A 55695-nucleotide genomic window follows, 5' to 3' on the forward strand; every position below is an offset into this window, starting at 1 on the left:
TGTTGCTGCCAGTGGAGCTTCTGCCGCAATCATTGCGGTAGCAGTTGGAGCAGCAATTGTAGGAGGCACATTCTTGTTGTTTTCCAGAAAGAAGTAGTTTCTTTCCCGTTTCTAGAAGACGACTTCTAGAAACGGGAAATTTTTTATTCCATTTCTTCCTCTAAAACAGCACTTCCAACTATTTTACTTGGATTGAGCCAACTATCATCGGGCTTGCATATTACTCGAGCATTATTATACGCCCAAGCCAACTCTAAAATAGTCTCCATCCTATAAAATTGCTTCTTCCCTTCCCTATCTTTTACCAAGCTTAGAACAAGGGCAAAATCTGGACTTTTTTCATAATTTGAATTCATATAAATCGGCATTAAAAACTGAATATAATTACCCACTAGAGTAGTTCGATATTGTGGAACAACATATTTATAGTTTCTTCTAGCGATTTTTTGTGAATTCCTTATTGCATCAATAAATCGGTCTGTAACCTCTCTGACTCTTCCGTCACGAAATTTTTGCTCCCATTCTTCAGGAAATCGTCCCCGCTTAACACCATCTTCAATACAATGATTTAGCTTTTCAATGTCATCAGTATCTACTTTTAACGTAGCATCATAGACAATCTCTGAAATATCAGAAAAGAAACTTACCATATCAACGTCTAAATCCGAATGTGAAAAGCCTCTGTTTATAAGTCCTGTACAACCGTCTCTTAGAAGAATTGGATTTAATAGACAAAACCTTTTCTTTTCATCCATCCAATCAACCTCGCCCAGAACTAAAACATCCCTCGCATTTTTAGAAAGAAGTCCCGTATTAAAAAGCGCATATTTCTTATCTTCAGAAAACTTTATTTTTTCATAGTTTAACGAGGCAGGAAGATTCCAGCCGTCATAGAGTGCTTCAAAAACAGTGCGTATGTACGACTCGAGAATTTCATATTCTGTCTTTCTATACCCGAGAAAATTTGTTTTTTCATATTTCCACACCTCCCCTGGAAGCAATTCTTTTTCCAAATCCTTTATAAATCTATTAGCCTTTTCATAATCATCAAACACAATCCTCCCCATTCGATACAGCCTTAAGTTTTTCTCTATTTCGATCCCTGTAAAAAAGCCAACTTCTTTCAAAACACCATCACGTTTAATATATTGAATATAAAGAGGTTGCGCGAATCCATTTGCAAATCCTGTATCTATTCCCAAACAAACCGTATTGGAAGACTTCTGCGTGCACTCTATAGGGTCACCAATTTTATTATACTCGTAAAACAAAACACGTTTTTTATCAACAGAATCCAAAAGATTGGATACCAAAGTCTCGCTACTAATAGTAAAACTTTCATTTCCAACCTTCTTTTTCAAACAAGATAAAGATGTCGAATTAAAAGAAAGAGTCATGAGTAGAGACTTCAAAGAAGCATATACATCAAGAATCAAGTCTTCATTCTTTATTTTTAAAAATCTCATATTTTAAAGACTTTCTCTAGACACATTTTAAAAAGTAAACACCTCATAAACTTTCGTAAATTTCGGCGATCAACTCCGGTGGATACTTACGTTCCAACCGACGCAGAATAAAGTGCGCCCGCGCCATATCTTGGTAGTAATCCATAAATAAGGTATTGATTGTCGCTCCAGCAACTCCTCCAACAACGGGAATCGCCTGCGAGGCAACTTTCTGAGATACGGTGACTCCAAATTTCGCTGCGATTTGCTCTATTAACTTTACAAAAACGGGTGCAGTAGCCTTTGTTCCAGCTTTCTTCATATAGTATTCAGCAGCCTCTCCAAGCAGACGCGTAAGAGCCATACGCGTCGCAAGAAAGCCCGTATCGGCATCATCATCATTCTTTTTCCCTCCTTCAAGCGCAAAAACATTGAGACATTCAAGACGCACTCGCGGCTGATTCAAATCTTCACCTTCGGAACGAGCAATGTCTGCGATGGAACGAAGCATGATGCCCGTTGTAATAGGCAATTCTACCGCTAACGCTGCGAATCCAAACGCACCTCCTACGCCACCAGTCAATAAAACAGCAAACTTATGCCACCAGTCGTTTGACTCCTCTCCTTTGCTCGAGGTGTCCATGGTAAAAAGCGCTACGTTAAGAGCAGTCTCCAAGGATTTTTTTGTAGCAGAGGCGACATGCGAGCTTACTTTATCCGGGAGAACTTCGAGCGCCTTAGTCGGCAGCTTTCCTATTACATCGGAAACGCGAATGATAAAAGGTGTTTGAGAGGCGAGCTCATGAGCTCGTTTCAAATCTCTTAAATCGCGAGAAGTAAGCTCCGAACGTGGATTTTTTGATGATATATTCATGAATTTACCTTCTTTTGAGTTTTAGGTTGAAATGAAAATTTTATGCTGATCTCTTCACGCATTTTCCCCGCCGATCGGGCGCCAAGAGATTTTTTTGAGGTCGTGGAGGGCGCGAACGTAGTCGACGAGCTTGCCGATGGAAAACGTTTCCAGGGCACGCCAGACGTTTTCTTCGTTCCCGCCGTTGTGGCACGCTGCCGAGAAGCGGTGACAGTTGTTCGCGTCCAGCGTGTAGTTCGTCTTTTTTCCGAGAAAGGCGCGCGCGCACGCCGCTACCTTTTCGGAACCGAACGCGTTCCCGTTTGAATCGCACGCGGCGTAGGCGAACGAGCCCGTGCGCCAGTGCTCGCCTTCGTCGCCGTGGATGAAATGCTCGAGCGATATCGCACGATAATTTCCGTTCCCGTCGAGTTCCGCAATCGTGCCGTCGCCGAGCCAAATGCCGGAATGATGAGTGACGCTCTTCGCGAGCGCGCAGATGACAAGCGTTCCCGGAGCGACCTGCTCCGCCGCAATGAAACGCCCCGCCTCGAGTTCCCGCCGGCACGCCCGCGAAATCCTCCAATCTTCAATGAGCGGTTTCGCGACTTTGCTGGTGAAGACTACGCCGGCGGCGACAGCGGGAGGAGCGCTAAGCGTCGCGAGTATCGCAAGCGGCAATCCGGTTTTCTTTCCCGCCGTGTTTTCGGCTTTCGCGAGCGCGCGCTTCTTCGCTTTCGCGGGAACGGCGGAGGAAGCCGTCTTCGGTTTCAGGTTCTTTTGAGCGCGCCTCACAGCAACGGGCGAGCCGCTTTCGGGTTTTCGTTTTTGCATGTTGTTTGAGATTTTGAATTTCAAAAAGACTTTTTCATTTATTTGTTTGCGCACGTCACAGAAGCAGGCATTGGGCGGCGCCGACGAGGGCGCCGAGGACGAAGCCGAGGACCTGGATCGCACCGAGCTGTTCGGCGGCGACGGCGTCGATCTGTTCCTCGAAGCGCTCGGGCGGCTGTTCGCGGACGACGGTCGCGACCTGTTCGGCGACGTCGAATTTCGCGATGAGCGCGCGGAGCTGCGGCGAATCGGACGCGAGGAATTTTTCCGCGAGTTCGCGGAGGCGCGGCAGAATCACGTCGCGGCACAGGCGCGGGAACGCGTCCGAGCGCAGAAATTTCTCCAGCGCCTCGGGCACGCGCCGAGCGAGCGCGTCGTGGACGACGTCGTTGTTTTCGAAATCGAAGCGGCGGATCGCGGCGGAGATTTTTTCGGCGCCCGCGCCGTCGCGCAGCCACGTTCCCGCGGCGTCGAGCGCGCGGCCGAGAAAGCGCTCGGCGTTGTCGCGGGAAAGCAGGTCGGCGCATTCGCCGGCGAGGTAGTCCGCGAGCGCGTCGGCGATCGGCTTCGTCAATTTCCCGACGACCATCTCGATGAGCGACGTGTCGGAAAATTTCTTCAGCAGGTAGTCGCCGATGCCCAGCCCGAGACCGATCCCGCCTCCGAGCGGACCGCCGCGGGAAAGCACGACCGGCAGCGCGGCGCGCAGCCCGGCGGCCGTTTTTTCACTGATGATCTTCCCCGCGCGCTCGCGGATCGCGGCGGCGATTTCCGGCCTGTTCGCGCGGGCGGCGTTCGCGACGAGCTCGGCGAGCGCGCCGGAGTTTTCGCGCAGGAGCGGATCGAGCGCGGACGAGAACGCGGCGGAGACGTTTTCCGGCGAGGCGACGCGGAAGAGCGCGTCCGCGAGGATTTTCTTGAGCTCGGGCACGAGGCGCAGCTCGTAGTCGTCGCGGCGTTCGGCGAGGGCGTCGAGCAGCGCGTCGCGCGTTCCCGCGATGAGGGCGTCGGCGTTTTCGTCGAGATAGGCGCGGACGGCGGGGAGCGCCTTCGCGGCGATCATCTCGGGCGTAATGAGGTCGTTCGCGACGAGTTCGCCGATTTTTTCGCCGAGCTCCGTCTGCTTCTGCGGAATGAGCCCCTGCAGGAAGCCGAAGCGTTTTCGGACCGGGTGAAAGAGCAGCCGGATCGCGAGCCAGTTCGTCGCGTAGCCGACGGCGCCGGCGAGCAGAATCGTCAGCCCCGCGCCGGCTGCGTCGCCGAGCGGGAGCGAGTCGGGCGGCAGAAATTTCTGCGCGAGGCTCAGCGCGTAGAGCGCCGCGGCGACGGCGCAGAGGGCGCGACAGACGATTTCCGCCGCCGAGAACAGCCGGGCGGAGCGGGAACGCGTCGGATCGAGAGCGAGTTTGAGCAGACTCATGGAACGGAAGAAGTCGTGAAGGCGACGAGGCTGTGAAGCGTCACGGTCTCGTCGCCTTGCGGTCGGCGTCACTTCACGGCCACGTCCGCGCTTTTCGTCGCGGACACGTGCAGATTGACTTCCGCCTTCGCGTCCTCGACGTCCATGGGAACGACGGTTTTCACGTTGGCGGGAATGCCGTAAATCGAGCAGTACGATTTCGACCAGATGAAGCTCAGCAACGGGAACGAACGCGTGCGGATCTTGAAATGCGGCATCACGAGGTATTCAGCCCTGTTCTTTTCGCACGCGTCGAAAACGGCTTCGCGAAGCGCTTCCGCCTGCGTCGGCGTCAGCCCTTCGTAGATGGACGGCTCGACGTAAGCGGCGGAGTTCGAGGCACCGAAATTCGGCAGCGAGAACTTCGGCGCCTTGATTTCGAAGTCGAAGTTGAAGAATCCTCCGGCTTCGCCTTCGCCGGAAATTTTCTTCGACCCGATTTCGAAAACGGGCTTGAAGAGCACGGGCTTCACACCGGTGATCGGCGTGTGCGTGCGGTCGTTGGAGACGTCCGTGGCGCAGCCGCTCATGCCGATGAGGAGAGCGAGCGCCGCCGGAACCAGTGTAGTAGCGGATTTTTTGTTCATGTCGTTTTTTGGGGTTAAGAAAATTTCACTTCGTTTCCGCGGGCGGGAGGGAGGCGGAGGCGCGCCACGTCTTGTAGGCGGCGATCTGGTCGGCGAAGGTCTTGAGCAGAATGCCGAAGACCGCCACGTCGTCCACGTAGCCGAGGAAGGGAATCACGTCGGGAATGACGTCGATCGGCGAGAAGAAATAGACGACCGCAAAGACGATCGCGGCGATGAGCGACCACGGCACGTCCGTGTATTTTCCCGCCTTGTAGTCTTTGAGCATCTGGAAGAGAAGCTTCGCGTTGTCCCACATGTCGCCGAGCTTGGAGCCTTTTTCGTTGAACTCCTCCTCGCGATCCAGGACTTCGTCGAAGTCTTTTTCGGAGACGTTTTTGCGTCCCGCGTCGAACGCCGCGTTCACGCGGCTCGTATCCGTTTCGTTGAGCTGTTTCATGATGTTTTTTCTGTTGATTGGGTTCGTGATTTTGTGACGAGGGGAAATAAATTGAGACAATTTTACCCCCCCTAAAAGGCGTCAAGCAGGAAAAATGCCGATGAAAAAAAAGTTTTCGGGAGCGTTCAGCGCGTTTTTTCGAGGCGCGCGCGAAGTGCGGAGGCGCGTTCCCGCAGCAGCTCGGCGGCGCGGAGGGCGCGGTCGGCGTGTTCCATCGTGCCGCCGTCGAAATCCGACGGGGCGTTCAGCGCGGCGTCGAAGCGCGCCCGCCACGCGTCGCGTTCCCGCGCGTATTCCGCCTCGTCGAAGGCGGGAGCGTTCTCGACGTCGCATTCGAGCCAGTCGATTTCGGCTTCGGCGAGGCGGAAGATTTCCGCCGCCGCCATCGTCATTTTGAGCTGCGAAAGCGGCTCCGTCTCGAGGATTTTTTCGAGACGTTCCCGCGCATGCGCGAAGACGTCGGGGGCGTCGTCGCGGCAAGCTGCGGGCGCATGTTCTCGCGCCTCGGCGGGCGTTCCCGCGAAGAAGGCGCCGAGCGCGCTTCCGGTGAAGATCGCCGCCGCGCACGCGAGCGCGGGCAGAGAAAGTCTGAAGAGAGTTTTTTTCATGAGTCTGAAGAGGAAAGTTTTAAGAGTTCAGGAGTTGAGGAGTTTAGTAGTTGAAGAGTAATTACCTTTTCAACTCCTCAACCTTTTAAACCCCTCGACTTTTTTCAATCTTCCGGTTCCGGCGGGTTCTTGAGGAGTTCGTCGCACTGCGGGTCGCCGAGCTTCGAGCCGTTGCGCCAGCAGCGGCGCGCCTTTTCGGGGGAACGCGGCAGTCCGGCGCCGTGCCAGGCGCAGAGCCCGAGAATGCCCCACGCGCCCGCGTCGCCGTTCTTCGTCCCGAGCTTCGCCCAACGCACCACGGCTTCGGGGTCGCCGTCGGGGTCGTTCCATTCGCAGCGCGCGAGCTGGAACGCCGCGTCGGCGTCGCCCTCGTCGAAGGCGGCGAGCAGCAGTTCCCGCGCGCGGGAAAATTCCTCGCGGGTCACGAGCTCGGCGCCCGCGCAGAACCGCGCCGTGGGCTCGCCGAGCTCCGCCGCCTTGAGGAGCCATTCCAGCTCCGCGTCCTCGTCGCGTTTCGTGCCGAGGCCGACGCGGAAGCAGCGCGCGAGCTCGACCATCGCGTCGGCGTCGCCCTGCTCCGCGCCTTTTTTCGCCCACTTAAAGGCGCGCCTGTCCGCGGGCTTGCGCATGCGGTAGATTTGCGCGATCCGGCCGGCGGCGTCCGCGTCGCCGAGCGCGTCCGCGCGTTCGAAATACGCGATCGCGCGCGCCTCGTCCTCGGGAACGCCGAAGCCTTCGCGGCAGGCGCCGCCGAGCATGTAGGCGCCGACCGCCTCGTCCGCCGCGTCGAGTTCGCGCGCGATTCTGACGAAGTCCTTCGGGCTTTTTTTCGTGCCGACGCCGTCGCGGTGACAGGCGGCGAGCACGCGCGCGCCGAGCACAGCTCCCCCTTCGTAGGCGGCTTTCGCGAAGGTGAACGCCTCCGGATCGTCGCGCGCGAAGAGCGCCCGCGCAAGCTCCGAAGCGCCGTTCGCGTCGCCGAGCGCGGCGGAGGCGCGGAAATGGCGTTCCGCCGCCTTGAAGTCGCCTTGCCCCTGCTCGAAAAGGCCGAAGCTCGCGTGCGCGTCGCCGAGCCGCGGGGCGTCTTCGGGGGCGGCGAGCTCGATCGCGCGGTCGAACCAGTAGCGCGCCTCCTCGGGCTTTTCCTCGACGCCTTCGCCGAACGCGTACGAGAGCGCGAGCACGAGCGCCGCGTCGCAGCTCGGCACGGCGCCGAAGGCCTCGAGCGCGAGCGCGAACGCGCCGGGCTTGCCGCCGGAGTAAAGCGTCCAGGCGAGGGTCGCCTTCGCCGTCGCGGGACCGTCCTGCGCCGCTTCGCGCAGGAGCGTTTCCGCGAGTTCATCGTCGTCCGTCCGCATCTTCACGAAGGCGTACACGAAGAAAAGCGAGTCGTTCGGAAGCGCCGCCTTCTTCAGCGCCCTGCGGAGCGCGCGGCAGACGGCGCGCGTTTCCGTCGCGAACGTCTCGGCGTCGAGCTTTCCGGCGATGCGGGCGACGAAGAGCTCGAGGAGCGGCGAGAGCTTCCCGTAGGCGCGCACGAAGTCCGCGTCCGCTTCCGCGCGGCGCTGCAGCTCGAGCGCGGCGCGGGCTTTCTTGAGCGCGTCGGGAGCGTCTTCTTCGATTTCAAGGAAGATTTTCGCCGCCTCCAGCTGCACCGCGAGCGCGTCCCCGCGGGCGAGCGCGGCGGCGAGCAGCTTTTCCGCCTCGGCTTCGTCGCGCGGCACGCCTTGGCCGTTCGAGAAGAGCGCGGAAAGATTCGTTCCCGCGCGGGCGAATCCCTGCGCGAAAGATTTTTCGTAGAGCTCGCGCGCCTTGGCGAAATCGACGGGAAAACCGCGGCCGAAATCGTCGTAGAATTCGCCGAGAAAGCACTGCGCCTCGGCGTCGCCGAGCGCGGCGGCCTCGCCGAAGCGCTCGAAGGCGGTCTTGAAGTCGCGCGCGAAAAAGGCGGTCTTGCCGGCGTCGCGGAGCGTGATGGAATCGGAATTTTTCATGGTTCGTCGCGGATTGAGAAATTGAAGTGCGTTCATTTTAGGCGAAAAAAGCGTTCCCGCAAGGGCGCCGATTTGTGGACAAACCGCGCGCGTTTTTCCGCGCGCGCCGCGGAGTTCCTGTTTGCGAAAGCGGGAACAGCGGGTCAAGCTCGACGCATGAAGATTTTTTCGTGCACGTTTTTTCTCCTCTGCGCGGCGCTCGTTCCCGCGCACGTCCTCGCCGCCGAGCCGCCCGCGCGCGGGAACGGGAGCGCCGCGTTTTCCGCCGGCGCGATCCCGCTGCTCGGCGAGACGCTCCTCCTCGTCGAGACGACGGTGGACGGCGTTCCCGCGAAGCTGCTGCTGGACACCGGCGCCTCGCACACCTCGCTCGACGCCGCGTGGGCGAAGGCGACTTTCCCCGCCCTGAAGACGCGCGTCGTGCCGTTGAAGAGCGACGGCGTGTACACCTTCGCGAGTCCGGAAATCGCTCTCGCGCGAATCGGCGAATTCCGCCTCGGCGGCAGACGTTTCGCGGACGTCGAAATGCCGCTCGCGGACCTTTCAGGTCTGCGCCGCGCCCTGCCGGAGCTGAACGACGTCGTCGGCATTCTCGGCATGAACGCGACGACGCTCGCGCCTTGCCGCATTTCCTTCGGCGGACGCCGCATGGAATGGGTCGAGCCGGGCTCGGCAGCGTTCGCCGGCAAGGAGAAATTCCCGATTCGGCGCACGGCGGGAACGGCCTGCGTGCAGGTGACGCTCCCGCCGCAGAAGCCGGGCGGCGCGGCGGTCTCGGCGCTGATCGACAGCGGCGCCGTGGGCTCGAGCGTTCCCGCGGATTTCTGGATCGGCGCCGCCGAAGAAAAGCGGACCGCGCTCGTGACCACCGCGACGGGAACGCGGAAAGTCGCCGTCGAATTCGGCGTTCCCGCGCCGCTGAAATTTTCCGAGACGCTCGCCGTGCCCGACGTTTCCCCGCGCCTGATCCGCCCCGGCGAGGCGATGAAGATTCTGCTCGGGCTGGACGTGCTGAACCGCCTCGAAATCATCTTCGACCTGCGGAACGGCGTCGTCTGGATCGGGCGCGACGAATGATTTTTTCGCCGAGGCGAAAATGCCCTTGCCTCCGGCGGGGACATTTGCGAAGCTGTCTTTTCAAGTAAAATTCTCAACAAAGCAAAAAAATGTCTGACGAAAACAATTCATTCGGCTCATTCGTGAAGATTCTCATCGGGATCGGTCTCGCCGTTCTGGTTTTCATGAGCTACATGCTCGCGGAACAGCAGGGATGGGTGAACACCAATCTCGCCTCGCGCATTCTCCAGGGCGTCGCGGACGGCAAGGCCGCGCGCGCCGAAAAGGCGGAAGCCGCTCCCGCCGCGCCGCGCAAGACCGGGATCGACGACTCCAAGGTCTTCGTCGACGAGACGCCCGCTCCCGCCGCGCAGCCCGCGCCCGAGCCGGCGAAGCCCGCCGAGCCCGCGACCGCCGCTCCCGCGGAAACGCAGGACGAGACGCCCGCCGGATCCGACGAAGAGCCGGCGGCTTCCGACGATTCGGGAGATTCCGGCTCCTCCTCCGACGACGGCGACGACGATTCCGCGTCCTCCGACGATTCCGGCGACGACTCCGCCTCGGACGAAGGCGGCGAATCCGAGCCCGCTCCCGCCGCGGAAAGCGCTCCCGCGAAGCCGAAAAAGCTCGACTACGCGGAAATCGCCCGCAAGAAATCGACCTGGCCGAAGGCCGTCCAGATCCGCGTGAAGGGCACGAAGATTCCGCTGCTCAACAACCGCGGCACGGAAATCGGCAAGGTCGAAATTCCCGTGGGCACGCGCGTGTTCATCCGCAAGGTCGGCCCGACGGGCGTTCTCGAAGTCAAGAGCTCGGTGACGGGCCAGGTCTTCGTCGTCCACGCCTCGCGCACGACGTTCAAGAAACTCTACACGGGCAAGCCGATTTCCGACGGGCTGGTCGCCGCGGGCTCCGCGTCGTCGTCCTCCTCCGCAGCCTCCGACGATTCCGGCGACGACTCGTCCGGCGATTCCGACGATTCGGGAGATTCCGATTCCTCCTCCGACGATTCCGGCGACGATTTCTTCGACGACGATTTCTGAGAAACGCCGCACGGCACCGACGAAAAAAAAGCGTTCCCGCGGGAGCGCTTTTTTTGTAGCCTTTTGCGTCATGAGCGAAAACGTCTTACTGCATTCCTGGAACGTGAATGGGCTACGCGCCGCCATCCGCAAAGGGCTGGAGGCCTACGTCGCGGAATTTTCTCCGGACGTGCTCTGTCTGCAGGAAATCAAATGTCCCGCGGATCTGGAGCTTCCGGACTCGCTGCGCGCGGCGTTCCCGCACCGCTTTCTGCATCCGGCGGACAAGCCGGGCTATTCGGGAACGGCGATTTTTTCCAGATTCCCCGCCCTGTCGGTCTCGACGAATTTCGACGCCGCGGAAGACCACCCGCAGGAAGGCCGCGTGCTGAGCGCGGAATTTCCCGGCGTGACCGTCGTCTGCGCCTACGTGCCGAACGCGCAGAACGAGCTCGCGCGGCTCGACTACCGCCTGCGCTGGGACCGCGATTTCCGCGAACACCTGAAGGCGCTCGCGGCGCGCAAGCCCGTCGCCGTCTGCGGCGACTTCAACTGCGCGCACAAGCCGATCGACCTCGCGAATCCGAAAAGCAACGAACGCAATCCCGGCTTCACGATCGAGGAGCGCGACTCGTTCTCGGAGACGCTCGACGCGGGCTTCGTCGACACGTTCCGCGCGAAGAATCCGACCGCGGAAAAGGCGTATTCGTGGTGGAGCTACCGCATGAAGGCGCGGGAACGCAACGTCGGGTGGCGCATCGACTACTGGCTCGTCTCCCGCGCGCTGGAGTCGCAGTTTTCGGCGCCGGGCATCCTGCCGCAGGTGCTCGGCTCCGACCACTGCCCGGTTTCGGTCGAGCTCCCGCGCGCGCTTTTCGAAGCGTGAGGGCGCCCACGGGAACGCCGCTGCGTCACGACAGGCAGCGGGAGACGAGCTCGCGCATCACGGCTTCGTCTTCGCGGGGGCGCGCGACGAGCTCCTCGAACGCGCGGAGGAAATCGAGCTGCCAGTCGATGAGACGCCGCAGCGTCACGCGCGGATCGCGCAGCGTTCCCGCGACTTTCGCGCCGACGTACCACGCGTTCTGCGAAAAAAGATTGTAGCTCGATTTCTCGTCGTTCCCGCCGAAAAGCTGTCCGTAGCGTTCCGCCGCCGCGAGAATGTCGCCCTTGGGGATTTCCCCGCGGAAATTCAGCCGCGCGGCGCCGGAATCCGTCAGCGCGCGCAGCTGGATCAGCAGGCTGTTGCGTTTCTGCATCGCGCTCAGCAGCGGGCGCGCCGAGTCGTTGTTGAAGAAATACGCGCGCAGCGACGCCAGCGTCTTCGCCAGGTCGCCGGAAAAGAACATCTCGACGGGCTCGAAGAAATCGCCTTCGCCGAAGACGGGAACGAGCTCGCGCACGGTCGCCGCGTCGATCGTGCCGCCTTCGCCGACGTAACACGCGAGCTTTTCGAGCTCGACGCAGCACATGCGCGTGTGGCGGTTCACCTTTTCGACGAGCACGCGCAGGGCGTCGTCGTCGATCTTCACGCCGAGGCGGCGCGCCTCCGCCTCCAGCGCGGGAAAGAGGTCTTCGGGATCGCTCCCGCCCGCGACCAGATTCAGCTCGCCGAGCTTGAAGAGACGCTTCGTCGCCGAGCGGCGCTTGTCGGGCTTCACGACGGAGATCATCGCGAAGACGGCGCTCCGGTCCGTCCGCGCGGCCTCTTCGGCGAGGCGCTCGACGGCGGCGGCGGTCTTGTCGGATTCGACGAGACGCCCGTCCGCAAGCCAGTTCACGTTGCGCAGCCAGACGTATTTTCTGCCTCCGAACATCGGAAGCGTGCGCACGGACTCGACGAAGCGGTCCACGATTTCCGCGATGTCGTCCACGCCGAGCGCCGTGCCCTCGAGGACGTCCTTCGACATGTCGTCGAACGCCTCGGCGCTTTCCTTTTCCCAGCGCGCACGCGCGGCGCGCCCGACGAGAAAATCGTCGTCGCCCGCGAAAAGAATGAAACCGTTTCCGTCTTCTGCCATACGCGCATTATCGTTTTTCCCGCGTTCCCGCGTCGAGAAGATTTTTCGAAATCGGAGTTCCGCCGTCGTTCCGCCGCTTTGCGGACGCGGAATCTTCCGCGCGGAGCGTCAGGGCTTGTAGTCGACCGCGTCCAGAATCATGGCGCAGTAGGCGTCCACGGGTTTGGGCGGATTGAGCGCGGCGGCGGCCTCGCCGGATTCGGCGAAGGCGACGGTCTGCCCGTCGGCGGCGCCGAGCTCGTCGTAGGCGACCAGCGAATTGTCGAAATCCGCCTTGCCGCCGGCTTTCCACGTTTTCGTGTTCCACGGGAGCACGAGCACGAACGTGTCGCCGCGGAAGGCCGGGTGCATGACCGAGCACACGACGCGCCCGATGACCGTTCCCGCCCTCATCGCGCGCCTCCTTCGCCGTCGGCGGGTTTCGCGGGATCGACGATGCCGAGCACCGTCCAGCGCGCGGGCGAATGCTTCGCGCCGATGAGGCGGCGCGCCTCCGCGCCGTCGCTGTTGATGACGACCTTCTGTCCGACGGCGGCGCCGAGCGGATCGATGACGATCTGCGGCGGGCCGTCGGGCGAATCGTCCGGCGTGACGGGCTGCGCGATCAGCATGCGCCAGCCCTCGAGCGTCGGGTGTTTCACCGTCGCCGTGACGTGGCCTTTGATGATCGCGATGCGCATTTTCGGAAATGAATGCTCGTTGAGGAAAAATGAACGACGCGTCGGCGGGAAAAGGAGCTTAAGAGGCGAAAAGCTTAAACGATTTTCTCTTCGGCTTTTAAGCTCTTGAACCTTTCGGCTTTTCCGCGCGCCGCGCCGTTCGTCATCCGCTGTTTAATACAGGTTCAGCGCTTCGACCATGACGCAGCGGCGGGAACGCGTGAACGTCATCGGCGTGGTCACGCCTTCGCCCGTCGGCGTCGCGATCGTGAAGCTGAGGAAGCCTTCGCCGCCGAGCCCGAGGCCCGCCGTGGAAGGTCCGTTCTTGACGAACAGCGTCGTGTCGCAGCGCTGCGCCATTTCCGTAAGGCGGTCGACGTTCTTCGAGTGCATCACGGACGTATGGCGGAAGCCGTGTTCCGCCTGAAGGGCGGCCTTGATCGCGGCCTTCCAGCACGGCACGCGCACGATCGGCATGACGGGCATCATCTGCTCGCCCTGGACGAGCTGGTGGTCCGCGTCGGTTTCGCCGAAGAGCATTTCCGTGTCCGCGGGAACGCTGAGCCCGATCGCCTTGGCGATGACGGCGGCGTCCTTGCCGACGAATTCCTTTTTCGGGTGCGGATAGCCCTTGCCGTCGTAAGGCAGGAAGCATTCGCGCACGACGGCGTCCATCTGCTCGCGCGTGAGGCGCACGCATTTGAGCTTGTCGAACTCGGCAAGAAGCTGGTCGGCGACGCTCTCGACGACGAAGACTTCCTTTTCGCCGCAGCAGAGCAGATTGTTATCGAACGCGGCGCCCGCGAGAATGTCGCGCGCGGCCTTGGCGAGGTCCGCCGTTTCGTCGACGATGACGGGCGGGTTGCCCGGGCCGCCGCAGATGGCGCGCTTGCCGGAATTCATCGCCGCCTTGACGACCGCGCCGCCGCCCGTGACGCACAGCAGGCGCACCAGCGGAGACTTGCACATCGCGTCGAAGGATTCGAGCGTCGGCTTCTTCACGCACGCGAGCAGATCCGGAATGCCGATTTCCTTGTAGATCGCCTCGTTGTAGGCGCGGATCGCGTGCGCGGCGATCCTGCAGGCGCCCGGGTGCGTGTTGAACACCACGGCGTTGCCGGCGGCGATCATGTTGATGGCGTTCCCGCTCAGCGTCGGCACCGAGTGCGTCGAAGGCGTGATCGCGCCGATGACGCCCCACGGCGTGTTGTCGATGACGGTCAGCCCCGCGTCGCCCGAAAACGCCGTGCGGTCGAGGTATTCCACGCCGGGAACGACGGGAATGCACGAACGCAGCTTTTCGATTTTGTGCGCGAGCTTGCCGATCTTGGTCTCTTCAAATTCCATCTTGCCCCAGGGCTCGGCGTTCTCGACGGCGAGCCGGCGGATGCACGCGACCGCCTTGCGGCGCGCGGCGACGCCCTGCTTGCAGAGCATCTTGTAGGAGCGCTGCGCGGCGTCGATGGCGTCCTCCATCTTTTCATAGACGCCGAACTGGGTCTGCGCGGGAACGGCGGAACACGCACCCGTGGGCATTCCCGTGGGGTTCACGCCGTTTTCGCGGAGCTTCTGGAGGACTTCCGCGACGACGCTGGAAACTAAATTTTTATCGATCATAGAAAATGAATTCAAGTTATGAGGTTATGTCGCTTCGCTGAGTTATGAGGTTATGAAGTTAACGGCTTTCGACGGATTCGATGAGGCGTCTGATCAAAATACGGAGAAAGCGGATTCTCGCCATCAGTTCTTCGGTCGTTTTTATGTAGCCGATTCTGAAGGCGATTTCGATCTGCGTTTCGAGTTCCGCGACGGACCCCAGGGCGATTCCGAGAAATCTGGAAAACTCCTTGCAGCCGAAACGCCCGGCGCCTTCCGCGATGTTCGAGGGAATGGAAACGGCCGCGCGGCGCATCTGCGAGGTCAGCGCATACGCTTCTTCTCTGGGAAAAAGGCGCGTCGCATCATAAACGTCCACGACCAGAGACATTGCTTCCTGCCAAGCTTTCAGATTCTTATGCGAGGTAACAACTTCCATAACCTCATAACCGCCATAACTTCATCACCTATGTATTCGAAGAATACAGCTTCGCTTTGCCGCAGTCCACGGAATCGACGATGCCGATGACCACGGCGTCCACGGGCGTGTCCTTGTCCGGAGCGGCGAGACGCGCCGACGAACCCTGGACGACGAGGACGAGCTCGCCCGCTCCCGCGCCGAGCGCATCGTAGGCGACGAGCGTCGAGGACGACGGCTTGAACGCCGTCGCGCCGGGCTCGCTCACCACGAACGGGCGAACGAGCACCATGCGCCGGCCGGTCATCTTGTCGTTCTTTTTCGTCGCGACGACCGAACCTTCTACGCGCGCGATCAACATCTTGACGGGAACGCTGAGGTTGCGAGGGGAACTCCCGAAGCCTTATTTCGCCTTCGGAAGCACGACCGCGGTGTCGTTGTGCGGACGCGCGATGACGCTGGTCGAGACGACTTCGCCGAGCGCCTGCGCGGCGGTCTTGCCGGCTTCGACGGCGGCCTTGACGGCGGCGACGTCGCCCGTCACGCAGACCGTGACCATCGCGTTCCCGACCTGAGTCATCGGGCCGACGAGTTCCACGTTCGCGGATTTGAGCATGGCGTCCGTCGCTTCGACGAGCGCGATAAGCCCGCGGGTTTCAATCATTCCAAGTGCTTGATTTGCCATAATGTTTTTTCTTTCGTTTTGGTTGTTAAATTTTTTGGAAAAAGTTGGTGAGCTTCACAGCGTTCCGTTCAGCTTCGCCCAGGCGTTGCGGGCGATGATGAGTTCTTCGTTCGTGGGCACGAGGCGCACTTCGATCTTCGAATCCGGCGCGGAAATCACGGCCTCGCGGCCGCGCGCCGCGTCGTTCGCGGCCTTGTCGAGCTTCACGCCCGCGAAGTCCATGCCTTCGAGAATCTTTTCGCGCAGAATCGGATTGTTTTCCGCGATGCCCGCCGTGAACGAAATCACGTCCGCGCCGTTCATCTCCACGAGAAACTGTCCGATGTACTTGCGGATCGCGCCGACGAAGACGTCGATGGCGACGGCCGCGTCCGCGTTCCCGCTTTCGGCGGCGGCGAGCAGGTCGCGCATGTCGCCCTGCGGCAGCCCGGAAAGCCCCTTGAGCCCGGATTCCTTCGAGAGCACGCGCTCGACTTCATCGACGCCGAGATTCAGATCCCGCGCGAGGTAGATCGCCGCGAAGACGTCGAAATCGCCCACGCGGTTGTTCTGCGGCAGCCCGCTCTGCGGCGTCATGCCCCAGGAGGAATCGATCGCCGTGCCGTTTTTGATGCAGCACACCGACGAGCTTCCGCCGAGGTGGCAGGAGATCACGCGCAGATTTTTCTCGCCCCCGCGGAGCTCCGCCACGCGCTGCGAAATGTAGCGGTGCGAGGCGCCGTGAAAGCCGTAGCGGCGGATGCCGTAGCGGGCTTCCCAGTCGCGCGGAACGGGATAGCGGCGGTTGTGTTCCGGCAGATCGTCGTAGAACGCCGTCTCGAACGTGCCGATGCAGGGCAGATTCGGGAACGCCTTGCGGAAACTGCGGATCGCGTTCACGTAGGGCGGATTGTGCGCGGGGAAAAGCGTGTAGAGCGCCTCCATCGCCGCGAGCACGGGCTCTTCCATGAACTGCGTTCCCGAAATCCCTTTCGCCATGACGGGCTTGAAGCCGACCGCCGCCAGATCGCCGAAGCCGCCGAGAATCTTCTCGACGAACGCGATCGCCGCGGCGTAGTCCGGGAACGCGGCGTTCCCGCGCACCTCCTCCGCGGAGCCGATCACGTGCTTGAACGAACCTTCCGCGGCGCCAATGCGCTCGATGCCGCCCGAGGCGAGGACGCGCTCCGACGGCATCTCGTAAAGCTTGAACTTGAACGAGGTGCTGCCGATGTTGGCGACCAGAATTTTGTTTGCCATGACGATGATTCCGAAAAACTTGTGCGGGAAAAGCCCCCGACGCGCGAAGCCGCGGGAACGTTATTTCTTCGCCGGCGTCGCGGTCGAGCCGAGGAACTTGCCGAGCTGGCCGAGATCTTCGTGCGGACGCGGGATGACGTGGACGGCGACGACTTCGCCGATCGTGCTCGCGGCGGTCGCGCCGGCTTCGACGGCGGCCTTCACCGCGGCGACCTGCCCGCGGACGAACACGCAGACGTGCCCGGAGCCGATCTTTTCCCAACCGACGAGTTCGACGTCCGCGCTCTTCAGCATCGCGTCCGTGGCTTCAAATTGGCAAACGAGTCCCTTCGTTTCAACCATTCCAAGTGCTTGTGCAGCCATGATGTTTTCCTTTGTCTGAAAATGTTTTCTGTGTTCGCGAAATCCCCGAGGCTCAGCCCACGAAGAACTTCAGCAGTTCCGGCGACGGGCGCGCCATGACGTGCGAGGCGACGAGGTTGCCCACGCGCGACGCCGTTTCCTTGCCCGCTTCGACGGCCGCCTTGACGCTGCCGACGTCGCCCTTGATGATCGTCGTGACCAACGCCCCGCCGATGGAGATCGACTTGACGAGCTCGACGTTCGCGGCCTTCACCATCGCGTCGCTGGCTTCCACCAGGCCGACGTAGCCGCGCGTTTCAATAAGTCCGATTGCTTCGCTCATGATAGTATTTTTGTTGGTTGTTTTGTGATGTTTTGGAAATTTTACGCCTTGAGGATCTCCACCTTCGTCGCGTGGTCGAGGTCGCACGCGTTCGCCTCGTCGGTGTCGATGTGCACTTCCAGCTTGAACGTGGGATCGATGCGCACGGCGACTTCGTCGAAGATCGTCGTGCAGCCCGGAGCCGTGATCTTCAGCTGGCACAGGTCGCGGTTCTTCAGACCGTAAAACGCCGCGTCCGCGGGCGACATGTGCACGTGGCGCATCGCGCGGATCACGCCCTGCTTCAGCTCCAGAATGCCCTTCGGGCCCATGATGTAGGCGCCCGGCGTGCCGTCGAGCTCGCCCGACATGCGCGTCGGAATGTCCGGAATGCCGAGCGAAACCGCGTCCGTGAACGCGAGCTCGATCTGCGACTGCTTGCGCGTCGGCCCGAGAATGCGCAGATTCGGAATCATGCGCTTGCGCGGTCCGATGAGCGTCACCGTTTCCTTCGCGGCGTACTGCCCGTCCTGATAAAGCATCTTGTGGACGTTCAGCTTGTAGCCCGGACCGAAAAGCGTTTCGAGATCCTCCTGCGAAATGTGCATGTGGCGCGCGGAGCTGTTGACGACGAGCGTCGGCGCGGGAGCGTCGGTCGCGGGAACGTTGCCGAGACGCTTGAGAAGCGCGTTGCGAACCAATGTCTCAATCGTGGCTCTATCCATAAAAAATCGGGGAAAACAGGGTTAAATTTTTAAGGAATTGAAACACCGGAAGCCGCCGCGGTCAAATGAATTTCAAAAAAATTTGCCCGAAAAAAACTTTCCGTTCCCGGAAACAAAATACGCTTGAGAAAACGCGGAACAGGTTATGAAGTGACGCAAGTTCTTCGCGAAGCGAAACGCGGGCGACTTCATGACTCCATAACCGCATCGCGTCGTCACTTTTCCAGCACGATCTTCTCCGCGGGCGCGGGCGCGCCGAGAAATACGGCGGCGTTCTCGGAAAAACGCTCCGGAGACTCCGTCGTGAAAAATTCGGTCTTTCCGTTTTTAGAAAGTCTTTCGTTCATTTCCGGATGCCGGCGCAGGTAATCGACGAGCGCCTCCGCGACGCGCTCGCCCTGCGGACAGACGCGCACGCCGGCGGGGACGTGGCGGCGGATTTTCTCGAGCAGCAGCGGGTAATGCGTGCAGCCGAGCACGAGCGTGTCGATCCGCGGGTCGCGCGAAAAAAGCGCCTCCAGGTGGCGGCGGACGAAATAATCCGCGCCGGGCGTGTCGATTTCGCGGTTTTCCACGAGCGGCACCCACATCGGACACGCCTCGCCCGTCACGCGCATGTGCGGGAAGAGCTTGGCGATTTCGAGCGCGTAGGATTCCGACGCGATCGTTCCCGGCGTGGCGAGCACGCCGACGTGCTTCGTGCGGCTGAGCGCGTCGAGTGCCTCCACCGTCGGCCGAATTACTCCGAGCACGCGGCGGCTCGGATCGCGGGAACGCGGCAGATCCTGCTGCTGAATCGTGCGCAGCGCCTTCGCCGAAGCCGTGTTGCAGGCGAGCACGACGAGCGGGCAGCCCGCCTCGAAAAGCCGAAAGACCGCCTGGCGCGTGAACGCGTACACCACGTCGAACGAGCGCGTTCCGTAAGGCGCGCGCGCGTTGTCGCCGAGATAGACGAAATCGTGCGACGGCAGAGCTTCCCGGATTTTTCGGAAGACCGTGAGCCCGCCGTAGCCGGAATCGAAAATGCCTATGGGAGACGCGGAATTCACTCGTTTCTGATGACGACGGATTTCGCCGTCAGTTCCTTTTCTCCGAGCCACGTCTTGGAGACGACGCACCACTCGAAATCCTTTTCGGAAAACGCGAGCAGCGCGGGAAGACGCGAAACGTCCGCGCCCTCGAAATCGAGGTCGAGCTCATCGGCGTCGCCGACGCTCTTGCGCAGCCCCGAGAACGAGCGCCCTAGATGCGTCCACGAAAGCGAGCAGCCGCCCGGCGGGAGCAGTTTTTCGCCGGCGAGCAGGCTCGGCGAATTCCACGCCGCGGGAACGCCGTCCGCGTTCCCGCCGACCGCGAGCTCGACCAGGCTCCGATTGCCGCAGAAGAGGCGCCCGCCCGAAACGGCGACCGCGAACGCGTCCGACGCGTCCTTGCCTTCAATCGGAAACACGCAGATCTCGGGAGCACCGTTCTTCGGGGAGACCGTCGTCGGCGAAATCCCGCATGCGGCGGGAATCTTTTTGAGCGCGTCGCGCGCGAGCGCCTCGTCGGCGACGTCCTGCACGAAAAGCTGCTTCTGCTCCGTTCCCGTCCAGACCGTGCACGAGGAAGCCCCGAACCCGAGGCCGGAAAGCAGCGCGGGAACATCGATTCCCTGCGTCATTTTGAAACTCTGCGCCTGCATGTCCACGAGCCCGAAAAGCGGCGTCGCGCGGCGCCCGATGTCCCAGAGGCTCAGCAGCGCGGCGCCGAACGAGAAGCCGGCGCACTCGACGGAGGAGACGCCTTCGGACGGGAGCGCGTAGGTCGGCTTCGCGATTCCTTCGCGGAGCGAGGACGTGATCAGCGCGACGAGCCCGCGGTTCGCGTTCCACGCGAGCGCGGATTCCGCGACGGGATTGCCGGCGGCGTCCGTCCCGTAAGTTCCCCAAAGCGAATCGATCGCCTCGGGCGCGAACGCCCTGACGATCGGCGTCGCCATGACGGCGAACATCGCCGCCTCCGGTTTTTCCGCGAGCTCGGCGGAAGTTTTCTTGTCCTTCGCTTCGGCGAAGGCGTAGATCGCGTCGGCGAGCGACTTGCCGTCCGCGTAATACCAGAAATTCGCGCCGCCGATGCGCGCGCGCGCCCTGCGGAAAGCCTCGGTGGCGGAAAGCCCGGCGGCGTTCCCGCGCTTCGCCGCCGCGACGAGCTTTTCGAGCGCGGAAACGGAAGTCGCGGCGAAGAATTTTCCGTCGATCACGGCGACGCCGCTCCGGTCGTCCGCGTCTTCGCCGAAAGCGAGTTTTTTCGCGGGAACGCCGAGGATTTCGCAGTCCTCGATCACGGGAGCCTTGCCCATCGCCGCCGCCTGCCGACGGTGGATTTCCGCGGCGGTTTCGAGCGTGAAATTCTTCCCGCAGTCGGCGATTTCGACGAGCGCGGGAGCGCCCTTCCCGTCCGCGATCACGGCGAGAAGAATTTCGCCGCGCACCGACTCGAACTCGGCGGCGAGCGCGTCGAAGAATCCGCGCGCCTCGGCGTCCTCGCGGAACGCGTCGACGACGGGGCGTAAGATCTTGCGCTCGAAATCGGCGGCGAAGGCGTTTTCCGCGACGTGCTTTCGCATCGCGTCGGCGTCTTCGATTTTGACGAGCGCGAAGGTCTCTCCGGCCGGCAGGTATTTTTCGAAATCGGCGGCGGCGAAAGGCGCGAGCGCGAACGCCGCGACGGATGCGAATACGCAGGGAAGTCTATGCATGTTCATAGCACGCCGATTATGATTCAGCGAAAATCCGTAAGACAACATAAATCTCCCGCCGCGCCAGCGCGCGGACGCTCCTTCGCCCCGAAGCGCGCCTCTCGCGGGAACGCGAAAACGAACAGGGATTGCGGGGATTTTGAGAGATTGGATTCAGACCCTCGAAGCGCTCCGCCGGAGAACGGGAAATCGACGCCCTTCGGAGCGTTCATCTGCGGGAATCCGCGAAATCAGCGGGAGATTCTCCGCGTCCGCGCGTTCCCGCGACGAATACGCCGAAAGTCGAGAAAGTTCACAAATTCATATAAATTCGTAAAGTTCAGTTGCCGAATTTGCATAAATTCATGAAGTTTCGCTGAACGGGCTCGGGCGCAGCGGCGACCAGCTGAAACCGGCTTCGTCCTCTATTTTCGCCAGGCGGTGAAGGAGTGATTCGACACGCGTTTTTCCGGAGGAGGCAGCTGCATGAAGTTCCCGTAAAGATTCCGCAAATACGTTTCCCAGCCGACGAGAGCCTTGAATTTCTCGCCCGCGAAATCGACGTCCAGGAGCTTCGAAAAAGCCTCCGCCGGCATGCATTCCCGCGCGCCGTAACCCCATGTCATGCATGCCACGAACGGATTCCCTTCGAAGCCGTGCCGCATGACCAGACGCCTGAATACTCTGATGAAGAAACGATTCGTGAAAAGCGCGAGCGGCAAGCGGATTCCCCACAGAATCAGCGTCTTCCAGAACGCGCGTTCTCGCCGAAACAGCGGCAGGTGCTTATACGAAATCCATCGCAGACAGAGCGAGCGTTCCCGCAGCGCACGGCGAATGCTCGCGGAATCGTCCGGGAACCCGTCCACGGGGAAAACGTCCACATAGACTCCGGCTTCGATTTCCGGATAAATGCTTTCCCGCAGCAGCGTCCCGTCGTCGTAGACTTTCGCGAACGGATACAGGTACGCCGCGTCGGTCTCGTGCGTGTGCAGGGAAACGCCTTCCGCGCAGAATTCTCGGCAGAAACGTTCGTAGTCCGGGCGCGGCATGAAGATGTCCACGTCGTCGTCCCAGGGAATGAATCCTTTATGCCGAACCGCTCCGAGCAGCGTCCCGCCGCACAGCGAATAACGCAGTCCGCGCGCTTCGCAGAAGGCGTGAATCTTTTTCAAAATGCCGAGCTCGATTTCCTGGAGCTCTTTCGTGTCCGTGATTTCTCTCATGTTCTTTTGATTTTCTTCAAAAATTTCCCCGCGTATTCGGCGACGAGCCGGCGTTCGGAAACGCCGAAACCGAAGAACCACGCGCTCAGGCAGACCGCCGAAACCGCCAAGCCGGACGACGCGGCCGCGCTCGCCCAGGCGTTCCCGAGCCCCCGCGCCAAAAACCACGGCGCCGGGAACGAAATCAGCGTGACGAGCGCCGCGGGAACGCAGACCGTCTTCAGAAATTTTCTCACGGGCAAGGCGACCGCCCTGCGCAGAATCACGAGCCGCGACGCCATCATCGTCAGATTCGTCGCGATGCGGATCGCGAGCACGCTTTCCGGCGGCATTCCCGCGCGCAGCGCGAAATACGCGAGCGGCAGGTTCAGCAGATTCAGAGAACTTACGCAGAGCGCATAACGGCGAATGTCTCCCGTCGCGCCGATGGACATCCACAACGGGCCGTTCAGCGCGTCGATCAACGCGAAAATGATCGTCAGCCGCACGAACGCGACCGTGTGCGCGGGAACGTCCACGAGCCAAAGGCTCAACGCGAACTCCGCGTTCATCCAGACCGGAAGCGCCAGCACGAGCATCATGTAATAAGAAATCTTCGAGGCCCCGAAAATCAGCGCCAGGAAATATTCCCTGTCGTTTTCCGCATACGATTTCGTGATCTGCGGGCTGAACGCGGTCTGAAAATTCGAGACGAACTGATAGACCGCCGAATTCACCTGCGTCGCGACGCCCATCGCGGCGTTCACGGCGACGCCGCAGAAAATGTTCACGACCATGTTCACGCCCTGCGTCGAAGCCAGCGTCGCCACGCCGCTGATGAGATTCCACGCGGAAAAAGAAAGCAGCTCGCCGAAGAGCCCGCGGTCGCGCGGGAACGCGAAACGCGTCGTTTCCCCGAACGCCCGAAAACAGTAGGCGACGTTCGTTCCCGCCGCCGAAAAAATGACGCCGAAAATCAGCGCCGAATAAAACACCAGCTTGTCCGCGCCGCCGACGTCGAGCAGAAAGAGAATTCCGAACTTGGCGAGACATTCCCCGATGCTCAGCCACGCCAAAAAAGACATGCGTTCATAGGCGACGACCGCCGCGTTGAACGGCGCGCGGACGATTCCGACGAGCGTTCCCGCGACCGAAAACTGATACGCCCAGTTCGCCGCCGCCATGCGCTCGGCGGGAATGTTCAGCTGCGCGTTCAGAAACCAAAGCCCGACCGTTTCCGCGAGCACCAGCACCGTTCCCGCTATCGCCGCGTGAATGATCAGGCTCGTCGAAAAGACTTTGCGGACGCGTTCGAAATCCTTTTTCCCGAGCTCGAAATTCAGAAAACGCTGCGTCGCGCCCGTCAGCGCGCTGTTCAGGAACGCGAACAGAACGACGACCCCGCCGACGACCGAGTAAATCCCGAAATCGTCGATGCCGAGCTTGTCCAGCACGATGCGCGACGCCCAAAAGCCGATGAGCATCGAAACGCCCATGCGCAGATAAAGCGCGAGCGTGTTTTTCGCTATGACGGAAGTCCTGCTCACGGCGCTTTCGAGTCCGCTTCGACGTCCTCTCCCCTCACCCGCGGAGAATCGCGAGCGTTTCCGCGATCGCTTCGCGCAACGTCCATTGTTCCCGCCAGCCGAGCGCGCGGAGTTTCTCCGTTCCGAAAATCGAATTCTGCACGACGGAATAGCCCGCCTTTTCGACGCCCTCGGGCAGCTCGAACACGACGCGCGTTCCCGCGAAGCCCGCGCACGTCTCCGCGAAATCCCGGAGCCGCATCGGCTCGCTCGCGACGTTGTAGGCTTCGCCGGATTCGCCCTTGCACAGCGCCGCGAAAATCCCCGCGACGCAGTCCGGCGTGTACGTGTAGGAAAACAGCTGCGTTCCCGCGCTTTTCAGCACGATGTTCTCTCCGGCGAGCGCGTTGCGCAGGAACTGCGACGACGCCTTGCTGTCGCTCGCCAAAAGCGTCGGGCCGAAAATGCGCGACGGGCGCACGGTGACGAAGTCAAGCCCCGCCTTGGCGCGCGCGATTTGGAAAAAACATTCGCAAAGCCGCTTCGCTTCCGTGTAGCAGGCGCGCATCGTGTTGCAGTCGATGTAGCCGCAGTCCTTTTCGGAAAAGGCGTTCTTGCCCTCGCGGTTTTCGCCGTAAATTTCGCACGAAGAAAGAAATACGCTGCGGGAACGCGGCGAACGGCGCGCGGCGGCGAGCAGATTCTTCACGCCTTCGATGTTGATTTCGATCGTGCCGAGCGGATCGCTCCCGTAGGCGACGGGGTGCGTGTTCGACGCGCCGCAGATCCAATAGTCGGCGGAGATTTCTTCGGGAACGCGTTCCCGCGCGTCCTGTTCGACGAAGACGATCTCGCCCGAGTCCGCGCCGAAATCTGCGAAGCGTTCCCGCGCGGCGGCCGCGTCGCGCGTGAGCGCGAAAATCTTCGCGCCGAGCCCTTCCCGCGCGTTCAGAAAACGAAGCACGTCGACGAAAGTCTTGCCGATGAGCCCCGTCGCGCCCGTGACGAAAAACGTTTTTCCTCGGAACGCGGAAAAATCGAGAAATTCCGAACGCGCGACGCGCTCGACCGATTTCAGATAGAGCGGATGCGCGTTCATTTCTTCAGCCATTTTTCGGGTTCGGCGGAAAGCAGAGCCTTGAAAAGCGCAATGTCGTCGAGCGTGGTCAGCTTGATGTTTTTCTCCGATCCGGCTGCGAAATAAAGCGTTTCGCCGAGATCCGTCATCATCGTGTTCGTGTAGGAAGAACCGTAAATTCCGATTTTTTCAGCAAAAGCTTTCTGATAGGCCCAATGAAGTTTTTCAAAGCGATAAGCCTGCGGAGTCTGAACGCGGCGCAAGGTTTCGCGCGGGATATATTTGCGCGTCGACTCTTCGTTTTCCTTGATGAAGATCTGCTCGTTGTAAGGAAGTGAGGTCACGGCGTTCCCATGGATTTGAGCCTTGACGATGACGTCGGAAAGAACGCTTTCGTCGACGAACGGACGAATGCCGTCGTGAATGATCACGATGTCGTCGGCGGCGCAATGCTCTTTCAGTCCGAACACGCCGTTGCGGATGGATTCCTGCCCAGTGCTCCCGCCGGGGAAAATGTGTTTCAGTTTCGTGATGTTGAACTGATTGGCGTAGGCGCGGAGCACGGTTTCCCAGCCCGCGAGACAGACGACCGCGATGGCGTGAACGTCCGGATGCCGCTCGAACGCTTCGAGCGTGTGAATGATGATCGGTTTTCCCGCGACGTGCATGAATTGCTTGGGAATGTCCTGCCCCATGCGGTTGCCGGTTCCCCCGGCGATGACGAGTGCGATGTTCATGATTTTTCAGAGATTAATTTTTTCGAAAAAGATTTTTTTGCGGGCGCTTGGGGGCGAAGACATTCCTGTCTTCGTTCCCGCGGCGGGCGGTTTCCGAAGGACGAAATTCCGCCGCGCGGCGTCCGCGCGTTCCCGCGACGAAGACGTGGACGTCTTCGCCCCCATGGCGCGCGTTTCGCGGGAACGCTTTTGGGGAAGCGACATTCCTGTCGCTTGCCGAGATCCCTCCAAAGGAAATTTCCTTGAAGAAGGTTTCCGAAAAGCGACAGGAATGTCGCTTCCCCGGAAGGGAAATGAATTCGTGGAAATTCGTGTCCATTCGCGGTTCCTTTTTTCCGCGTCAGCCGAGGATTTTTTCGACGGCGGGAACGAGAGAGGCGAGCGCGTCCTTCGCCGCGCGCAGCTTCGCGATCTTCGTCTTCGCGGCGTTCCCGCGCGCGAGCTTCGACGCGTGCTCCAGGCGAAGCGAAGTCTTTTCCACCGCGGGCAGGAGAATCTCGTGGAGCGCTCCCGCGGCGAATTTCTTCAAGTCCGTCTCCGCCTCGAAGAAGTCCTTGCGCTCGCCGAGCCGGATCACGACGCGGATCGCGCCGAAGCGCCGCAGCAGCTGAGTCGCCTCCACGCACGCGCCGCGCGAGAGCAGGAGCTTTTCCTGCAGGTCGGTGATCGCGAGCGGCTCGTCCGCGCAGTAGAGCGCACCGTAAACCATGCCGACGCTCTTGCGCAACCCGAGCATCGCGGCCCCGCGGCAGAACACCTCGACCACGGCGAGCTCCCACGCTTCCAGCGCGGGCAGAGGAGCTTCGGATTTCCTGTCATTCTTCTTTGACATGGCAGGAAACACTGACGGTTTAAAATACCGAGGGGAAAACGACTCCGAAGCCGCATAAACAAAAGGATTTCCCCCTCGGTCAAATCGCGCGGAATTTCAACCAGAGGGAAAGCGACATTCCTGTCGCTTCGGCGAAATCAGCTTTCGGAAAATTCAAAAAAGCGGCAGGAATGCCGCTTCTCCCCTGCGTTCCCGCGATTTTTCGCCAAAGAAGAATTCCGTGCTTTTCCGTGTCTTCCGTGGTCGAAATTTCGGACTTGCCACCGGTATTTTAAACCGAGGGGGAAGCGGGGAAATCACTTTATGGTTTTTCTTCCCGCGCGAAACCGCGCAGGCGGCGCGCCGTGAAGATCGACGAGGCCGCGACGAGCGCGACCAGCCCCAGCGCCCAGCGCAGCGATCCGAGCGCCTCCGAAATGAAGCCGATGACCGGCGGCCCGAGGAGAAAACCGAGAAAGCCGACCGTCGAGACCGCTGCGATCGCCTTGCCCACGGGAACGCTCGGCGACTCGCCCGAAAGGCTGTAGCAGATCGGCACGACCGCCGAGACTCCGAAGCCCACGAGCAGGAAGCCGAGCGCCGCAGGAACGGCGCTCGGGAACGCCACCGCGAGCAGCAGCCCCAACGCCGTCGCCGCCGAGCATGCCTGGACGACGCGCACCTGCCCGAAGCGCGTGATGAAGAAATCCGCCACGAGCCGCCCGCTCGTCATCGCGAACATCGAGGCGACGTAGCCCAGCCGCACGAGCGCCTCGCCCGGCTTCACGACGTCCGCGAAATAAATGCCGCTCCAGTCGTACATCACGCCTTCGCAGCCCATGCACACGGCGGCGAGCACGCCCAACGTGAAGATGAACGGATCGCGCAGCGCGAAGCGCCGCCGCGGCGTTTCCGGCGTTCCCGCGCCCTGCTCCGCGAGCGCGCGCTGTTTCGCGGCGTCGCGCGGGAGCGTCCGCCGGATCAGCAGCGCGAGCAGCGTCAGATTCAGCGCGCACGCGCCGACGAAATGCTCCCACGGCAGAATCCCGTGCGCCGTCAGAAAAGAGCTCGCCAGCCCGGCGAGAAAGCCCGCGAGGCTCCACAGCCCGTGAAACGTCGCCATGATGCTGCGCCCGTAAAGCCGCTCCACGCCGACGCCCTGCGTGTTCACCGCGATGTTGTGCAGATTCCCGGCGCAGCCCCACAGGAAAAGTCCGAAGAAAAGCAGGTGCGGCGTGCCCCACTGCGCGACGAGCCCGCAGCAGACCAGCGTCAGCCCGTAGGAGACGACCGCCGCCGCGAGGCAGTTCCGAGAACCGAAGCGGCTCACGAGCCAGCCCGAAACCGCCATCATCGCGAGCTGCCCGGCGGGAATCGCGAAAAGAATGCCGCCGACCTCCGCGTCGTTCAGCCCGAGCGCGATCTTCACGTCGGGAATGCGGGACGCCCAGCTCGAAAAGACGACGCCCTGCATGAAATAAAAAACGGCGACGACCGCGCGCAGCTTCGCGCGTTCCCGAGGCGTCGTGACCTTGTCTTCAGCTTCCATAAGAAAAACCGAGCCGGCGAAAATACGCCGCCGCCCCGCCCCCCTTCAAGCGGAAACGGAACCGCCCGCGCCGCGCGAAAAGCGCCGCCGCCGCGCAAGTTTTGGATTCAAAAACGCGGGAACGCGCGCCATTATAGCGCGTCATGCCGCAAACCACGCAAGCCGGAGGCGCCGCCTCCGTTCTGAATCCGCTTTGGCCCGACGCCGAATGGGACGTTTCGGGCGCGTTCTCGAACGATCGGGAGCTGCTGCTCTTTCACGACTTCTTCCGCCAGGTCTTCGGCGTGCGCGTTCCCGCGCTCGTCCACGGCGCGCCGCTTTGTCTTTGGAACAGCGGGCGCGTGCTGCCCAAGCTCATCTGCACGGCGGAGCAGATCCGCGACGCCGGGCTCGCCTACACGCGCCGCGGCATCTCCGTGGATCTCACGTTCTCCAACCACCTGCTGACGGAAAAGCATCTCACCGACGAGACCGGCAACGCGATTCTGAAATTCTTCGAGCGCAACAATCCCGCCCGCGGGAACGGCGTCATCATGGCGTCGGACGCGCTCTACGAGCACGTGAAGAAGAACTACCCGACGCTGCGCACGGTCTCCTCCATCATCAAGGTCACCGTTGAGCACGGGCGCGGCAAGTTCGACTACTACCGCCGCCTCGCCGAGCGCTACGACAAGGTGATGATTCACCCCGACGACGCGTGGAACTTCGACCTGCTCGAAAAGCTCGAGGACAAGTCGCGCTACGAGATTCTCGTCAACGAATACTGCGTGCGCAACTGCCGCATCCGCCACCTGCACTACCGTTCGCTGTCCAATTCGGCGCTGGATTATTTCGGCGCAAAGGACGCGGAGTTCGACAAGCTTTTCCCGAACAACGGCTGTTCGGACATGCGCGGGCTCATGTGCGACCCGGACCACGGGAGCGCCGCCCTCGCGCTCGACGAAATCCGTCGCCTGCACGAGCTCGGCTTCCGTAAATTCAAGGTGCAGGGGCGCGGCATGGCGAACGCCGGCGGCTCGATCTTCGACCTGCTCCGCCTCACGCTGCGCGACGACGCGCCCGGCGAAAACTTCATGCGCCGCGTCAAGCTGCAGTTCCTCGAAGCGCTCGCGACGCTGAACCCGCAAATCTGAAATCCCTTCCCGACGATCCCGCCATGAGCCAACCCACGTCCTTCGTTCTCGCGCCGAACCTGCTCTCGCCGAGCGCGCCCCTCGCGCCCGACGCGCCGCAGATGAAATCCACGCTCCCGCCGCCGAATTTTCTCGCGGACGCCGCGTTCCCGCAGGCGCGCTGGTCGCTCGGCGGCGCCCTGCTCTACGATTCCGCGCTCGTCGAGTTTCTGAAATTTCTCCGCACGGAAGTCCCCGTCGTCGCCGTGCGCGACGTCTCCGGCGCGCCGCCCTGCGCGTGGACGCTCGACTGGTATTCCACGCGCCCGCTCGTGCCGCCGGGAACGTTCTCCGAGCGCGTCAAAAAGTTTTCCGAGCTCGGCGTCGGCTTCTCTCTCGATTTCGACAATCCGCACGTCGGCGCGGACGCGCTCGAGGGCGTCATCGGCAACACGCTGCTGCGCAGCTGCGCGACGCTTTCGACGATGCGCGTGCGCATCGCCTCGGAGGCGCTCGCCGACCGCATCCGCGCCGCGTTCCCGCAGGCGAAGCTCCACGCGGGCGCGAATCTGGCGGTCGCGGCGGACGCGCGCGGGAACGCCGATTTCTACCGCCGCGCCGCGGAAAAATTCGAGACCGTGACGCTGCACCCGCTCGACGCCGCGGACTCGGATTTTCTCGAAAAGCTCCTCGCGGAGGTCCCCGCGGACAGGCTCGAAATCGAGATCAACGACACCTGCCTGCGCGCCTGTCCCGTGCGCAAGGAGCATTTGGACACGCTGGCGAAGATGCGCCTCGCGCCCTGGGACGCCTCGCTGCTGCAGCGGCGCCACGCCCTGCTCGCGCAGGCGTCGTGCGAAAACGTCTGCGCCGATCCCGGGAACGCCGCCGCGCGCGCCGCGCTGCTCACCCGGGACGAACGGCTCCGCGCCTACGCGCTGGGCGTGCGCAATTTCCGGATACAGGCGGAAAAGCTACGCAGCGAGCTCGCCTTCTTCTGGGAGCTGGGCTCGCTCATGCTCACGGACGCGCCGGAATTCCGGCACAAGAAGGCGGCGTTCATGGCGTCCTCCGTCAACAACGTGAACGCGCCCGTCCCCGTCTTCAAAAGCGGCACGAGCGCCTTCGTGATGCGGAAATACGAGTGAGCGCGCTTCGCGCCGAGGCGCAGGGGCGCCGCCGCGCGCGCTTTTCCGGCTTGCCGCGGCGGGAACGCGGGAGTGTAATGACGGTCTATGTTACAAGGAATCTCCCCGCTTCTTTCCCCGGAACTGCTCGCCGTGCTCTGCCGCATGGGACACGGCGACGAAATCGTCCTCTCCGACGCGCATTTTCCGGCCGAAACCTTCAACTCGCGCGTGCTGCGCGCCGACGGCATCCGCGTTCCCGCCCTGCTCGACGCGATTCTGCCGCTCTTCGTACTCGACCCCTACGTGAAGTCTCCGGTCATCATGATGCAGGCGGTTCCCGGCGACACGCTCGACCCGGCGGTCGGCGCGGCGTACCGCGAAGTCATCGACCGCCGCCGCCCGGGAACGCCCGACTTCGAGCTGATGGAACGCTTCGCGTTTTACGAACGCGCGAAAAAGGCGTTCGCGGTCGTCGTCACGGGCGAAACCGCGAAATACGGCAACATCATTCTGAAGAAAGGCGTCACGCCGATCGAATGAGGCGCCCGCGCCGCGCGCTCCGCGGCGCTTTCTGAAAAGCCATGAACATTTCGGCGTTCGACGTCATCGGACCGGCGATGGTTGGTCCTTCGAGTTCGCACACGGCGGGCGCCGTGCGGCTGGGGCTGCTCGCGCACCACATCGCGGGCGGCTTCCCGCCGTTCGGCCGCGTCAGGATCGAGCTGCACGGCTCTTTCGCGGCGACGGGAAAAGGCCACGCGACGGACCGCGGCATCGTCGCCGGGCTGCTGGGATTTTTCCCGGACGACGAGCGCATCCGCGATTCGCTGGAGCACGCGCGCAGGCGCGGCATCGGCGTGGAGTTCCGCGACGCCGATTTCGGCACGGACGCGCACCCCAATTCCGCGCGCGTCACGTTTTATTTTTCGGACGGCACGACGCTCGAGACGCTCGGCGCGAGCGTCGGCGGCGGGAACGTCGAGATCCGCGAAATCGACGGCTTCCGCACGAATCTGACGGGAACGCTCGACGCGCTGCTGTGCTGGCATCTCGACCGCCCGGGCTTTCTCGCGCACGTGACGGGACTGCTCGCCTGCGTCAGCGCGAACATCGCGGCGATCATCACCGCGCGACGCATGCGCGGGAACGAAGCCTTCACCGTCATCAAGACGGACTCGCCGATTCCCGACGACTGTCTGAGCGTGCTGAACAAAATCCCCTTCGTCAGCCGCAGCGTCCGCATTCCCAAAATCAGCTGAAAATTTTTCTGTCATGAATCCCGAAGACCCGACCCGATACGATTACTCGACGGCGGAAGAACTGCTCGCCGTGTGCGAACGCGAAGGCATTTCCGTGGGCGAGCTCGCCCAGCGGCGCGAAGAGCTGCTCACGGGCACGCCGCGCGAAAAGAATTTCGAAAAGATGCGGGAGCATTTCCGCACGATGCGCGCCTCAGTGAAGCGCGGGCTCGCGATCACGACGCCTTCGCCGAGCGGGCTCTCGGGCGGCGACGCCGGAAAAATCCTGCGGCGCGCGGAAAGCGGGAACTCTCTGCTCGGCGCCTCGCTGACGCGGCTCGTCGCCTACGGCTACGCGGTGCTGGAGACGAACGCGCAGTTCGGGAAAATCGTCGCGACGCCCACGGCGGGCTCGGCGGGCATCGTTCCCGCGTGCCTGACGCTGCTCGAAGAGACGCGCGGCGTCGGCGAAGACGCGCTGACGAACGCGCTGTTCACGGCGAGCGGAGTCGGCGTGCTCATCGCCGGAAACGCCTTCATCGCGGGCGCGCAGGGCGGCTGCCAGGCGGAAGTCGGGAGCGCGTCCGCCATCGCGGCGGCGGCGGTCGTCGAAGCCCTGGGCGGCACGCCGCGCCAGGCGTGCGCGGCGGGAACGTTCGCGCTGATCAACACGCTGGGGCTCGTCTGCGACCCGATCGGCGGCTTCGTCGAAGTGCCCTGCGTCGCGCGCAACGGCATGTTCGCCGTGCATTCCTATCTCGCGGCGGAACTCGCGCTCGCGGACATTTCGCCGCGCGTGACGCTCGATGACGCGATCTTCGCCATGCGCGACGTCGGCCGCCGCATGCCTCCGGAACTGCGCGAAACCTCGCGCGGCGGCCTCGCGATCTGCCCGAGCTGCACCGGAAGAAAATTCACCTCCCAGCCCTAAGCCCCTCGCCCGCGGGAACGCGTCGGAAGACGAAAAAACACGGGAACGTCGGACGGATCCGACGTTCCCGTGTTTTTTGCGCGACGCGCGGGAATCAGCGCGTGAACTTGCAGACGCCGTCCACGAAGGTCTTCGTGACGAGGAAGTCGTCGCCGAGCAGGACGAAGTCCGCCGCGAAGCCCGGAGCGATCTTGCCGCGGTCCGTGAGGCCGAGCGACTGCGCCTGGTTCCACGACGTCGTCTTGACGATTTCGCAGAGCGGCAGCCCCGTGATCTTCTGAATGTTGCGGATGCCGAGCGAGTAGTTCAGCGTCGAGCCCGCGAGGTTGCCCGACATGAGGCGCGCCTCGCCGTTCTTGACCATGATCGGCAGGCCGCCGAGCTGCGACGGTCCGTCCGGCAGGCCCGAGCACGCGAGCGAGTCCGTGATCATCATCAGGCGTTCGCAGCCGATCTTCGAGAACGCGAGCTTGAGCATGTCCGGGCACAGGTGCACGGTGTCGCAGATCGCCTCGACCTTGACCGTCGAATCGACGAGTCCCGCGCCGACGAGCCCGATGTTGCGGTGGTGCAGCGGCGACATCTGGTTGCAGAAGTGCGTGAGGTGGACGAGGCCGGAGCGCTTCGCGGCGAGGAAGTCCGCGTAGGTCGCGAGGCTGTGTCCCGCGGAGCAGCGCACGCCGAGCGCGGTCGCCTTCGCGATGAAGTCGCACGCGCCCGGGAGTTCCGGCGCGAGCGTGATGATGAGCACCGGCGAAATGGCGTGGAGCTTCTTGAGTTCTTCGAAATCCGGGTCGCGGCGGAACGCGGGATTCTGCGCGCCGAGCTGCTTTTCGCAGACGTAGGGGCCTTCGAGGTGCGTTCCCGGAATCTTGACCGAGCGCGGCGCCTTGTTGTATTCGGCGACGGAGAGCTGCACCTTTTCGAGCGTCTCGTAGCCGAGCGTCAGCGTGGTCGCGAGCCAGCTCGTGACGCCTTCCTTGATCTTGCAGTCGGCGATGGTGTTGAGCGCCTCGACGGTGCCGTCGCAGGCGTCCGCGCCGCCGGCGCCGTGGGAGTGCACGTCGATGAAGCCCGGCATGAGCATCTGCCCGGCGGCGTCGATCGTTTCGTCCGCCGCGGGAAGCGCGTCGGCCGCGCCGTAAACCTGAGTGAACTTGCCGTCCTCGACGAGCACGGCTCCGCCCTCGACGTCGAGTCCGGGCGAGATGATGTGAGCATTTTTGATGAGCGTTTTCATGGTAATAATGAGATTTGAACGTTTTTCAGGAAAGGGATTCCGCCGGCGTCACGCCTGGACGCTGGGGCGATAAACCGTCGTGCTCGCGTAGGGGCGACCGGGAACGAGAACGTTCGCGCGGAACTGTCCCTGGTTGATCGCGTCGGGCACGTGCTGCGTCTCGAGCGCGAGGCCGGCGTAATCGGCGTAGGCCGCGCCGTCCTTGCCGGGAACGCCGCCGACGGCGTCGCCGAGCCAGTTGCCGCTGTAAACCTGCATCGCGGGCTCGGTCGTCGAGACCGTCAGCACGCGGCCGTTTTCCTCGCAGACGAGCGTCGCCGCCGGGCGAAGCGTTCCCGCGTGGCCGTCGACGACGTAGCAGTGGTCGTAGCCCTTCGCGAGCGCGAGCTGGCGCGCGTTCTTGGCGTCGATACGTTCGCCGATCTGATGGAAGACGCGGAAGCTGAACGGGCGCAGACCGTTGACGTGCCAGACTTCGCCGGTCGGAATCGCGGTCTCGTCCGTCGGCAGAAATTTGTCCGCGTAAAGCTGCAGCCACTGCCCGAGCACCGTTCCCGAGGCGTGCCCCGCGAGATTGAAATACGCGTGGTTGGTGAGGTTGATCGGCGTCGCCGCGTCGCTTTCCGCCGCGTAGTCGATTCTGACCGCGCCGTCCGCGCAGAGCGTGTAGGTGACGGAGACCTTCACCGTTCCCGGGTAGCCTTCCTCGCCGTCGGGCGAGACGCGGGAAAACTTCACGGCGGGCTCGGCGTCGGTCCCGCAGATCTCCGCGGTCCAGACGTAGGCGTTCCAGCCGCGTTCGCCGCCGTGCAGGTGGTTCGGTCCGTTGTTGACGGCGAGCTGGTATTCCTTGCCGTCGAGAGAGAATTTTCCGCCCGCGATGCGGTTGGCGACGCGCCCGCAGACCGCGCCCGCGTAGGCCTTCTGCGCGGCGTATTTTTCCGCGGAATCGAAGCCGAGCAGCACGTCGGCGAACGTTCCCGCGCGGTCGGGCGTCAGCCACGCGACCCAGGTCGCGCCGTAGTCCGTGAACGACGCGGAAAAGCCCGCCGCGTTCGTCAGCGTGTAAAGCGAAGCGGAAACGCCGTCGGCGCTCCCGAAGGGTTTTGTCGAAACGTTTTTCATAAATTTTTCGGAAGAATTTGCGGTTAAAGGAAGCCGCGCGCGTCAGCGCAGCAGGAACGGCGCGAGCAGGCGGCAGGCGACGACGAGCAGCGCGCCGAGGTAAAACGCGGAGGCGGACGCGCTCGCCGCGAGCGCGGTCACGATTCTGCCGCCGCCGAAGAGCGTTCCCGCGGCGGAGTTGCGGCGCGCCAGCGCGAACGTCCACACGGAAAGCGCGAGCGCGAGCGCGAAGAATCCCCACGCGAAAAAGACGTGCGCGTCAAGAAGCGCGTTCGAAAACGCGTCGCGGACGCCGCCCTGCTCCGCGCGCGCCGCCAGTTCGACGAGCGTGCCGTGCGCCGCGCGGCCGACGGCGAGCGAGAACGCGGGAACGGCTAAGACGAAGAACGCCGCGAACGCGCAGACTTTGCGCGGAAGGCGGTCCTTGGAGGCAATGGCATCGGAGCTTTCCATGTGCTTCATTTTATGCCCGAAACGGCGTTCCCGCGCAATTTTATTCCGCGTTCCCGCGGACGTTCCCGGCCGCGGCGAGCGCGGCGGAGAACGCGTCGAAGTTCCGGCCGCTCGGTTCCTGGAACGGGCGCAGACCGAATTCCGGCATGACCGAAAGCAGGTGGTCGAAGACGTCGCTCTGAATGTTCTCGTAATCGACCCATTCCGTCGTCCGCGTGAAGACGTAGATTTCGAGCGGCAGCCCCGTCGCGCCGGGATCGAGCTGGCGCACGATCAGCGTGAGCCCGCGCGGATCTCCGTTCTCGTCCGTTTCGTCGCCGTTCCAGAGTTCCGCCTTCGCCTTCAGGTAGGCGACGCAGTAGGCGCGGAAAGTGCCGACGTTCGTCAGCCGGCGCGCGTTCGCGGCGGACGCGCGGACCGAGTCGCCGCGCTTCGCGTTCTCGCTTTCGACTTCGGGAATCTTACGTTCGAGATACGGCTCGAGCAGCTTGATTCTGCGCCAGCGCTTCAGATCTTCCGGCGTCGCGAAGCGGATGGTCTCCATGTCGACGTTGATCGCGCGCTTGATGCGGCGCCCGTGCGACTCCTTCATGCCGCGCCAGTTCTTGAACGACGTCGAGATCAGCGTGTAGGCGGGAACGCTCGAGATCGTCTTGTCCCAGTTGCAGACCTTCACGGTCGTGAGCGAGACGTCCACCACGTCGCCGTCCACGTTCAGGCTCGGAATCTCGATCCAGTCGCCCTTGCGCGCCAGGTCGTTCGCGCCGATGACGAATCCCGCCGTCAGCCCCAGCAGCGTGTCGCGGAAGACGATCAGCAGCACCGCCATGATCGCGCCCAGCCCCGAAAGAAAATACATCGGCGAGCGGTCGGAGACGATCGAGAGCATCCAAATGCCCACGCCGATGCCGATCAGCAGCTTCAGCGCCTGGAAAAAGCCCTTGATCGGCAGCCCGCCCGTGCGCTTGGAATTTTCGCCGACGTCGATCGCCGTGTTCAGCAGCGAGAACGCGAGCCCCGCGCACGCGCCGGCGAAATAGACTCCCGCGGCGACCGCGAGCACCTTCTCCGTCGTCGGCTCTCCGGCGAAAAAGAACGGCACGGCGCGGACGCAAAGAATCGAGACGATCAGGTGCGAAAGCCGCTGCGGGAACTTGTGCAGGCAGAGCGAATCGTCCCAGTCGTTTTTCGTCCTGCGCGAAATCGTGAGCAGCGCCAGCGTCAGCGTCCTGCGCACGACGAAGGCGATGCCCCACAAACTGCCGGCGTAGACGCCGACGACGACGAGAACCGCCGCCGCCGTGGACGCCACCGTTCCCGCCTCCGCGTCCATGCCCCACGAGAGAAAAATCTCCCGCAGGACGTCGATGAGATGCGCGATCATGTTTTTCCCTCCCGAGCTTCAGCGATTCGGCTGCGCGGCGCGTTCCCGCGGCTCACTCGCCCTTGTTGAAATCGACGTACGCCTCCGTGAGGTCCGTCGAAATCAGGCGATAGTCGTGCGTGCCGAGGTTGAGATGCATGTGAATCGAAAATTCCTTCTTGCGGACGACTTCGCGCCAGCGCGGCTCGTTCCCGGCCTGCAGCTCGCCCTTGAGGAAGACGGGAACGTCGTCGTAGTAAAGGTCGATCTTCGTCTGGTCGATGCCGCATTTCGCGTAGCCCGCCGAGCAGAGGAGGCGCCCCCAGTTCGGATCGCCGCCGCACCACGAAGCCTTCACGAGCAGAGAGTTGCCGATCGAACGCGCGATTTTGTTCGCCTCCGCGTCCGTGCGCGCGCCGTAAACGTGCAGCGTGACGACGCGGGAGATCTTTTCGCCGTCGCCGACGATCTTCTTCGCCAGCGCGAAGCAGACCTTTTCGAGCGCCTCGCGGAAGAGCTCGAGCGACTCCGGATTCTCCTCCGAAATCTCCGCGCCCGAAGCGCCGTTGGCGAGCACGAGCACCGTGTCGTTCGTGGACATGTCGCCGTCCACGGAAACGCAGTTGAACGACTGCCCGACGGCGCGCCAGAGGCATTTCTGCAGGAGCTCCTGCGAAATCTTCGCGTCCGTGGCGATGAGGCCGAACATCGTAGCCATGTTCGGCTCGATCATGCCCGCGCCCTTCGCCATGCCGGAAATCGTGACGGTCTTGCCGCCGACGCCGAGCGCGCCGCCCAGGGAAAACTTCGCCGTGCAGGTCTTGCGGCGCGTGTCCGACGTCAGAATCGCGTCCGCCGCGCGCACGGACTCCTCGCGGTCGGGCTTCAGGCGGCGGACGGCCTCGCGGATGCCGTTCTCGATCTTTTCCATCGGCAGGTTGACGCCGATGCGCCCCGTCGAGCACACGAAGAATTCCTCCGGCCTGCGCGCGAGCATCTCGGCGACGAATTCGCACATGCGCCGCGCGTCGCGCATGCCGCGCTCGCCCGTGCAGGCGTTCGCGTTCCCGCTGTTGGCGATGATGCCGTGCACCGGCGAGCCGCCCGTCGCGTGCGCGCGCAGATGCGCCTGAGACGTGTACACGGGAGCGGCCTTCACGTCGTTCGTCGTGAACGTTCCCGCCGCCGTGCAGGGGCTTTGGGAAAAGATCAGCGCGAGGTCGAGCCGCTTCGCGTCGCACTTGTTGCGGATGTCGCAGGCCGTTCCCGCGACGGAAAAGCCGGGAACTTCCGCGATCCCGTCGGAGTTGTCGATGAATTGGATTTTTTCGAACATGACGTTTGTGAATTATGTAAGATGTGAAGCGCATTTCAACGCGTTTTCCCCGCCGACGCAACGCAAGAGATGCGCTGTTCCCGCCGCGCGCGGTTTTTCGCTTTAAAAAACGCCACGAATCGGGAAAACTTTCCGCAAGAAATTTCCCGCCACCATGCGACAATCCAAAGCCAAAAATTCCATCGCGACGCGCACCGGAGACGACGGTCTGACGACGCAGCTCTACGGAAGACGCATTCCGAAAACGCACCCGCGCATCGTCGCCAACGGCAGCATCGACGAGCTTTCCTCGCAGCTCGGCCTCGCCAAGGCCTTCTGCGAAGACGCCGCGCGGCGGGAGACGCTGGAGCGCATCCAGCTCGAACTCATCGCGCTGATGGGCGAAGTCGGCGTTCTCGACGAAGACCGCGAAAAATACCTCGCCTCGAAAATCCGCCGCATCGAGGAAGCCGACCTCGCGCGGCTCGACGATCTCGTGGACGAGCTCGAGACGGAAGAGCGCCGCTTCACGGGCTGGGTGCTCGCGGGAACGTCGCCGCACCAGGCCGCGCTCCACGTCGCGCGCGCCGTCTGCCGCCGCGCCGAGCGCGACGTGATCGCCCTGCGGGAACGCGGCGAAACGCTGGGCGATCTGCCCGCGCGCTACCTGAACCGGCTTTCCGACGTGCTGTGGCTGCTCGCGCGCGACTGACGCGCCTCATCGCCCTGCGGACTTCAGACTCCCGTCCTTCATTCAAATTCATTTCCATGACCACCGAAAAAAAATCTCAAACCCGCTTTAACTTCTTCCGCGCCGGAGGCGTGGAGCAGCTTTCCGTCGCCGACGGGAACGATCTCGCCGCCGTATCCGAGCTCGACCCGAAGCTCTGGGTCGCGCTCAGCATGCCGACGGAAGGCGTCGATTTCGACGCGCGCACGCTCGCGCTCGTCGATTCCGACAAGGACGGTCGCATCCGCGTTCCCGAAATCCGGGCGGCGGTCGCCTTCGCGCGCGAACACTTCGCGGATTTCTCCTCGTTCTTTCCCGGAAAAACGTCCTTCCCGCTTTCCGCCCTGAAAAAGGACAGCCCGCTCGCGGCGACGGCGGCGACGCTCGCCGACGCCGACGGGAACGTCGCGCTCGAAGCCGCGCGCAAGGCCGCCGCGGACTTCGCCGCGCGCCCCTTCAACGGCGACGGGCTGCTGACGCCCGCCTCGGCGGAAGGCGACGCCGTCGCCGCCGCGCTGATCGCGGACGTTCTCGCCGTGCGCGGAGGCGTGCCCGACGACGCCGGCGTTCCCGCCGTCTCCCCCGCCGACGCCGAAGCCTTCGCCGCCGAAGCCGCCGCCGCGCTCGCCTGGCGCGAAAAGGCGGAAGCCGACGCCGACGCGATCTTCCCGCTCGGCGAAAAGACCGCCGCGGCCTTCGCCGCGATCGAAGCCGTGCGCGCGAAAGTCGAGGATTTCTTCGCGCGTTCCCGCCTCGCCGCCTACGAGCCCGCGAACGCCGAAAAGCTGAACGCGAGCGCGGACGACGTCGCCCTGCTCGCCCGCGGGGCGCTGACGCCCGCCGCGTCCGCCGCGTTCCCGCTCGCCCGCATCGCGGCGGCGACGGGCGTTCCCGCGCTGCCGCTCGAAAGCGGCGTGAATCCTGCCTGGGCGGACGCCCTGCGCGCGCTGCGCGACGCGGCGCTCGTTCCCGCGCTGGAACTGCCCGTGAAGACCGACTCGATGACGGAAACGCGGTGGCACGAACTGCTCGCGAAGTTTTCCGCGCACGCCGCCTGGAGCGCGGCGAAACCGCAGGGGAAAATCGCCGATCTGCCCGTCGCGCGCCTGCGCGAAATCGCGGGAACGGACGTCGCCGCCGCGCTCGCTCCGCTCTTCGCCCGCGACGCCGCCGAAGCGCCGACGCGCCGCGCGCTCGAGGACGCCGAGCGCCTCTGCCTCTATTCCGGGCACCTGACGTCACTGCTGCGCAATTACGTTTCGTTCGCCGATTTCTACGCGCTCTCGCCGGACACGATCTTCCTCGCCGGCCGCCTCTTCCTCGACGGGCGCGAATGCGCGCTCTGCGTCCGCGTGAAGGACGCCGCCTCGCACGCTGCGCTCGCCGCCAAGAGCGAGTGCTTCATCGCCTACTGCAAGTGCACGCGCAAGTCCGACGGCGCGACGATGACGATCGCCGCCGTGCTCGGCGACGGCGACGCCGACTCCCTTTCCGTCGGCCGCAACGGCGTCTTCGTGGACAAGCGCGGGAACGACTGGGACGCGACCGTCGAAAAAATCCTCGAACAGCCGATTTCCCTGCGCCAGGCGGTCTGGGCGCCCTACAGAAAGCTCGTCCGCTTCGTCGAGACGCAGATCGCCAATTTCGCCGCGGCGCGCGAAAAGAAGGTGGACGCGGATCTTTCCGGCGGCGTCGGCAAGGTCGCGGCGACGGCGGACGCTCCCGCCGCGAAGCCGGCGTTCGACATCGGCAAGTTCGTCGGCATCTTCGCCGCGATCGGCTTGGCTTTGGGCGCGATCGGCGCCGCGCTCGCCGCGCTCGGAACCGCGTTCCTCGCCCTCGCGTGGTGGCAGATGCCGCTCGCGCTGCTCGGCGTGCTGGTGCTGATTTCCGCGCCGTCGGTCGTCATCACGGCGATGAAGCTCCGCCGCCGCTCGCTCGGCCCGATTCTCGACGCCAATTCCTGGGCGATCAACGCGCACACGAAGATCAACATCGCGCTCGGCAAAGCCTACACGTCGATGCCGAGCAAGCCGAAGGGCTCGAAGCTCGTCGGCAGGGATCCCTACGGCGAAGGCTGCGGGAAGACGCGCGGAATCGTCGTCGCCCTGCTCGTGCTGCTCGCCGTCGGAATCGTCGCCGGCGTGCTGCTGAAGCGCCGCCTCGACGCGGACGCCGCCGCGGCGGAAGCCGTTCCCGCGCAGACGGAAGAAGTGTCCGCCGCTCCCGAACTGAATAAATGACAGTTAATAATGAATAGTGAATAACGTAGTGATGAGGGCTGTCTTGAAATCCTTTCGGCGCAGACGAACGCAAAGCGTTATTCATTATTCACTTTTCACTGTTCACTGATTCCGTCACTTCCTTTACACCCTGCATTTTCCGTTTTCCACATTCCTTTTTCCCGATGGACGTTTTAAGAATCAGAGGCGGGAACGCGCTGCACGGCGAAGTCTTCGTCGGCGGCGCCAAAAACGCCTGCCTGCCGCTGCTCGCGGCGACGCTTTTGACCGACGAACCCTGCGTGCTGCGCAACGTGCCCGATCTGAGCGATTCGCGCTTCATGCTCGAAATTCTGCGGCATCAGGGCGCGCTCGTCGAGCCGATCGGCGCGAACGCGTGGCGCGTCACGGCGGGAACGCTGCAGCCGAAGACGCCCTACGAGCTCGTGCGCAAGATGCGCGCGTCGATCTGCGTCATGGGCGCGCTCGTCGCCCGGCTGAAACGCGCGGAAATCCCGCTCCCGGGCGGCTGCGTCATCGGGCAGCGGCCGATCGACCTGCACGTCAAGGGACTGCGCAAGCTCGGCTGTACGATCGAAAACCGCGCGGGCATGATGCGCATCGACGCTTCCCACGCGCGCGGCGCCTACGTGTTTCTCGGCGGGCGCTACGGCAGCACGGTCACGGGAACGGCGAATCTGGTGATGGCGGCGACGCTCACGCCCGGCGTCACGCGGATCGACAGCGCGGCGTGCGAGCCCGAAATCGGCGACCTCTGCCGCATGCTCGTCAAGATGGGCGCGAAGATTTCCGGCGTCGGGTCGCCGACGCTCCTCGTCGAGGGCGTCGAGAAACTTTCCGGCTGCGAGCACGTCGTCATTCCCGACCGCATCGAGGCGGGAACGCACCTGCTCTGCGGCGCGATCACGCGCGGCGACGTCACAGTGCGCGGCGCGGTCACGGAGCACCTCGGCGCGTTTCTGGACAAGCTCGACGAAGCGGGCGTGCCCGTCGAAACGCTTTCGCCGACGGCGGTCCGCGTGCGCGGAGACCTCGTGAAGGATTTTCGCCCGATCGACATCGTGACGCTCCCGCACCCGGGTTTTCCGACCGACCTGCAGGCGCAGTTCACGGCGCTGCTCGCGCTCGTTCCCGGCATCAGCATCGTCACCGAACGCATTTATCCGAACCGCTTCATGCACGTTCCCGAGCTGCTGCGCATGGGCGCGGACATCGCGATCGAAGGGCCGAGCGCGATCGTCAAGGGCGTTCCCGCGCTCTCGGGCGCGCCCGTCATGGCGTCGGACCTGCGCGCGTCGGCGGCGCTCGTGCTCGCGGGGCTCGCGGCGTCGGGCGAAACGTGGGTGCAGCGCATCTATCACCTCGACCGCGGCTACGAAAAATTCGAACGGCGTCTCGCCGCGCTCGGCGCGGACGTCGTGCGGCTCCGCCAGGAGGACATGCCCAGCGAGCTGCGGAGCGAAGCGTGAGGACGAGGTGCAGGGTGGAATGTGTAAGGTGTAATGAGGTGAAAATTTTCGGCACGCGCCGGGAGCTTCATAACTTTCTTTAAGCTTTAGGCCGTAATCTCTAAGCTTTTTCCCATGGTGATTTCTTCACGACAGAATCCGCGCATTCAGCGCCTCGTCCGCCTGCGGGAACGCGCCGTCCGCGAGCGCGAAGGCGTCTTCCTGCTCGAAGGCATCCGCGAAATCGAGCGCGCCGCCGCGGGCGGTTTTGCTCTGCTCGAATTCTATTTTTGTCCGGAACTGATCCGTTCCCGCGCCGCCGCCGAAGTCGCCGAAAAAACGCGCGCGCGCGTCGCGCCGGAGAACGTCTTCGAAGTCGCCGCGGGCGCGTTCGAGAAAATCAGCTACCGCGACAAGCCCGAAGGCCTGCTCGCCGTCGCGGCGATGCGGCGTCTCGAGCTCGACGATCTGCCGCCCGCGCCCGCGGGAACGCCGCCGCTCTACCTCGTCGCCGAGTCCGTCGAAAAGCCGGGCAATCTCGGCGCGCTGCTGCGCACGGCGGATTCCGCCGGCTGCACGGCGCTGATCTGCTGCGGCGCGGGAACGGACGTGTACAATCCGAACGCGATCCGCGCCTCGCAGGGCACGCTCTTCACGATGCCCTTCGCCGCCGCGCCCGCGGAAAAAGTCCGCGACTGGCTGCTCGCGCGCGGCGTGACGATCTTCGCGACGACGCCCGACGCGGAAAAAATCTACTGGGACTGCGATTTCCGCGTTCCCGCGGCGATACTGCTCGGCACGGAAGCGACGGGGCTTTCGCCGTTCTGGCTCGACGCGCCGGACGGGAAATCCGTCGTTCCCGCCGCCATTCCGCAGCGCGGCGCGGCGGACTCGCTGAACGTCTCGATGGCGGCGGGCATCTGCCTTTTCGAAGCCGTGCGCCAGCGCGCGCAGGGCGCGGCGTCGTGAACCCCGATTCAATTTTTTCATCATGATCATTCGTCCAGACAACCGCGAGGCGGACCGACTCCGCCCGATTTCCTTTCAGCCCGGCGTCGCGCCTCACGCCGCCGGCTCCGTGCTCGCCTGCTTCGGCGACACGCGCGTCATCTGCGCCGCGACGCTCGAAGAAAAAGTGCCGACGTGGATGCGCGTCCAAGGCGTGAAGGGCGGCTGGCTCACCGCCGAATATTCGCTGCTCCCGTATTCGACGCTCGACCGCAAGCCGCGCGACATTTCCCGCGGCAAGCTCGACGGCCGCACCGTCGAAATTCAGCGCCTCATCGGGCGCTCGCTCCGCGCCGTGCTTGACCTAAGCAGGCTCGAGGGGCTCACGCTCTGGATCGACTGCGACGTGCTCCAGGCCGACGGCGGCACGCGCACGGCGTCGATCTCCGGCGCGTACGTCGCCGCCAAGCTCGCCGTCCGCAAATTCATGGAGGCGGGAAAAATCAAGGAGGATCCCTTCACCGATTCCGTCGCCGCGATCAGCGTCGGCATCTATCAGGAGACGCCTATTCTCGACCTCTGCTACGTCGAGGACAAGGACGCCGCCGTGGACGCCAACGTCGTCATGACGGGAACGGGCCGCTTCGTCGAGCTGCAGTCTTCCGGCGAGGAGGCGACGTTCTCGCCCGACGAGCTCGCCGCGATGATCGCGCTCGGCAAGAAGGGCGTCGCCGAAATCACCGAAATCCAGAAGCACGTGCTGAAGGGCTGAGCGAAGGCCCGGCGTTCCCGCGCCCGTCCCCGAAAATCCGGAAAATTTTTCTTTTTACGACCATGACCGAAGAACAGAAGAACGACGCCGCCGCGCGTCTCGAAAAATTCCTCAACCGCACGCCGCAGGTGGACGAATCCGCCTACGTCGCGCACGAAGCCAAGCTCATCGGCGCCGTCACGATCGGCGCGCGCGCGAACGTCTGGCCCGGCGTCGTGATGCGCGCCGACATCGAAGAAATCCGCATCGGCGAAGGCACGAGCATTCAGGACGGCACGTGCATCCACCTCGCGGACGATCTGCCGACCGTCGTCGGCGACTTCGTCACGGTCGGCCATCGCGTGATGCTGCACGGCTGCACGATCGGCGACGAAAGCCTGATCGGCATGAGCTCGACGATTCTCGACGGCGCCAAGATCGGGAAGCGCTGCATCGTCGCGGCGGGCGCGGTCGTGCCCCCGCGCATGGAGGTGCCGGACGGCACGATGGTCGTCGGCTGCCCGGCGAAGATCAAAAAGATGCTCACGCCGGAAGAGCAGTCGAAACTGCGCTACTGGGCGGAGAAATATCTCATCGTCTCCGCCGCGCACAAGGCGAAGTTCGGCTCGCAGAAGTTCTGAAAGGAAAAGTGATGAGGTGATGGAGTTATGAGGTTATGAAGTTCATGGCATTCGGCTTCGCCGAAAGGAATTTTCGAAAACCTTTTTCGCGAAGCGAACAGCAGGCAACTTCATAACCTCATAACTCCATAACTTCATGACCTTCCCCGACATGTCCTCGCGTGCGAAAACCGCTTTCGTTCTCGCCGTCCTGCTCATCGCGGGAACGACGGCGGCGCTTTTCCCGCGCCGAAGCGGAGACTCCGCGACGACGAACGCCGCTGCCGCGACGCAGACGGATTCGCCCGAACGCGCGCGGCGGGCCGAAGCGACGCCGGCGGGAACGCGGGCGTTTTCCGGAACTCCCGCGGGAGCGCTTCCGGGCGAAGCCGTGCTGTTCTTCCGCGACACCGCCGCGCTCGAGGCTTTTCTGAAAAACGCCGCCGCCCGCGGGTTGAAAATTCTCGGCGCCGTTCCCGCGCTGAACGCCGCGCGCGTTTCCGTCGGAGAGGATTTCGACGCCGCGCGGATTCCCGGCGCGCTCGGCGCGGACTTCAATTTCGCCGTGCGCGTTCCCGCTACGCCGCCGGACGCGTTTTCCGACGCGGAGGCGCGCGACGTTTCCGGCGGCCTCGGGCGCGTTCCCGTCGGCGAAAACGCGCTCGCGCAGCTGGGCGTTTCGGAAGAAAAACGCGCCGCGAGCTCGCTCGGCGCGGGCGTGAAGATCGCCCTGCTCGACACCGGCGTCTTCGCCGGACACGCTTCGCTCCGGGACGCGAAAATTTCCGTCATCGACGTCGCCGGCGGCGCGGCGGACACGGCGGACTCGCTCGCGCACGGCACCGCGGTCGCCTCGCTGATCGCCGGCAACGGCGAAAACGGCGTCTTCGGCATGGCGGCGAACGCGGATCTTCTCGCCGTGCGCGTCTTCGACGGCGAAGGGAACGCGACGGCGTTCGAGCTCGCGCGCGGTCTCGTCGCCGCCGCGGACGCGGGCGCGCGCGTGATCAGCGTCAGCGCTGGGCTCGACGCGGATTCCGCCGTGCTGCGCGCCGCGGTCGAATACGCGCTGCGCGCGGGCGCGACGATCGTCGCCGCGGCGGGCAACGAAGGCGTGACCGCGTTGTCGTTTCCCGCCGGATACGCGGGCGTGATTTCCGTCGGCGCGGTGGACGGCGCGAACGCGAGCGCGCCCTTCTCCAACGTCGGCGAAAATCTTTCCGTCGTCGCTCCGGGCGTCGCCGTGACGGCGGCGGGAACGTCCGCCGCGGACGCCGCGACCGCCTTTTCGGGCACCTCCGCCGCCGCGCCGCTCGTCGCGGGAACGCTCGCCGCCGCGCTCGCGGACTCCGCGGGAACGCTCGGCGCGGACGCGCTCGAAGCGACGGCGGACGATTTCGGCGCTCCCGGGCGCGACGCGGAATACGGCGCCGGGCTCGTGAATTTCGAGCGCCTCACGCGGCCCGCCGGCGCGCGCGTCTCCGACGTTTCCGTGAACGACGTCCATTGCCGCCGCGCCGAGGGCGGGCGCGCCGAGCCCGCGGTCTTCGCCACGATCCAGAACCGCGGGACGCTCTGGGAAGACTGCGCGTTTTCGTTGCGCATCGTCTTCGCGGACGGCACAATCTCGGCGACGGGCGGCGCGCTGCGGCTTTCCCCCGGAGAATCCGCCGGACGCGGCGCGGGCGTTCCTGAGGCGCGTCTGCGCGAAGGCGTCCTCGTCGAAGCGAAAATCCTCGACGCCTCCGGCGCCGTCCTTTCCGACCGCTCGCTCCTCCTCCGCTCCGCCGACTGAGCGCGCCCGAATTTTTCACCGAAAGCCATGAAGATCAACCTCGTCGCCTGGGCTCACGACTTCGCGCGGGAACGCTTCGCGGAGACGGCGCGCCTTCCCGAGCCGGCGCTCGCCGTGGACGCGACCGTCGGCAACGGACACGACGCGCTCTTTCTCGCGGAGCTCGTCGGCGCGCGCGGACGCGTCGCGGGCTTCGACGTGCAGGCGCCGGCGATCGCGGCGACGCGGGAACGCCTGAGCGCGCACGGACTCTCGGAGCGCGTCGAGCTGCATCTGCGCGGGCACGAAACGATGGCGGAAACGCTCGGCGCGGCCTGGCGCGGACGGACGCGCGCCGTCTTCTTCAATCTAGGATATCTGCCGAAAAGCGACCGCGGAACGGCGACGCGCCCCGAGACGACCTTGCCCGCGCTCGACGCCGCGTGGTCGCTGCTCGCGCCGGGCGGCTTCATTTCGCTGACGGTCTACACGCGCCATGCGGGCGGCTTCGAGGAGTCCGCGCGCGTCGCGGAATGGCTCGAAAAGACGCGTTCCCGCGCGGAAGTGCTCGCCCTGGGCGCGCACAATCCCGTCGAACCCTGGTGGGCGGGAGTGACGAAACCCTTTGAGCGCTGACGACGCATTACCGCCTTGCCTCGCGGGGGCGTTTCGGGGAAAATCGCGGTTTTAATTCTATCCGTCATGAAGCGCATCTTCGTCGAAAAAAAATCCGCCTTCCGCGAACAGACAAACCACGTCCTCCAGGACCTCCGCGAATCGCTCGGGCTGCCCGGGCTCTCCTCTCTGCGCATCGCGCAGCGCTACGACGTGGACGGGCTCTCCGACGCCGATTTCCGCAAGACGCTCCCGACCGTGTTCGCCGAGCCGCAGACGGACGACGTCTTCGAAGACGCGCTCCCGTGCACCGAGGGCGACCGCGTGTTCGCCGTCGAATACCTGCCGGGGCAGTTCGACCAGCGCGCGGATTCCGCCGCGCAGTGCGTGCAGATGCTCACGCTCGGCGAGCGCCCGCTCATCGCCTCCGCGCGCGTGTACGTGCTCGGCGGCGAAATTTCCGACGACGATCTCGCGCGCGTCAAGGCCTACCTCATCAATCCCGTGGACTCGCGCGAGGCCTCGCTCGCCGTTCCCGCGACGCTGAAGCCGAACGTTCCCGCGCCGCAGCCGATTCCCGTGCTCGAAGGCTTCACGAAGAAGTCCGACGCCGAGCTCGCCGCGCTGCGCAAGGAGCTCGGGCTCGCGATGAGCGACGCCGACGTCGCCTTCGTCCGCCGCTACTACGCCGAAGACGAGCGCCGCGACCCGACGCTCACGGAAATCCGCGTGCTCGACACCTACTGGTCCGACCACTGCCGGCACACCACTTTTCTCACGCGTCTGAACAGCGTTTCGTTCGACGCCTCGCCGCTGCTCGCGCCCGTCGAAAAGGCGTGGAAAAAATACCGCGAGCTGCGCGAATCGCTCGGTCGCGCGGACAAGACCGTCTGCCTCATGGACGTCGCGCTGCTCGCCATGCGCGAGCTGAAAAAGCAGGGCAAGCTCGACGACCTTGAAGTCTCCGAGGAGATCAACGCCGCCTCCATCGTCGTTCCCGTCACGATCGACGGCAGGACGGAGGACTGGCTCGTGATGTTCAAGAACGAGACGCACAACCACCCGACGGAAATCGAGCCCTTCGGCGGCGCAGCGACCTGCCTCGGCGGCGCGATCCGCGACCCGCTTTCCGGCCGCAGCTACGTTTACCAGGCGATGCGCGTGACGGGCGCCGCCGACCCGCGCGCGCCGTTCTCGAAGACGCTCCCGGGCAAGCTCCCGCAGCGCAAGATCGTCCGCGGCGCGGCGCAAGGCTATTCCTCCTACGGCAACCAGATCGGGCTCGCCACGGGCATGGTGCACGAAGTCTATCACCCGGGCTACGTCGCGAAGCGCCTCGAAATCGGCGCCGTCGTCGCCGCGGGACCGAAGGAAAACGTCGTGCGCGGCACGCCCGCTCCCGGCGACATCATCGTCCTCGTCGGCGGGCGCACGGGGCGCGACGGCATCGGCGGCGCGACCGGCTCTTCCAAGGAGCACACGGAAAAGGCGCTCGAAAACAGCGCCGAAGTGCAGAAGGGTGACGCGCCGACGGAGCGCAAGCTGCAGCGCCTCTTCCGCGATCCCGCGGTCTCGAAGCTCATCAAGCGCTGCAACGACTTCGGCGCGGGCGGCGTCTCCGTGGCGATCGGCGAACTCGCGCCCTCGCTCGACATTCATCTCGACCGCGTTCCGCGCAAATACGAGGGGCTGAACGGCACCGAGCTCGCGATCTCCGAATCGCAGGAACGCATGGCGATCGTCATCGCACCCGAAGACCTGGAAAAATTCCGCGCCGCCGCCGACCGCGAAAACCTCGAATCCACGCACGTCGCGGACGTCACCGACACCGGCCGCCTGCGCATGTACTGGCAGGGCTCCGCGATCGTCGATCTGCGTCGTGAATTTCTGGATACGAACGGCGCAACGCAGGAGGCGGACGCGCACGTCTCCGCGCCCGATCCCGTCGCCAATCCCTTCATGCCCAAGCCGCTCCTCGACGGGAACGCGAAGGCGACCTGGCTCAACCTGCTCGGCGACCTCCGCTGCTGCGGCCAGCGCGGCCTCGTGGAGCGCTTCGACGCGTCCATCGGCGCGGGAACGGTGCTGCATCCCTTCGGCGGAAAGACGCAGACGACGCCCGTCGAAGCCATGGCGGCGAAGATACCCGTGCTCGAAGGCGAGACGGACGACTGCACGCTGATGAGCTTCGGCTTCGACCCGACGCTCTCGAGCTGGTCGCCGGCGCACGGCGCGGCGTTCGCGGTCGTCGATTCCGTCGCGCGCCTCGTCGCCGCGGGCGGCGATCCCGCGCGGGCGCGGCTGACGCTGCAGGAATATTTCGAAAAGCTCGGCGACGATCCGAAGCGCTGGGGCAAGCCGCTCGCCGCGCTGCTCGGCGCGTTCACGGCGCAGCTCGAGCTCGGCAACGGCGCGATCGGCGGCAAGGACTCGATGTCCGGCTCGTTCAAGAATCTCGACGTGCCGCCGACGCTCGTCTCCTTCGCGATCGTTCCCGCGAAGGCCTCGCAGGTCATTTCTCCGGAGTTCAAGAAAATCGGCTCCAAAATCGTCTACGTTCCCGCGAAGCTCACGGCGGACCAGATGCCCGACTGGGCGGACCTGCGCGCGAAGCTCGCGAAGATTCACGCGCTCGCGCTCGAAGGAAAAATCCTCGCCGCGCGCACGATCCGCGAAGGCGGCAAGGCCGCCGCGCTGACGGAAATGGCGCTCGGCAACGAAATCGGCGTCCGCCTCGCGACCGCGCCGGACGAAGCGTTCTTCGCCGTCGAACACGGCGCGTGGATTCTCGAAGTCGCCGCGGACGAAGCGCTCGACGGGCTCGAACACGTCGTGCTCGGCGAAACGCAGGCCGCGCCCGAAGCGAGCTGGGACGGCGGCGCGCTCCCGCTCTCCGACATGCGCGACGCGTGGGAATACGCGCTCGAAACGGTGTTCCCGACGCGCGCCGCTCCCGCCGACACCGCGCCCGCGCCGCAGACGTTCTCCTTCGCGGACCGCTCCGGCGTTCCCGCGCACTCGAAGATCGTCGTCGCGAAGCCGCGCGTGCTCATTCCCGTGTTCCCGGGCTCGAACTGCGAATACGACACCGCGCGCGCCTTCCGCGAAGCCGGCGCCGAGCCGGAAATCTTCGTCGTCCGCAACCTTTCCGCCGCCGCCGTCGACGAGTCGCTGCGCGCGCTCGCGGAAAAAATTTCCAAGACGCAGATTCTCATGATTCCGGGCGGATTCTCCGCGGGCGACGAGCCCGACGGCTCCGGCAAATTCATCGCCGCCGTCTTCCGCAATCCCGCCGTGAAGGACGCCACGAACGCGCTCGTGAAGGAGCGCGACGGCCTCATTCTCGGCATCTGCAACGGCTTCCAGGCGCTCATCAAGCTCGGGCTCGTACCCTTCGGCGAAATCCGCGACATGGACGCGAGCTGCCCGACGCTGTTCCACAACCGCATCGGCCGCCACATTTCGCGCTACGTGCACACGCGCGTCGCGTCCGTGAAGTCTCCGTGGCTCGCGAACGTGAACGTCGGCGACGTGTTCACAGTTCCCGCCTCGCACGGCGAAGGCAACTTCACGGCGTCGCCGGAGACGGTCGCGCGGCTCGCGGCGAACGGCCAGATCGCGTTCCAGTACTGCACGGCGGCGGGAACGCCGAGCTACGACATCGCGTGCAATCCGAACGGCTCCTGCCAGGCGATCGAGGGCATTCTTTCGCCGGACGGCCGCGTGCTCGGCAAGATGGGGCACTCGGAACGCCGCGGCGCGAACGTCGGCAAGAACATCCCCGGCAACAAGAACCAGCCGCTCTTCGCCGCCGGCGTCGCCTACTTCGCGTAACCGGCGCGGGAACGCCCTCTTCCGGGACGGAGAGTTTAGCTCTCCGTTCCCGCGGCTCGGCGTCGGATTTCGCCGGCGCGGGCTCAGTTTTACCTCGCGTTCCCGCGCGCGGCGGGATTTTAATTGTCGGCACCATGATGACGACCTTCGAAAAAGACGGACACACCTTCCAGCAATGGCGCGTCGGCGCCTCCACGTTCACGGCGTGCATGACGCGCGGCGCCCGGCTCATGAGCTGGGACGTCGAAGTCGCGGGAACGCGCCGCGGCGTGATCCGCTGGCCCGAAAACGCGGATTTCTCCAACTACCGCAAGATCCGCGGCGGCAACCCGATTCTGTTCCCGTTCATGGGGCGCAACTACGCCGACGGCAAAAAGTTCTTCTGGAAAAATCCCGGCGACGGCGTCGTGCGCCCGATGCCGCAGCACGGTTTCGCCGTGGACGGCGCGTTCGAAATCGTCGAGGCGACGGAAAATTCCGTCCGCGCGAAGTTCCTGCCTTCCGCCGACGCGCGCGAGGGCTATCCGTTCGACTACGAATTTTTCGTCACCTACCGCTTTTCGGAGCTCGCGCTCACCTGCGAGTTCGAGCTCGTCAACCGCGGCGACGTGCGCGTTCCGTGGTGCGCGGGGCACCATTTCTACTTCACGCTCCCGTGGCACGCGGGGCTGACGCGCAAGGACTACGCGCTGAAGATCGACGCGAAGAAATTCTGGCATCACGACGGCGACGGCAGACTCGTCAAGGCGGACGCGCCGAAGGAGCCGATCACGTTCGGCGATCCCGCGATCTGCGACCTCATCTACACGAAGCTGAAGACGAACCGCGTGGCGTTCGGCCCGAAGAACGGCGAGGAAAACGTCGTCGTGCGCGTCGGCGACAACGAGGCGCCATCGGCGTGGACGACCGTCGTGACCTGGTCCGAGAGCGAGGACGCGCCGTTCTACTGCGTCGAGCCGTGGATGGGCGCGCCGAACAGCACGGAGCACGGGAACGGCCTGCACTTCGTGGAACCCGGCGCGAGCGAGGTCTTCAAGGTCTCCGTCGCGCTGGAATGACGTTCCCGCGCACGGCGCACGACGCATGACGAATCCGCCGCCGCTCGGGCTCTACGTCCACGTGCCGTTCTGCGGGAACGCCTGCGACTACTGCGCGTTCTACAAGGAAGCGCCGCGCCGCGAGGCGATCGACGCGTGGCTCGCGGGCGTGGAGCGCGAAATCGGGCTCGCGCCGCTCCCGCGCCCGGCGCGGACGTTCTTCGTCGGCGGCGGCACGCCCGGCGTGCTGACGGCGCGCGATTTCGAAAAGCTCGGCGAAACGCTGCTGCGCGCCAACGGCGGGAACGCTCCCGAAGAATGGACGGTGGAGCTCGCGCCGCCGAGCGTCCGCGCGGACAAGCTGCGCGCGCTGCGTGGGCTCGGCGTGAACCGGATTTCCCTCGGCGTGCAGTCCTTCGACGCGGCGACGCTCGCCCTGCTCGGCAGACGCTGCGCCCCGAAAAAAATCTTCGAGGCTTACGACGCCGTCCGCGCGGCGGGCTTCGACAACGTGAATTTCGATCTGATCTTCGCCGTTCCCGGCGAGGCGCGTTCCCGCTGGCGCGCGGATCTGGCGCAGGCGGTCGCGCTCGCGCCCGAGCATCTTTCCGCCTACTGTCTCATGCTCGAAGAGGACGCGCCGCTGCTCGCGCGGCTGAAAAATTCGCCCGCCTTCGATCCCGCGGAAAAATCGCCCGAGCGCGAGGCGGAGCTTTATCTCGAAACCTGGGAGACGCTCGCGCGCGCCGGCTACGCGCAGTACGAAGTCGCGAACCACGCACGCGCGGGAAAAGCGTGTAAGCACAATCTGAATACGTGGCGCATGGGCGAATGGCTCGGCTACGGCCCCGCCGCGGCGTCGCAGTGCGGCGGCAGGCGCTTCGCGAATCCCGCGGATCTGTCGCGCTGGCTCGACGCGCTCGCGGACGGCGTTCCCGCGCGGACGGACGTCGTCGAGCTCGACGCCGCGACGCTCTTCGCCGACGCGCTCGTCTTCGGGCTACGCATGAACGAAGGCGTGAATCCGCCCGCGCTCGCGCGGCGCTTCTTCGGCGACGCGGCGCGCGTTCCCGCGAAGCTTGCGGCGCTCGCGGAAAACCTGCGCGAGGAAGGCTATCTCGCCGAAAATCTTCCCGCGGGAACGCTCGCGCTGAACGCGCGCGGTCTGCTCGTCGCGGACGCCGTGGGCGCGGAAGTCCTCGCCGCGCTCGACGATTGAGGCGGAGGGGCTTCGCGCGACGCGCGGGGCGTCACTCGGCGGAATCCGCTTCGGGAGCGGGCTCCGCCGTCTTTTTGCGGCGCGGGCGTTTCGGTTTCTCCGCGGAAGCGCCTTCCGCGGAGGCGGCGCTTTTGCGCGGCTTGCGCGCGCGCGGCGACGCGGATTTCCTGCGCGCGGGCGCGGCGTCGGCGGACGCGTTTTCGGCGCTCGCCGAAGCTTCCTGCGCGGGCGCGTTTTCCGCCGGCGGCGGGACGGGCGTTTCTTCCGCGACGGGCTCCGCGCGCGGCGGCGTCTGTTCTTCGGGAACGGACTCGCGCGGCTCGGGCGCGGGCGCGGCTTTCGGCTTCTCCGCGGGCGGATTTTCGCGGACGGGCGCCTCCGCGGGCTCGGCTTCCTTCGGCGCTTCCGCGGGCGCGGGCGCGCGATTTTCGTCCGGACGCTCCGGCGCGGCGGGCGCGTTTTCGGCGCGCGGCGCGGCGTTCCCGCCCTCGGCGAGCTGCGGCGGCTGAATCATCATCGCGCCGTTGCGGTTTTTCTTTTTGCGGCGGCGACGGCGCTTGCGCCGGATCGGATTGCCGTTTTCGTCGAACTGCTGCGGCGCTTCGCCCTGCCCGTTCGCGTCGGCGGCGGGAGCGTCCTCGCGCGGCGGGTTCGGCGCGTCCGCGCGCTCGTTCCCGCGGGAACGCCGCTCGCGATTCGCCTTTTCCTTCACGAGATAGCGCAGCTCCGGATCGACGTAATCGTCGGAAAATTCCTCTGCGTCGAGCACGGCTTCCTCCGCCGCGTCGAGCGCCTTCTGGCCGCGCGGCGGCGCGTATTCGGGGCGCCGATACTTCGGCGTGAGAATCGGTTCTTCCGCCGGCGGATAATTCTTCGATTCCGGCAGGCGCACGACCTGAAGCGTGCGGATGCGCGGCTCGGCGGAAACGGGAATGTGCGGCGTCTCGCGCGTCGCCTGCGGGCGCAGCACGATCTGCGTCAGCGCGTTGTTCTCGCGCAGGCGCAGCACGGTCTCGACGGTCTCGGCGACGATGTCGGGCTGGACGCGGCTCTGCGGCGCGCGCGAAAACTGCGCCGCCGGATCGGGCGTTCCCGTGTTGTTCTGGAGAAAGATGTGGCAGGTGCGGACGCCCGTGTCGCGCAGCTCGCCGAAGAGCGTTCCCGCGAAGACCTTCATCGCCGCGTCCACGACGTTGTTGAGCACGTGTCCGTGCGGCGTGACGGTGTTGGGCGAGACGACGACGACGCTCCCGCGCGAAGCGACGAGCGAAGGCAGCGCCAGGCGCGCGATGACGAGCGGCGTCGCGACGAGCGCGTTCACGCCGAGCGCGATTTCCTCCGTCGCCATCGCCTCGAACGCGTCGCACGCGAGATACTGCGTGCAGAAAATCACGCCGGCGACGCCGTGCTCGCGCTCGACGATTTTTTCGGTTTCGGCGGCGACGGCCTTGACGTCGGTGACGTCGCACGCGACGGGAATGAATTCATTGAAGGCGAAATCGGCCGCTTCGGGAAACGTTCCCGCGATGCCGTAAACCCGGGCGCCCATTTCGCACAGCCGGCGCGCGATGCTCTGCGCGGGCTCGGCGTTGGCGCCTGTGATGATGAAAGTGTCCATAAAAAAGAAGTCGTCGATTTTCGCAGTTCCCGCGCCCGAACGCGAGCAAAACCGCGTTCCCGCGCGTTTTCGCGGATCGGCGGCCTTGAAAATTTCTCCGCATTTTAGGCTCGCGCGGCGCGCGAATATAAGGAAAATCTGTCTCACTATGAAAGCGAGCATTCTGATCGTCGACGACGAGCGCAACACGCGCGAGGGGCTGGAATCGACCCTGGAGGACAATTACGAAGTTTACACCGCGAGCAACGCGGACGAGGCGCTGCGCCTGATGGATTCGGAGAATTTCGACGTCGTGCTGACGGACCTGCGCATGGCGGGCAAATCCGGGCTGTCGGTCGTGGACCACGCGCTGGCGCTCCCGCAGAAGCCCGTCTGCATCATGATGACCGCCTACGGGAACGTCGAGACCGCGGTCGAGGCGATGCGCCGCGGCGCCTACGATTTTCTGACGAAGCCGCTGAACCTGGAGAAGCTCGAGCTCGTGATTCAGCGAGCGATCCGTTCCCGGACGACTGAAAAGGAAAACAAAGCGATGTCGTCGCGGCTGAACCGGCAGTTCAATTTTTCGCGTCTCGTCGGCGAAAGCCCCGCGCTGCGGAGCGCCGTCGAAAAGGCGAAGCGCGTGGCGCTGGCGAAGACGACGGTGCTTCTGCTCGGCGAGACGGGAACGGGCAAGGAGCTCTTCGCGCAGCTGATTCACCAGAGCTCGCCGCGCGCGAAAAATCCCTTCGTCGCCGTGCACTGCGCCGCGATCGCGCCGACGCTGCTCGAAAGCGAGATCTTCGGGCATGAAAAAGGCGCGTTCACGGGCGCGAACGAGCGCCGCATCGGCCGCTTCGAAGCCGCGAACGGCGGCACGCTCTTCCTCGACGAAATCGGCGAAATCGACCTCGCGACGCAGGTGAAGCTGCTGCGTTTTCTCGAGACGCGCGCGATCGAGCGCCTCGGCGCGCAGAAGCAGATTCAGCTGGACGTGCGTCTCGTCTGCGCCACGAACCGCAATCTCGCGGAAATGGTCAAGG

The 55695-nt window shown here is 64.0% G+C and carries 54 protein-coding genes (2 of these 54 cut by a window edge); 20 read left to right on the top strand and 34 right to left on the bottom strand.

From position 1 onward, the window contains the following. The 9 genes from ACQREB_RS00235 to ACQREB_RS00275 all read right to left on the bottom strand — a co-directional run. Positions 1-33 carry the beginning of a hypothetical protein gene (locus tag ACQREB_RS00235; RefSeq protein ID WP_427763861.1) on the bottom strand. Its footprint begins 120 nt before the window's first position, so 33 of the gene's 153 nt are visible here — the first part of the coding sequence; its start codon is at positions 31-33; the stop codon falls past the left edge of the window. A 110-nt stretch (positions 34-143) separates the two neighbouring features. Next, positions 144-1466 (bottom strand): DUF3825 domain-containing protein, encoded by a 1323-nt coding sequence (locus tag ACQREB_RS00240; RefSeq protein WP_427763864.1) that lies wholly within the window; start codon positions 1464-1466, stop codon positions 144-146. A gap of 43 nt (positions 1467-1509) precedes the next feature. After that, positions 1510-2319 (bottom strand): EcsC family protein, encoded by an 810-nt coding sequence (locus tag ACQREB_RS00245; protein ID WP_427763866.1) that lies wholly within the window; start codon positions 2317-2319, stop codon positions 1510-1512. 54 nt (positions 2320-2373) lie between these two features. Next, positions 2374-3132, bottom strand: a complete 759-nt coding sequence (locus ACQREB_RS00250) for a hypothetical protein (RefSeq protein ID WP_427763869.1) — start codon at positions 3130-3132, stop codon at positions 2374-2376. Between the two features lie 55 nt (positions 3133-3187). Further along, positions 3188-4552: a DUF445 family protein gene (locus ACQREB_RS00255; protein ID WP_427763871.1), complete on the bottom strand. Its 1365-nt coding sequence runs from the start codon at positions 4550-4552 to the stop codon at positions 3188-3190. A 68-nt stretch (positions 4553-4620) separates the two neighbouring features. After that, a complete protein-coding gene (locus ACQREB_RS00260) occupies positions 4621-5178 on the bottom strand; it encodes a hypothetical protein (protein ID WP_427763873.1) in 558 nt (185 codons plus the stop codon). A 25-nt stretch (positions 5179-5203) separates the two neighbouring features. Then, a complete protein-coding gene (locus tag ACQREB_RS00265; protein ID WP_427763876.1) occupies positions 5204-5617 on the bottom strand; it encodes a YkvA family protein in 414 nt (137 codons plus the stop codon). A gap of 125 nt (positions 5618-5742) precedes the next feature. Beyond that, complete coding sequence (locus ACQREB_RS00270) at positions 5743-6225, bottom strand: hypothetical protein (RefSeq protein WP_427763878.1); 483 nt, start codon at positions 6223-6225, stop codon at positions 5743-5745. A 104-nt stretch (positions 6226-6329) separates the two neighbouring features. Beyond that, positions 6330-8219 carry a hypothetical protein gene (locus ACQREB_RS00275; RefSeq protein WP_427763881.1) on the bottom strand — a complete coding sequence of 630 codons (1890 nt, stop codon included), beginning with the start codon at positions 8217-8219 and terminating at the stop codon, positions 6330-6332. A 156-nt stretch (positions 8220-8375) separates the two neighbouring features. On the opposite strand from ACQREB_RS00275, the gene ACQREB_RS00280 reads away from it, so the two are divergent. The 3 genes from ACQREB_RS00280 (at position 8376) to ACQREB_RS00290 (ending at position 11183) form a co-directional block, all read left to right on the top strand. Then, positions 8376-9296: an aspartyl protease family protein gene (locus ACQREB_RS00280; protein WP_427763884.1), complete on the top strand. Its 921-nt coding sequence runs from the start codon at positions 8376-8378 to the stop codon at positions 9294-9296. Positions 9297-9385: 89 nt separating this feature from the next. Continuing rightward, positions 9386-10318, top strand: coding sequence for a hypothetical protein (locus tag ACQREB_RS00285; RefSeq protein ID WP_427763887.1), 933 nt, complete (start codon positions 9386-9388; stop codon positions 10316-10318). 70 nt (positions 10319-10388) lie between these two features. Then, entirely contained in the window at positions 10389-11183 is a 795-nt protein-coding gene (locus ACQREB_RS00290; RefSeq protein WP_427763889.1) for an exodeoxyribonuclease III, read from the top strand. A gap of 25 nt (positions 11184-11208) precedes the next feature. Here the strand turns inward: ACQREB_RS00290 and holA are convergent, their stop codons facing one another. The 19 genes from holA to ACQREB_RS00385 form a co-directional block, all read right to left on the bottom strand. Further along, positions 11209-12318, bottom strand: coding sequence for a DNA polymerase III subunit delta (holA, locus tag ACQREB_RS00295; protein ID WP_427763891.1), 1110 nt, complete (start codon positions 12316-12318; stop codon positions 11209-11211). A gap of 108 nt (positions 12319-12426) precedes the next feature. Continuing rightward, positions 12427-12711, bottom strand: a complete 285-nt coding sequence (locus tag ACQREB_RS00300; protein WP_427763893.1) for a EutN/CcmL family microcompartment protein — start codon at positions 12709-12711, stop codon at positions 12427-12429. Further along, positions 12708-12998 carry a EutN/CcmL family microcompartment protein gene (locus tag ACQREB_RS00305; RefSeq protein WP_427763895.1) on the bottom strand — a complete coding sequence of 97 codons (291 nt, stop codon included), beginning with the start codon at positions 12996-12998 and terminating at the stop codon, positions 12708-12710. Before ACQREB_RS00305 ends, ACQREB_RS00300 begins: the two co-directional genes overlap by 4 nt. A 153-nt stretch (positions 12999-13151) precedes the next feature. Then, entirely contained in the window at positions 13152-14594 is a 1443-nt protein-coding gene (locus ACQREB_RS00310) for an aldehyde dehydrogenase family protein (RefSeq protein ID WP_427763897.1), read from the bottom strand. Between the two features lie 58 nt (positions 14595-14652). Continuing rightward, positions 14653-15012: a four helix bundle protein gene (locus ACQREB_RS00315; protein WP_427763899.1), complete on the bottom strand. Its 360-nt coding sequence runs from the start codon at positions 15010-15012 to the stop codon at positions 14653-14655. 28 nt (positions 15013-15040) lie between these two features. Further along, on the bottom strand, positions 15041-15352 hold the full coding sequence (locus ACQREB_RS00320) for a EutN/CcmL family microcompartment protein (protein WP_427763902.1): 312 nt from the start codon (positions 15350-15352) through the stop codon (positions 15041-15043). Positions 15353-15394: 42 nt separating this feature from the next. Continuing rightward, on the bottom strand, positions 15395-15676 hold the full coding sequence (locus tag ACQREB_RS00325) for a BMC domain-containing protein (RefSeq protein WP_427763904.1): 282 nt from the start codon (positions 15674-15676) through the stop codon (positions 15395-15397). A gap of 54 nt (positions 15677-15730) precedes the next feature. Then, positions 15731-16915, bottom strand: a complete 1185-nt coding sequence (locus ACQREB_RS00330; RefSeq protein ID WP_427763907.1) for an acetate/propionate family kinase — start codon at positions 16913-16915, stop codon at positions 15731-15733. Between the two features lie 60 nt (positions 16916-16975). Then, positions 16976-17278 (bottom strand): BMC domain-containing protein, encoded by a 303-nt coding sequence (locus tag ACQREB_RS00335; protein ID WP_427763910.1) that lies wholly within the window; start codon positions 17276-17278, stop codon positions 16976-16978. 52 nt (positions 17279-17330) lie between these two features. Next, positions 17331-17600: a BMC domain-containing protein gene (locus ACQREB_RS00340; protein WP_427763912.1), complete on the bottom strand. Its 270-nt coding sequence runs from the start codon at positions 17598-17600 to the stop codon at positions 17331-17333. 41 nt (positions 17601-17641) lie between these two features. Continuing rightward, positions 17642-18304: a phosphate propanoyltransferase gene (gene pduL / locus ACQREB_RS00345; protein ID WP_427763915.1), complete on the bottom strand. Its 663-nt coding sequence runs from the start codon at positions 18302-18304 to the stop codon at positions 17642-17644. Between the two features lie 215 nt (positions 18305-18519). Beyond that, a complete protein-coding gene (murI, locus tag ACQREB_RS00350) occupies positions 18520-19353 on the bottom strand; it encodes a glutamate racemase (protein WP_427763918.1) in 834 nt (277 codons plus the stop codon). After that, a complete protein-coding gene (locus tag ACQREB_RS00355) occupies positions 19350-21044 on the bottom strand; it encodes a hypothetical protein (protein ID WP_427763921.1) in 1695 nt (564 codons plus the stop codon). Before ACQREB_RS00355 ends, murI begins: the two co-directional genes overlap by 4 nt. Positions 21045-21448: 404 nt before the next feature. Next, positions 21449-22249: a LicD family protein gene (locus ACQREB_RS00360; RefSeq protein WP_427763923.1), complete on the bottom strand. Its 801-nt coding sequence runs from the start codon at positions 22247-22249 to the stop codon at positions 21449-21451. Continuing rightward, positions 22246-23775 (bottom strand): lipopolysaccharide biosynthesis protein, encoded by a 1530-nt coding sequence (locus ACQREB_RS00365; RefSeq protein ID WP_427763925.1) that lies wholly within the window; start codon positions 23773-23775, stop codon positions 22246-22248. Before ACQREB_RS00365 ends, ACQREB_RS00360 begins: the two co-directional genes overlap by 4 nt. A 34-nt stretch (positions 23776-23809) precedes the next feature. After that, positions 23810-24865 (bottom strand): NAD-dependent epimerase/dehydratase family protein, encoded by a 1056-nt coding sequence (locus ACQREB_RS00370; RefSeq protein WP_427763928.1) that lies wholly within the window; start codon positions 24863-24865, stop codon positions 23810-23812. Beyond that, complete coding sequence (locus ACQREB_RS00375) at positions 24850-25569, bottom strand: IspD/TarI family cytidylyltransferase (RefSeq protein WP_427763931.1); 720 nt, start codon at positions 25567-25569, stop codon at positions 24850-24852. The genes ACQREB_RS00370 and ACQREB_RS00375 overlap by 16 nt, the downstream gene beginning before the upstream one ends. 340 nt (positions 25570-25909) lie before the next feature. Further along, positions 25910-26401: a GbsR/MarR family transcriptional regulator gene (locus tag ACQREB_RS00380; RefSeq protein ID WP_427763934.1), complete on the bottom strand. Its 492-nt coding sequence runs from the start codon at positions 26399-26401 to the stop codon at positions 25910-25912. Between the two features lie 301 nt (positions 26402-26702). Further along, on the bottom strand, positions 26703-27929 hold the full coding sequence (locus ACQREB_RS00385) for an MFS transporter (protein WP_427763936.1): 1227 nt from the start codon (positions 27927-27929) through the stop codon (positions 26703-26705). A 143-nt stretch (positions 27930-28072) separates the two neighbouring features. Between ACQREB_RS00385 and ACQREB_RS00390 the strand changes: the two genes are divergently transcribed. The 5 genes from ACQREB_RS00390 (at position 28073) to sdaAA (ending at position 32340) form a co-directional block, all read left to right on the top strand. Next, the gene (locus ACQREB_RS00390; protein WP_427763938.1) at positions 28073-29062 is read left to right on the top strand and encodes a hypothetical protein; all 990 of its coding nucleotides are present in this window, start codon (positions 28073-28075) and stop codon (positions 29060-29062) included. A 23-nt stretch (positions 29063-29085) separates the two neighbouring features. Continuing rightward, entirely contained in the window at positions 29086-30189 is a 1104-nt protein-coding gene (locus ACQREB_RS00395) for a hypothetical protein (protein ID WP_427763940.1), read from the top strand. Between the two features lie 87 nt (positions 30190-30276). Further along, positions 30277-30711 carry an L-fucose mutarotase gene (fucU, locus tag ACQREB_RS00400; RefSeq protein WP_427763942.1) on the top strand — a complete coding sequence of 145 codons (435 nt, stop codon included), beginning with the start codon at positions 30277-30279 and terminating at the stop codon, positions 30709-30711. 41 nt (positions 30712-30752) lie between these two features. Continuing rightward, on the top strand, positions 30753-31430 hold the full coding sequence (sdaAB, locus tag ACQREB_RS00405; RefSeq protein ID WP_427763945.1) for an L-serine ammonia-lyase, iron-sulfur-dependent subunit beta: 678 nt from the start codon (positions 30753-30755) through the stop codon (positions 31428-31430). Between the two features lie 13 nt (positions 31431-31443). Continuing rightward, on the top strand, positions 31444-32340 hold the full coding sequence (gene sdaAA / locus ACQREB_RS00410; RefSeq protein ID WP_427763947.1) for an L-serine ammonia-lyase, iron-sulfur-dependent, subunit alpha: 897 nt from the start codon (positions 31444-31446) through the stop codon (positions 32338-32340). 94 nt (positions 32341-32434) lie between these two features. Here the strand turns inward: sdaAA and nagA are convergent, their stop codons facing one another. Genes nagA through argJ form a run of 5 tightly spaced genes read right to left on the bottom strand, consistent with a single transcriptional unit; the run spans position 32435 to position 37857 of the window. After that, positions 32435-33580, bottom strand: a complete 1146-nt coding sequence (gene nagA / locus ACQREB_RS00415; protein ID WP_427763950.1) for an N-acetylglucosamine-6-phosphate deacetylase — start codon at positions 33578-33580, stop codon at positions 32435-32437. 48 nt (positions 33581-33628) lie between these two features. Continuing rightward, the gene (locus ACQREB_RS00420) at positions 33629-34705 is read right to left on the bottom strand and encodes an aldose epimerase family protein (protein WP_427763952.1); all 1077 of its coding nucleotides are present in this window, start codon (positions 34703-34705) and stop codon (positions 33629-33631) included. A gap of 42 nt (positions 34706-34747) precedes the next feature. Next, entirely contained in the window at positions 34748-35167 is a 420-nt protein-coding gene (locus tag ACQREB_RS00425) for a hypothetical protein (protein WP_427763955.1), read from the bottom strand. 31 nt (positions 35168-35198) lie between these two features. Continuing rightward, positions 35199-36542, bottom strand: coding sequence for a mechanosensitive ion channel family protein (locus ACQREB_RS00430; RefSeq protein WP_427763958.1), 1344 nt, complete (start codon positions 36540-36542; stop codon positions 35199-35201). Between the two features lie 52 nt (positions 36543-36594). Next, on the bottom strand, positions 36595-37857 hold the full coding sequence (gene argJ, locus ACQREB_RS00435) for a bifunctional glutamate N-acetyltransferase/amino-acid acetyltransferase ArgJ (RefSeq protein WP_427763961.1): 1263 nt from the start codon (positions 37855-37857) through the stop codon (positions 36595-36597). Between the two features lie 154 nt (positions 37858-38011). Between argJ and ACQREB_RS00440 the strand changes: the two genes are divergently transcribed. The 11 genes from ACQREB_RS00440 (at position 38012) to hemW (ending at position 53055) form a co-directional block, all read left to right on the top strand. Continuing rightward, a complete protein-coding gene (locus ACQREB_RS00440; RefSeq protein WP_427763963.1) occupies positions 38012-38548 on the top strand; it encodes a cob(I)yrinic acid a,c-diamide adenosyltransferase in 537 nt (178 codons plus the stop codon). Between the two features lie 56 nt (positions 38549-38604). Further along, a complete protein-coding gene (locus ACQREB_RS00445) occupies positions 38605-40809 on the top strand; it encodes a hypothetical protein (RefSeq protein ID WP_427763965.1) in 2205 nt (734 codons plus the stop codon). 164 nt (positions 40810-40973) lie between these two features. Then, on the top strand, positions 40974-42278 hold the full coding sequence (gene murA, locus ACQREB_RS00450; RefSeq protein WP_427763968.1) for a UDP-N-acetylglucosamine 1-carboxyvinyltransferase: 1305 nt from the start codon (positions 40974-40976) through the stop codon (positions 42276-42278). A 114-nt stretch (positions 42279-42392) separates the two neighbouring features. Next, on the top strand, positions 42393-43226 hold the full coding sequence (locus tag ACQREB_RS00455; RefSeq protein WP_427763970.1) for a TrmH family RNA methyltransferase: 834 nt from the start codon (positions 42393-42395) through the stop codon (positions 43224-43226). Positions 43227-43248: 22 nt separating this feature from the next. Continuing rightward, entirely contained in the window at positions 43249-43977 is a 729-nt protein-coding gene (rph, locus tag ACQREB_RS00460) for a ribonuclease PH (protein ID WP_427763972.1), read from the top strand. Between the two features lie 62 nt (positions 43978-44039). Beyond that, positions 44040-44597: a gamma carbonic anhydrase family protein gene (locus ACQREB_RS00465; protein WP_427763975.1), complete on the top strand. Its 558-nt coding sequence runs from the start codon at positions 44040-44042 to the stop codon at positions 44595-44597. A 136-nt stretch (positions 44598-44733) separates the two neighbouring features. Next, on the top strand, positions 44734-46371 hold the full coding sequence (locus ACQREB_RS00470; RefSeq protein ID WP_427763978.1) for a S8 family peptidase: 1638 nt from the start codon (positions 44734-44736) through the stop codon (positions 46369-46371). Positions 46372-46398: 27 nt separating this feature from the next. Beyond that, the gene (locus tag ACQREB_RS00475) at positions 46399-46986 is read left to right on the top strand and encodes a class I SAM-dependent methyltransferase (RefSeq protein WP_427763979.1); all 588 of its coding nucleotides are present in this window, start codon (positions 46399-46401) and stop codon (positions 46984-46986) included. Between the two features lie 66 nt (positions 46987-47052). Next, positions 47053-50799, top strand: a complete 3747-nt coding sequence (locus ACQREB_RS00480; RefSeq protein ID WP_427763981.1) for a phosphoribosylformylglycinamidine synthase — start codon at positions 47053-47055, stop codon at positions 50797-50799. Between the two features lie 134 nt (positions 50800-50933). Further along, positions 50934-51857: an aldose 1-epimerase gene (locus ACQREB_RS00485; RefSeq protein WP_427763984.1), complete on the top strand. Its 924-nt coding sequence runs from the start codon at positions 50934-50936 to the stop codon at positions 51855-51857. Positions 51858-51882: 25 nt separating this feature from the next. Beyond that, a complete protein-coding gene (gene hemW, locus ACQREB_RS00490) occupies positions 51883-53055 on the top strand; it encodes a radical SAM family heme chaperone HemW (RefSeq protein WP_427763987.1) in 1173 nt (390 codons plus the stop codon). A 31-nt stretch (positions 53056-53086) separates the two neighbouring features. Here the strand turns inward: hemW and ACQREB_RS00495 are convergent, their stop codons facing one another. Further along, positions 53087-54673 (bottom strand): hypothetical protein, encoded by a 1587-nt coding sequence (locus tag ACQREB_RS00495; protein WP_427763990.1) that lies wholly within the window; start codon positions 54671-54673, stop codon positions 53087-53089. Between the two features lie 148 nt (positions 54674-54821). Here ACQREB_RS00495 and ACQREB_RS00500 point away from each other — a divergent pair, with 148 nt between their 5' ends. After that, positions 54822-55695 carry the 5' portion of a sigma-54-dependent transcriptional regulator gene (locus tag ACQREB_RS00500; protein WP_427763998.1) on the top strand. The gene runs 692 nt beyond the window's last position, so the window shows 874 of its 1566 coding nt (coding positions 1-874); its start codon is at positions 54822-54824; its stop codon lies off the right edge, out of view.

The sequence above is a fragment of the Candidatus Spyradosoma sp. SGI.093 genome (assembly GCF_050314555.1).
In the GTDB taxonomy this organism is placed as follows: Bacteria; Verrucomicrobiota; Verrucomicrobiia; order Opitutales; family UBA953; genus Spyradosoma.

What these genes read in the sequence shown, in the direction of transcription:
- ACQREB_RS00240 (WP_427763864.1), bottom strand. Translation starts at nt 1,466, where the DNA reads ATGAGATTTTTAAAAATAAAGAATGAAGACTTGATTCTTGATGTATAT.
- ACQREB_RS00245 (WP_427763866.1), bottom strand. Translation starts at nt 2,319, where the DNA reads ATGAATATATCATCAAAAAATCCACGTTCGGAGCTTACTTCTCGCGAT.
- ACQREB_RS00250 (WP_427763869.1), bottom strand. Translation starts at nt 3,132, where the DNA reads ATGCAAAAACGAAAACCCGAAAGCGGCTCGCCCGTTGCTGTGAGGCGC.
- ACQREB_RS00255 (WP_427763871.1), bottom strand. Translation starts at nt 4,552, where the DNA reads ATGAGTCTGCTCAAACTCGCTCTCGATCCGACGCGTTCCCGCTCCGCC.
- ACQREB_RS00260 (WP_427763873.1), bottom strand. Translation starts at nt 5,178, where the DNA reads ATGAACAAAAAATCCGCTACTACACTGGTTCCGGCGGCGCTCGCTCTC.
- ACQREB_RS00265 (WP_427763876.1), bottom strand. Translation starts at nt 5,617, where the DNA reads ATGAAACAGCTCAACGAAACGGATACGAGCCGCGTGAACGCGGCGTTC.
- ACQREB_RS00270 (WP_427763878.1), bottom strand. Translation starts at nt 6,225, where the DNA reads ATGAAAAAAACTCTCTTCAGACTTTCTCTGCCCGCGCTCGCGTGCGCG.
- ACQREB_RS00275 (WP_427763881.1), bottom strand. Translation starts at nt 8,219, where the DNA reads ATGAAAAATTCCGATTCCATCACGCTCCGCGACGCCGGCAAGACCGCC.
- ACQREB_RS00280 (WP_427763884.1), top strand. Translation starts at nt 8,376, where the DNA reads ATGAAGATTTTTTCGTGCACGTTTTTTCTCCTCTGCGCGGCGCTCGTT.
- ACQREB_RS00285 (WP_427763887.1), top strand. Translation starts at nt 9,386, where the DNA reads ATGTCTGACGAAAACAATTCATTCGGCTCATTCGTGAAGATTCTCATC.
- ACQREB_RS00290 (WP_427763889.1), top strand. Translation starts at nt 10,389, where the DNA reads ATGAGCGAAAACGTCTTACTGCATTCCTGGAACGTGAATGGGCTACGC.
- holA (WP_427763891.1), bottom strand. Translation starts at nt 12,318, where the DNA reads ATGGCAGAAGACGGAAACGGTTTCATTCTTTTCGCGGGCGACGACGAT.
- ACQREB_RS00300 (WP_427763893.1), bottom strand. Translation starts at nt 12,711, where the DNA reads ATGAGGGCGGGAACGGTCATCGGGCGCGTCGTGTGCTCGGTCATGCAC.
- ACQREB_RS00305 (WP_427763895.1), bottom strand. Translation starts at nt 12,998, where the DNA reads ATGCGCATCGCGATCATCAAAGGCCACGTCACGGCGACGGTGAAACAC.
- ACQREB_RS00310 (WP_427763897.1), bottom strand. Translation starts at nt 14,594, where the DNA reads ATGATCGATAAAAATTTAGTTTCCAGCGTCGTCGCGGAAGTCCTCCAG.
- ACQREB_RS00315 (WP_427763899.1), bottom strand. Translation starts at nt 15,012, where the DNA reads ATGGAAGTTGTTACCTCGCATAAGAATCTGAAAGCTTGGCAGGAAGCA.
- ACQREB_RS00320 (WP_427763902.1), bottom strand. Translation starts at nt 15,352, where the DNA reads ATGTTGATCGCGCGCGTAGAAGGTTCGGTCGTCGCGACGAAAAAGAAC.
- ACQREB_RS00325 (WP_427763904.1), bottom strand. Translation starts at nt 15,676, where the DNA reads ATGGCAAATCAAGCACTTGGAATGATTGAAACCCGCGGGCTTATCGCG.
- ACQREB_RS00330 (WP_427763907.1), bottom strand. Translation starts at nt 16,915, where the DNA reads ATGGCAAACAAAATTCTGGTCGCCAACATCGGCAGCACCTCGTTCAAG.
- ACQREB_RS00335 (WP_427763910.1), bottom strand. Translation starts at nt 17,278, where the DNA reads ATGGCTGCACAAGCACTTGGAATGGTTGAAACGAAGGGACTCGTTTGC.
- ACQREB_RS00340 (WP_427763912.1), bottom strand. Translation starts at nt 17,600, where the DNA reads ATGAGCGAAGCAATCGGACTTATTGAAACGCGCGGCTACGTCGGCCTG.
- pduL (WP_427763915.1), bottom strand. Translation starts at nt 18,304, where the DNA reads ATGGATAGAGCCACGATTGAGACATTGGTTCGCAACGCGCTTCTCAAG.
- ACQREB_RS00355 (WP_427763921.1), bottom strand. Translation starts at nt 21,044, where the DNA reads ATGCATAGACTTCCCTGCGTATTCGCATCCGTCGCGGCGTTCGCGCTC.
- ACQREB_RS00360 (WP_427763923.1), bottom strand. Translation starts at nt 22,249, where the DNA reads ATGAGAGAAATCACGGACACGAAAGAGCTCCAGGAAATCGAGCTCGGC.
- ACQREB_RS00370 (WP_427763928.1), bottom strand. Translation starts at nt 24,865, where the DNA reads ATGGCTGAAGAAATGAACGCGCATCCGCTCTATCTGAAATCGGTCGAG.
- ACQREB_RS00375 (WP_427763931.1), bottom strand. Translation starts at nt 25,569, where the DNA reads ATGAACATCGCACTCGTCATCGCCGGGGGAACCGGCAACCGCATGGGG.
- ACQREB_RS00380 (WP_427763934.1), bottom strand. Translation starts at nt 26,401, where the DNA reads ATGTCAAAGAAGAATGACAGGAAATCCGAAGCTCCTCTGCCCGCGCTG.
- ACQREB_RS00385 (WP_427763936.1), bottom strand. Translation starts at nt 27,929, where the DNA reads ATGGAAGCTGAAGACAAGGTCACGACGCCTCGGGAACGCGCGAAGCTG.
- ACQREB_RS00390 (WP_427763938.1), top strand. Translation starts at nt 28,073, where the DNA reads ATGCCGCAAACCACGCAAGCCGGAGGCGCCGCCTCCGTTCTGAATCCG.
- ACQREB_RS00395 (WP_427763940.1), top strand. Translation starts at nt 29,086, where the DNA reads ATGAGCCAACCCACGTCCTTCGTTCTCGCGCCGAACCTGCTCTCGCCG.
- fucU (WP_427763942.1), top strand. Translation starts at nt 30,277, where the DNA reads ATGTTACAAGGAATCTCCCCGCTTCTTTCCCCGGAACTGCTCGCCGTG.
- sdaAB (WP_427763945.1), top strand. Translation starts at nt 30,753, where the DNA reads ATGAACATTTCGGCGTTCGACGTCATCGGACCGGCGATGGTTGGTCCT.
- sdaAA (WP_427763947.1), top strand. Translation starts at nt 31,444, where the DNA reads ATGAATCCCGAAGACCCGACCCGATACGATTACTCGACGGCGGAAGAA.
- nagA (WP_427763950.1), bottom strand. Translation starts at nt 33,580, where the DNA reads ATGAAAACGCTCATCAAAAATGCTCACATCATCTCGCCCGGACTCGAC.
- ACQREB_RS00420 (WP_427763952.1), bottom strand. Translation starts at nt 34,705, where the DNA reads ATGAAAAACGTTTCGACAAAACCCTTCGGGAGCGCCGACGGCGTTTCC.
- ACQREB_RS00425 (WP_427763955.1), bottom strand. Translation starts at nt 35,167, where the DNA reads ATGAAGCACATGGAAAGCTCCGATGCCATTGCCTCCAAGGACCGCCTT.
- ACQREB_RS00430 (WP_427763958.1), bottom strand. Translation starts at nt 36,542, where the DNA reads ATGATCGCGCATCTCATCGACGTCCTGCGGGAGATTTTTCTCTCGTGG.
- argJ (WP_427763961.1), bottom strand. Translation starts at nt 37,857, where the DNA reads ATGTTCGAAAAAATCCAATTCATCGACAACTCCGACGGGATCGCGGAA.
- ACQREB_RS00440 (WP_427763963.1), top strand. Translation starts at nt 38,012, where the DNA reads ATGCGACAATCCAAAGCCAAAAATTCCATCGCGACGCGCACCGGAGAC.
- ACQREB_RS00445 (WP_427763965.1), top strand. Translation starts at nt 38,605, where the DNA reads ATGACCACCGAAAAAAAATCTCAAACCCGCTTTAACTTCTTCCGCGCC.
- murA (WP_427763968.1), top strand. Translation starts at nt 40,974, where the DNA reads ATGGACGTTTTAAGAATCAGAGGCGGGAACGCGCTGCACGGCGAAGTC.
- ACQREB_RS00455 (WP_427763970.1), top strand. Translation starts at nt 42,393, where the DNA reads ATGGTGATTTCTTCACGACAGAATCCGCGCATTCAGCGCCTCGTCCGC.
- rph (WP_427763972.1), top strand. Translation starts at nt 43,249, where the DNA reads ATGATCATTCGTCCAGACAACCGCGAGGCGGACCGACTCCGCCCGATT.
- ACQREB_RS00465 (WP_427763975.1), top strand. Translation starts at nt 44,040, where the DNA reads ATGACCGAAGAACAGAAGAACGACGCCGCCGCGCGTCTCGAAAAATTC.
- ACQREB_RS00470 (WP_427763978.1), top strand. Translation starts at nt 44,734, where the DNA reads ATGACCTTCCCCGACATGTCCTCGCGTGCGAAAACCGCTTTCGTTCTC.
- ACQREB_RS00475 (WP_427763979.1), top strand. Translation starts at nt 46,399, where the DNA reads ATGAAGATCAACCTCGTCGCCTGGGCTCACGACTTCGCGCGGGAACGC.
- ACQREB_RS00480 (WP_427763981.1), top strand. Translation starts at nt 47,053, where the DNA reads ATGAAGCGCATCTTCGTCGAAAAAAAATCCGCCTTCCGCGAACAGACA.
- ACQREB_RS00485 (WP_427763984.1), top strand. Translation starts at nt 50,934, where the DNA reads ATGATGACGACCTTCGAAAAAGACGGACACACCTTCCAGCAATGGCGC.
- hemW (WP_427763987.1), top strand. Translation starts at nt 51,883, where the DNA reads ATGACGAATCCGCCGCCGCTCGGGCTCTACGTCCACGTGCCGTTCTGC.
- ACQREB_RS00495 (WP_427763990.1), bottom strand. Translation starts at nt 54,673, where the DNA reads ATGGACACTTTCATCATCACAGGCGCCAACGCCGAGCCCGCGCAGAGC.